The 57,252-nt window shown below is 62.2% G+C and carries 45 protein-coding genes, 3 tRNA genes and 1 riboswitch (1 of these 49 only partly in view); of the genes, 27 read left to right on the top strand and 21 right to left on the bottom strand.

Annotation, left to right across the window (positions count from 1 at the left end; translation table 11 throughout):
• Both Q0P52_RS07245 and Q0P52_RS07240 read right to left on the bottom strand, forming a co-directional pair.
• Positions 1 to 202 carry the 5' portion of a site-specific recombinase gene (locus Q0P52_RS07245; protein WP_293765455.1) on the bottom strand. The gene continues 1,832 nt to the left of window position 1, outside the view, so only the first 202 of its 2,034 coding nucleotides appear in the window; it begins with the start codon at positions 200 to 202; its stop codon lies off the left edge, out of view.
• 172 nt (positions 203 to 374) lie between these two features.
• On the bottom strand, positions 375 to 1,253 hold the full coding sequence (locus Q0P52_RS07240; RefSeq protein WP_293765454.1) for a LysR family transcriptional regulator: 879 nt from the start codon (positions 1,251 to 1,253) through the stop codon (positions 375 to 377).
• Positions 1,254 to 1,359: 106 nt separating this feature from the next.
• Here Q0P52_RS07240 and htpX point away from each other — a divergent pair, with 106 nt between their 5' ends.
• The 6 genes from htpX to Q0P52_RS07210 all read left to right on the top strand — a co-directional run bounded on the left by htpX (position 1,360) and on the right by Q0P52_RS07210 (position 9,387).
• The gene (htpX, locus tag Q0P52_RS07235; RefSeq protein ID WP_293765453.1) at positions 1,360 to 2,241 is read left to right on the top strand and encodes a protease HtpX; all 882 of its coding nucleotides are present in this window, start codon (positions 1,360 to 1,362) and stop codon (positions 2,239 to 2,241) included.
• A 103-nt stretch (positions 2,242 to 2,344) separates the two neighbouring features.
• Entirely contained in the window at positions 2,345 to 3,328 is a 984-nt protein-coding gene (locus tag Q0P52_RS07230) for a TerC family protein (RefSeq protein WP_293765451.1), read from the top strand.
• Between the two features lie 103 nt (positions 3,329 to 3,431).
• A riboswitch (Fluoride riboswitch) is annotated at positions 3,432 to 3,521 on the top strand.
• A 98-nt stretch (positions 3,522 to 3,619) separates the two neighbouring features.
• On the top strand, positions 3,620 to 4,972 hold the full coding sequence (locus tag Q0P52_RS07225) for a voltage-gated chloride channel family protein (protein WP_293813690.1): 1,353 nt from the start codon (positions 3,620 to 3,622) through the stop codon (positions 4,970 to 4,972).
• 106 nt (positions 4,973 to 5,078) lie between these two features.
• Entirely contained in the window at positions 5,079 to 6,500 is a 1,422-nt protein-coding gene (locus tag Q0P52_RS07220) for an aldehyde dehydrogenase family protein (RefSeq protein WP_293765448.1), read from the top strand.
• A gap of 17 nt (positions 6,501 to 6,517) precedes the next feature.
• Positions 6,518 to 7,765 carry a mandelate racemase/muconate lactonizing enzyme family protein gene (locus Q0P52_RS07215; RefSeq protein ID WP_293765447.1) on the top strand — a complete coding sequence of 416 codons (1,248 nt, stop codon included), beginning with the start codon at positions 6,518 to 6,520 and terminating at the stop codon, positions 7,763 to 7,765.
• A complete protein-coding gene (locus tag Q0P52_RS07210; RefSeq protein ID WP_293765445.1) occupies positions 7,762 to 9,387 on the top strand; it encodes a GMC family oxidoreductase N-terminal domain-containing protein in 1,626 nt (541 codons plus the stop codon). The genes Q0P52_RS07215 and Q0P52_RS07210 overlap by 4 nt, the downstream gene beginning before the upstream one ends.
• Positions 9,388 to 9,563: 176 nt before the next feature.
• Here the strand turns inward: Q0P52_RS07210 and Q0P52_RS07205 are convergent, their stop codons facing one another.
• Positions 9,564 to 10,970: a PLP-dependent aminotransferase family protein gene (locus Q0P52_RS07205; RefSeq protein WP_293813689.1), complete on the bottom strand. Its 1,407-nt coding sequence runs from the start codon at positions 10,968 to 10,970 to the stop codon at positions 9,564 to 9,566.
• 347 nt (positions 10,971 to 11,317) lie between these two features.
• Here Q0P52_RS07205 and fae point away from each other — a divergent pair, with 347 nt between their 5' ends.
• The 11 genes from fae (at position 11,318) to Q0P52_RS07150 (ending at position 25,263) form a co-directional block, all read left to right on the top strand.
• Complete coding sequence (fae, locus tag Q0P52_RS07200) at positions 11,318 to 11,815, top strand: formaldehyde-activating enzyme (RefSeq protein ID WP_293765441.1); 498 nt, start codon at positions 11,318 to 11,320, stop codon at positions 11,813 to 11,815.
• Positions 11,816 to 11,823: 8 nt separating this feature from the next.
• Complete coding sequence (locus Q0P52_RS07195) at positions 11,824 to 12,819, top strand: aldo/keto reductase (RefSeq protein WP_293765439.1); 996 nt, start codon at positions 11,824 to 11,826, stop codon at positions 12,817 to 12,819.
• A gap of 12 nt (positions 12,820 to 12,831) precedes the next feature.
• Complete coding sequence (locus Q0P52_RS07190; RefSeq protein WP_293765437.1) at positions 12,832 to 14,283, top strand: NAD-dependent succinate-semialdehyde dehydrogenase; 1,452 nt, start codon at positions 12,832 to 12,834, stop codon at positions 14,281 to 14,283.
• Positions 14,284 to 14,335: 52 nt separating this feature from the next.
• On the top strand, positions 14,336 to 15,358 hold the full coding sequence (locus tag Q0P52_RS07185) for an ABC transporter substrate-binding protein (protein ID WP_293765435.1): 1,023 nt from the start codon (positions 14,336 to 14,338) through the stop codon (positions 15,356 to 15,358).
• A gap of 63 nt (positions 15,359 to 15,421) precedes the next feature.
• Positions 15,422 to 16,312 (top strand): proline/glycine betaine ABC transporter permease, encoded by an 891-nt coding sequence (locus tag Q0P52_RS07180; RefSeq protein ID WP_293765433.1) that lies wholly within the window; start codon positions 15,422 to 15,424, stop codon positions 16,310 to 16,312.
• Positions 16,309 to 17,142: a betaine/proline/choline family ABC transporter ATP-binding protein gene (locus Q0P52_RS07175; protein WP_293765431.1), complete on the top strand. Its 834-nt coding sequence runs from the start codon at positions 16,309 to 16,311 to the stop codon at positions 17,140 to 17,142. Before Q0P52_RS07180 ends, Q0P52_RS07175 begins: the two co-directional genes overlap by 4 nt.
• A gap of 148 nt (positions 17,143 to 17,290) precedes the next feature.
• A complete protein-coding gene (locus tag Q0P52_RS07170) occupies positions 17,291 to 18,505 on the top strand; it encodes an MFS transporter (RefSeq protein WP_293765429.1) in 1,215 nt (404 codons plus the stop codon).
• A gap of 73 nt (positions 18,506 to 18,578) precedes the next feature.
• The gene (locus Q0P52_RS07165) at positions 18,579 to 19,370 is read left to right on the top strand and encodes a CDP-diacylglycerol diphosphatase (protein ID WP_293765428.1); all 792 of its coding nucleotides are present in this window, start codon (positions 18,579 to 18,581) and stop codon (positions 19,368 to 19,370) included.
• Between the two features lie 136 nt (positions 19,371 to 19,506).
• The gene (locus Q0P52_RS07160; RefSeq protein WP_293765427.1) at positions 19,507 to 21,120 is read left to right on the top strand and encodes a methyl-accepting chemotaxis protein; all 1,614 of its coding nucleotides are present in this window, start codon (positions 19,507 to 19,509) and stop codon (positions 21,118 to 21,120) included.
• 273 nt (positions 21,121 to 21,393) lie between these two features.
• The gene (locus tag Q0P52_RS07155) at positions 21,394 to 24,225 is read left to right on the top strand and encodes an EAL domain-containing protein (RefSeq protein ID WP_293765426.1); all 2,832 of its coding nucleotides are present in this window, start codon (positions 21,394 to 21,396) and stop codon (positions 24,223 to 24,225) included.
• A gap of 180 nt (positions 24,226 to 24,405) precedes the next feature.
• A complete protein-coding gene (locus tag Q0P52_RS07150; RefSeq protein WP_293765425.1) occupies positions 24,406 to 25,263 on the top strand; it encodes an endonuclease in 858 nt (285 codons plus the stop codon).
• Positions 25,264 to 25,349: 86 nt separating this feature from the next.
• Here the strand turns inward: Q0P52_RS07150 and Q0P52_RS07145 are convergent, their stop codons facing one another.
• Positions 25,350 to 25,985 (bottom strand): hypothetical protein, encoded by a 636-nt coding sequence (locus Q0P52_RS07145; RefSeq protein ID WP_293765424.1) that lies wholly within the window; start codon positions 25,983 to 25,985, stop codon positions 25,350 to 25,352.
• Between the two features lie 402 nt (positions 25,986 to 26,387).
• Between Q0P52_RS07145 and Q0P52_RS07140 the strand changes: the two genes are divergently transcribed.
• Together Q0P52_RS07140 and Q0P52_RS07135 are read left to right on the top strand one after the other, a co-directional pair.
• Entirely contained in the window at positions 26,388 to 27,644 is a 1,257-nt protein-coding gene (locus Q0P52_RS07140) for a nitrate/nitrite transporter (RefSeq protein WP_293765423.1), read from the top strand.
• A 79-nt stretch (positions 27,645 to 27,723) separates the two neighbouring features.
• Positions 27,724 to 29,103 (top strand): NarK family nitrate/nitrite MFS transporter, encoded by a 1,380-nt coding sequence (locus Q0P52_RS07135; protein WP_293765422.1) that lies wholly within the window; start codon positions 27,724 to 27,726, stop codon positions 29,101 to 29,103.
• A 163-nt stretch (positions 29,104 to 29,266) separates the two neighbouring features.
• On the opposite strand, the gene Q0P52_RS07130 is transcribed toward Q0P52_RS07135, so the two are convergent.
• The 7 genes from Q0P52_RS07130 to Q0P52_RS07100 all read right to left on the bottom strand — a co-directional run bounded on the left by Q0P52_RS07130 (position 29,267) and on the right by Q0P52_RS07100 (position 38,002).
• Positions 29,267 to 29,962, bottom strand: a complete 696-nt coding sequence (locus Q0P52_RS07130; RefSeq protein ID WP_293765421.1) for a response regulator — start codon at positions 29,960 to 29,962, stop codon at positions 29,267 to 29,269.
• On the bottom strand, positions 29,959 to 32,652 hold the full coding sequence (locus Q0P52_RS07125; RefSeq protein WP_293813688.1) for a sensor histidine kinase KdpD: 2,694 nt from the start codon (positions 32,650 to 32,652) through the stop codon (positions 29,959 to 29,961). The genes Q0P52_RS07130 and Q0P52_RS07125 overlap by 4 nt, the downstream gene beginning before the upstream one ends.
• Positions 32,653 to 32,744: 92 nt before the next feature.
• Positions 32,745 to 33,323: a potassium-transporting ATPase subunit KdpC gene (kdpC, locus tag Q0P52_RS07120; RefSeq protein ID WP_293765418.1), complete on the bottom strand. Its 579-nt coding sequence runs from the start codon at positions 33,321 to 33,323 to the stop codon at positions 32,745 to 32,747.
• A gap of 29 nt (positions 33,324 to 33,352) precedes the next feature.
• On the bottom strand, positions 33,353 to 35,398 hold the full coding sequence (gene kdpB / locus Q0P52_RS07115) for a potassium-transporting ATPase subunit KdpB (RefSeq protein WP_366062035.1): 2,046 nt from the start codon (positions 35,396 to 35,398) through the stop codon (positions 33,353 to 33,355).
• A 93-nt stretch (positions 35,399 to 35,491) separates the two neighbouring features.
• Positions 35,492 to 37,300, bottom strand: coding sequence for a potassium-transporting ATPase subunit KdpA (gene kdpA, locus Q0P52_RS07110; RefSeq protein ID WP_293765417.1), 1,809 nt, complete (start codon positions 37,298 to 37,300; stop codon positions 35,492 to 35,494).
• A 1-nt stretch (position 37,301) separates the two neighbouring features.
• Positions 37,302 to 37,391, bottom strand: a complete 90-nt coding sequence (gene kdpF, locus Q0P52_RS07105; protein WP_293765416.1) for a K(+)-transporting ATPase subunit F — start codon at positions 37,389 to 37,391, stop codon at positions 37,302 to 37,304.
• A 419-nt stretch (positions 37,392 to 37,810) separates the two neighbouring features.
• A complete protein-coding gene (locus tag Q0P52_RS07100) occupies positions 37,811 to 38,002 on the bottom strand; it encodes a hypothetical protein (protein WP_293765414.1) in 192 nt (63 codons plus the stop codon).
• A 296-nt stretch (positions 38,003 to 38,298) separates the two neighbouring features.
• Here Q0P52_RS07100 and Q0P52_RS07095 point away from each other — a divergent pair, with 296 nt between their 5' ends.
• The gene (locus tag Q0P52_RS07095) at positions 38,299 to 39,072 is read left to right on the top strand and encodes a sulfite exporter TauE/SafE family protein (protein WP_293765412.1); all 774 of its coding nucleotides are present in this window, start codon (positions 38,299 to 38,301) and stop codon (positions 39,070 to 39,072) included.
• A 98-nt stretch (positions 39,073 to 39,170) separates the two neighbouring features.
• Here the strand turns inward: Q0P52_RS07095 and Q0P52_RS07090 are convergent, their stop codons facing one another.
• The gene (locus tag Q0P52_RS07090; RefSeq protein ID WP_293765410.1) at positions 39,171 to 39,893 is read right to left on the bottom strand and encodes a GntR family transcriptional regulator; all 723 of its coding nucleotides are present in this window, start codon (positions 39,891 to 39,893) and stop codon (positions 39,171 to 39,173) included.
• A 152-nt stretch (positions 39,894 to 40,045) separates the two neighbouring features.
• Here Q0P52_RS07090 and Q0P52_RS07085 point away from each other — a divergent pair, with 152 nt between their 5' ends.
• A complete protein-coding gene (locus tag Q0P52_RS07085; RefSeq protein ID WP_293765409.1) occupies positions 40,046 to 40,477 on the top strand; it encodes a thioesterase family protein in 432 nt (143 codons plus the stop codon).
• A 5-nt stretch (positions 40,478 to 40,482) separates the two neighbouring features.
• Here Q0P52_RS07085 and mnmC read toward each other — a convergent pair whose 3' ends face one another.
• The gene (mnmC, locus tag Q0P52_RS07080; protein WP_293765407.1) at positions 40,483 to 42,471 is read right to left on the bottom strand and encodes a bifunctional tRNA (5-methylaminomethyl-2-thiouridine)(34)-methyltransferase MnmD/FAD-dependent 5-carboxymethylaminomethyl-2-thiouridine(34) oxidoreductase MnmC; all 1,989 of its coding nucleotides are present in this window, start codon (positions 42,469 to 42,471) and stop codon (positions 40,483 to 40,485) included.
• Between the two features lie 14 nt (positions 42,472 to 42,485).
• Positions 42,486 to 43,577, bottom strand: a complete 1,092-nt coding sequence (mnmH, locus tag Q0P52_RS07075) for a tRNA 2-selenouridine(34) synthase MnmH (RefSeq protein WP_293813687.1) — start codon at positions 43,575 to 43,577, stop codon at positions 42,486 to 42,488.
• Positions 43,578 to 43,858: 281 nt separating this feature from the next.
• Between mnmH and selD the strand changes: the two genes are divergently transcribed.
• From selD to clpB, 3 genes are all read left to right on the top strand, one after another.
• Entirely contained in the window at positions 43,859 to 44,896 is a 1,038-nt protein-coding gene (gene selD, locus Q0P52_RS07070) for a selenide, water dikinase SelD (protein ID WP_293765405.1), read from the top strand.
• Between the two features lie 358 nt (positions 44,897 to 45,254).
• Complete coding sequence (locus Q0P52_RS07065) at positions 45,255 to 47,273, top strand: methyl-accepting chemotaxis protein (RefSeq protein ID WP_293765403.1); 2,019 nt, start codon at positions 45,255 to 45,257, stop codon at positions 47,271 to 47,273.
• A gap of 272 nt (positions 47,274 to 47,545) precedes the next feature.
• On the top strand, positions 47,546 to 50,125 hold the full coding sequence (clpB, locus tag Q0P52_RS07060) for an ATP-dependent chaperone ClpB (protein ID WP_293765402.1): 2,580 nt from the start codon (positions 47,546 to 47,548) through the stop codon (positions 50,123 to 50,125).
• A 244-nt stretch (positions 50,126 to 50,369) separates the two neighbouring features.
• Here the strand turns inward: clpB and trpC are convergent, their stop codons facing one another.
• The 4 genes from trpC to yjgA form a co-directional block, all read right to left on the bottom strand.
• Positions 50,370 to 51,170, bottom strand: a complete 801-nt coding sequence (gene trpC, locus Q0P52_RS07055; RefSeq protein WP_293765400.1) for an indole-3-glycerol phosphate synthase TrpC — start codon at positions 51,168 to 51,170, stop codon at positions 50,370 to 50,372.
• Between the two features lie 83 nt (positions 51,171 to 51,253).
• Positions 51,254 to 52,201: an alpha/beta fold hydrolase gene (locus Q0P52_RS07050; protein WP_293765398.1), complete on the bottom strand. Its 948-nt coding sequence runs from the start codon at positions 52,199 to 52,201 to the stop codon at positions 51,254 to 51,256.
• Positions 52,202 to 52,207: 6 nt separating this feature from the next.
• Complete coding sequence (gene mog / locus Q0P52_RS07045; protein ID WP_293765396.1) at positions 52,208 to 52,792, bottom strand: molybdopterin adenylyltransferase; 585 nt, start codon at positions 52,790 to 52,792, stop codon at positions 52,208 to 52,210.
• Positions 52,789 to 53,343, bottom strand: coding sequence for a ribosome biogenesis factor YjgA (gene yjgA, locus Q0P52_RS07040; protein WP_293765394.1), 555 nt, complete (start codon positions 53,341 to 53,343; stop codon positions 52,789 to 52,791). Before yjgA ends, mog begins: the two co-directional genes overlap by 4 nt.
• Before the next feature lie 115 nt (positions 53,344 to 53,458).
• On the opposite strand from yjgA, the gene pmbA reads away from it, so the two are divergent.
• The 3 genes from pmbA to Q0P52_RS07025 all read left to right on the top strand — a co-directional run bounded on the left by pmbA (position 53,459) and on the right by Q0P52_RS07025 (position 56,675).
• Positions 53,459 to 54,805, top strand: a complete 1,347-nt coding sequence (gene pmbA, locus Q0P52_RS07035; RefSeq protein WP_293765392.1) for a metalloprotease PmbA — start codon at positions 53,459 to 53,461, stop codon at positions 54,803 to 54,805.
• Positions 54,806 to 54,987: 182 nt separating this feature from the next.
• Positions 54,988 to 56,127, top strand: coding sequence for a patatin-like phospholipase family protein (locus Q0P52_RS07030; RefSeq protein WP_293765390.1), 1,140 nt, complete (start codon positions 54,988 to 54,990; stop codon positions 56,125 to 56,127).
• Positions 56,128 to 56,207: 80 nt separating this feature from the next.
• Positions 56,208 to 56,675, top strand: a complete 468-nt coding sequence (locus tag Q0P52_RS07025; RefSeq protein ID WP_293765388.1) for a disulfide bond formation protein B — start codon at positions 56,208 to 56,210, stop codon at positions 56,673 to 56,675.
• Between the two features lie 247 nt (positions 56,676 to 56,922).
• Here Q0P52_RS07025 and Q0P52_RS07020 read toward each other — a convergent pair.
• From Q0P52_RS07020 to Q0P52_RS07010, 3 genes are all read right to left on the bottom strand, one after another.
• Positions 56,923 to 56,999 (bottom strand) — tRNA-Asp (locus Q0P52_RS07020).
• Positions 57,000 to 57,010: 11 nt separating this feature from the next.
• Positions 57,011 to 57,086: transfer RNA gene (locus Q0P52_RS07015), tRNA-Val, on the bottom strand.
• Between the two features lie 23 nt (positions 57,087 to 57,109).
• Positions 57,110 to 57,186: transfer RNA gene (locus Q0P52_RS07010), tRNA-Asp, on the bottom strand.
• Positions 57,187 to 57,252: the final 66 nt, after the last annotated feature.

Raw genomic sequence — 57,252 nt, 5'->3', positions numbered from 1 at the left:
GACGCAGGGCGGCGCGGTATTCTTCGCGATGCTCCAGCAGCCAGGCAAGCGCGCGCAGATTCATCACGGCCTGTTCGCTGTCTTCGGCGCGGCGCGGGCGGATGGCTTTCACCAGCAGGGCCAGCGCGTCGTCGTTCGGTCCGCTTTCCTGCATCAGCAGGCCGAACGCTTCATCAAGTGCGGGGGTGTTGTGTTTGTTCATCAATAATGGGGTGGTGTGATTCGACGCAGTTGGCGTCTTAGTGTCGATATTGATAATGATTTGCTAATAATTAGGGCTGGCAGGGCTGGTTTCAAGAAAAATGCGGACAGCCTTGGTTTTTTCAGCCTGTCGCGGCATTTTTGCCGGCTGCGGCCCAGGCTGCATTTACAGCTTAATCCAGCATGGCCGCCACTGCCGGATGTTGCAACTTGCGGCGGTTGGCGATGGCGTAATACTGCTCCTCCACGCCGCTGACCGCGCCAAGGGGGAATAGTCCGTTTTCCATGCCTTCCGGTTCCGCGCCGGGATATACCGGCGCGGGGAACAGGGCATGGCCCAGTTTGCCGAAGCTGGCCAAGAGCGCGCCGTCCTGGAACTCGCCCACGATGTCGGGACGGATGCCGTGCTCTTCCATCCAGTGTTCAAGCTGGCCGCGCAGCACGTTTTCGCGGATGGGCAGCAACATCGGCGCGCGATTGAGGCTGTGCGGGAAGCCCTCTGCGTAGCGTTGGTGCAGCACCTGATTGCCGAACACCATCACCGGGCAGCGCACCAGCAGGGTGGACTGCAAAGGCTGGGCGCCGCCGGCGGGGGCGGGACGGTCGGCCAGCACCAGATCGCACTGATGGCGCGCCAGCGCCGCCAGCAACTCGTCAACATCGCCTTCCAGACATTGCAGCCGCACTTTTTGCGGCAGGGACAGCGCCGGCGCCAGCAAGCGGCAGGCGATGTCCTTGGGTAGCACATCGCTGATGCCCACGGTCAGGCGCAGGGTTTGCCCAGGCTCTTCTTCGCGCAAACTGTCTTCCAGCTCTTCTCCCAGCTGGAAGATGCGGTCGGCGTAGGTCAGCGCCAGGCGGCCGGCTTCGGTTAATACCAGCTGCCGGCCTTCCTGCGTGAACAGCGCGCGGCCCATGCTTTGCTCCAGCCGGGAAATCTGGCCGCTGACTGTTTGCGCGGTCATGTCCAGCTGGCGCGCGGCCGCGGTCACGCTGCCGGCGTGGGCGACGGTCCAGAAGTAATGCAGGTGCTTGTAGTTGAGCCTTTGCATGATTATTCGAAAAAATCTGAAGAATCATCCAAGTTTATCTTATTTTTTTCTTAATGTTGGGCGTCTATCATTCCATCGTTGCTGTTCTTGCCCCAAGGGGTTTGTCATGAAAAGAGTCATCCTGCTTATTGCAACCAACATCGCCGTGATGCTGGTGCTGTCCATCGCCGCTCAGGTGCTGGGCCTCAATCGATTTATTACCGGCAACGGCCTGAATCTGGGCGCCTTGCTCGGTTTTGCCGCGCTGATGGGTTTTGGCGGCGCTTTCATCTCGCTGGCCCTGTCCAAAACCATGGCCAAGTGGAGCACCGGCGCACGGGTGATCGACCAGCCCGCCAACGAAACCGAACGCTGGCTGATGTTTACCGTACGCAAGCTGGCCGATCGCGCTGGCCTGCCGATGCCTGAAGTGGCGGTGTACGAGGGCGAGCCCAACGCCTTCGCCACCGGCCCCAGCAGGTCGAATTCGCTGGTGGCGGTGTCTACCGGCCTGTTGGCGTCCATGACCGAAGAAGAAGTGGAAGCCGTGCTGGCGCATGAAGTGGCGCACATCCAGAACGGCGATATGGTGACGCTGACGCTGATCCAGGGCGTGGTGAACACCTTTGTGTTTTTCCTCGCTCGTGTGGTGGGCTATCTGGTGGACAACTTCTTGCGTCGCAACGACGAGCAGTCGTCCAGCGGCACCGGCATCGGTTATTTCATCACCGTGATCGTGTGCGAGATCGTGTTCGGCATTCTGGCGTCCTTCATCGTGATGTACTTCTCCCGCCAGCGCGAATACCGCGCAGACGCCGGCGCAGCCCGCCTGCTTGGCAGCCCGCAACCCATGGTGGCGGCGCTGCGTCGCTTGGGCGGCATGCAAGCGGGCGAACTGCCGCAGAACATGGCGGCCAGCGGGATTGCCGGCGGCGCCGGCCTGATGGCGCTGATGTCCAGCCACCCGTCGTTGGAGTCGCGCATCGCGGCCTTGCAACAGGCGCGCTAAAACGACAAGGTTGGCCGAAGGACTGCCTTCGGGATGAGATTCGATGGAGCAGGCGCCTTGCCTGCTCCTTTTGATTCCGGCGCGCAGCCGGGGAAAGCAAGTCATGGATTGGTTGTATATCGCTTTTGTCGGCTATCCCTTGTGGGTATGGCTGATGTTCGCCGGCATTGTCGGCGCGCTGCTGGCTTTTGATCTGGGTGTGCTGCACAAGGACGACCATGAAATCGGCGTGGCGGAGAGCCTGAAGCTGTCGGCCTTCTACATCGCCATGGGGCTGGCCTTCGGCGGCTGGGTGTGGTGGTACAAGGGCGGCGACGCCGGCATGCAGTACCTCACCGGTTATCTGGTGGAAAAATCGCTGTCCATGGACAACATCTTTGTGATGTCGTTGATTTTCACCGGCATGGCGGTGCCGCGTCAGTATCAGCACCGTGTGCTGTTCTGGGGGATTCTGGGCGTTATCGTCCTGCGCGCACTGATGATAGGCCTGGGTGCGGTGCTGGTAGCCGAGTTCAAGTGGGTACTGGTGATCTTCGGTCTGTTCCTTATTGTGACCGGCGCGAAAATGCTGCTGTCCAAGGAAGAGGCGCATCCCTCGCTGGAGGACAACCGCCTGTACCAGTGGCTGCGCGGGCATCTGCGCTTGACGCCCACGCTGCACGGTTCGCACTTTCTGGTGCGCGGCGAACAGCACGGCCTGAAGAAGGGCTGGTGGGCCACGCCGCTGCTGCTGACGCTGATGTTGGTGGAAAGCGCCGACCTGGTTTTTGCCGTGGATAGCATTCCGGCCATCTTTGCCATCACGCAGGACCCGTTCCTGGTGTACACCTCCAACATCTTCGCCATTCTGGGTCTGCGCGCGCTGTATTTCGCGCTGGCGGCCATGGTGCACCGGTTCGAGTACCTGAAGTACGCGCTGGCGGTGGTGCTGGTATTCATTGGCGTGAAGGTGGGGCTGGTCTACCTGAACGACATCGGTCTGGTGAGTTGGCACATTCCCACCGGTCTGTCGCTGGCGGTCACGCTGGGCCTGTTGTTTGGGGGGGTATTGTTCTCCTTGCACAAGACGCGCAAGGATCCGGCCTGAACAAGGTAACGAAGCCCTCTGCCGGCAGGCGCGAGGCATGAGAACAAGGCCGACCCATCGGGTCGGCCTTGTTGCATCCGGAGCGGCCCCTGCATTAGCATGATGGACTTCGGGAGATGGCATGCCTCCCGTCGTCGCGGCGCAAGGCCCGGCGAGCAACCGCCCCCCGTGGGCTGATGATGCCTGCACATTCCCCGACAAGCTGTTCAGGCCTCGCGCTGGCGCGCGACCTGCTGCGGCGATGACGGGCGGTGCGGGCATGCCGGCGCCGCCTCTCGGGGCCATGACCACATGGCGTTCCAGCAAGGTTGGCCGAAGGCCGCTGCTGCAACGCCGGCACACAAGACGGCGCACATGTTCATCAAGCATCCTCCCGAAACCCTGTTCCTGCCGCAGCGGCTGGCCCGCTGGCTGCTCATTTCCTGCGCGGTGGCCTTGCTGGCCGGCACGGCATCGGCATTCTTCCTGCACGCCCTCGACTGGGCCACCAACACTCGCGACAACCATCGCTGGCTGATCTGGTTGCTGCCCTTGGCCGGTTTTGCCGTGGGCTGGGCTTATCTGCGCTACGGCCAGTCGGTGGAGGCGGGCAACAACCTGCTGATTGATGAAATCCACGATCCCTCGCGCATCATCCCGCTGCGCATGGCCCCCCTGGTGCTGGGCGGTACGGTGATATCGCATCTGTTTGGCGCGTCGGTGGGTCGTGAAGGTACTGCGGTGCAGATGGGCGGGGCGCTGGCCGACCAGTTGACCCGCCTGCTGCGGTTGGCGCCGGGTGAGCGTCGCATCCTGCTGATGGTGGGGGTCAGCGCCGGTTTTTCCTCGGTTTTCGGCACGCCGCTGGCCGGAGCGGTATTTGCGCTGGAAGTGCTCACCATGGGCCGCATGCGTTACGAGGCCTTGTTCCCCTGCCTGGTGGCCGCCATTGTTGCCGACCAGGTGGGCTTGCTGTGGGGTGTGCATCATACCCATTACAGCGTGCCTTTCGTGCCGGGCATGAGCGCCTGGAATCTTGCCGCCACCTTGCTGGCTGGCGTGTTGTTCGGCCTTGTGGGGCGGGTGTTTGCCGAAGCCACGCACCGGCTGGGCGCCTGGGTGAAGCGGCGTGTGGCCTATGCGCCGCTGCGGCCTTTGCTGGGCGGCGTGCTGATTGCCGCCGTGGTGATGGGGCTGGGGGCGGATCGCTACATCGGCCTTGGCATTCCGGTGATCAAAGAGGCGTTTGTACAGCCGGTGGCAGCCTACGATTTCGCCGCCAAGCTGGCCATGACCGTGGGCTCGCTGGCCGCCGGCTTCAAGGGCGGTGAAGTGACGCCGCTGTTTTACATCGGCGCCACGCTGGGCAACGCGCTGGCCCCCTTGCTGCAGCTGCCTTTCCCCTTGCTGGCCGGCTTGGGGTTTGTCGCCGTTTTTGCCGGCGCGGCCAATACGCCCATAGCCTCCACCATAATGGCGATGGAGCTGTTTGGCGGAGAAATCGGCGTTTATGCCGGCTTGGCTTGCGTGGCCAGCTATCTGTTTTCCGGCTACAGCGGCATCTACAAGGCTCAGCGCATCGGCCATGCCAAGCATCGCCAGGCCGTGCCGCCCAAAGGTACGACGGTAGGGCAGGTGGAGGGCTGGCGCAGGGACAATTATTGAAATTGTCTGTCTGTACGGGGCCCGGCGGCTGCCGCGACAATTTCGCACTGAAGATGACGGTACGGGCGGCGTTCGCCTCGTCGTTCATCCGGTTTCGAGGTGCGTCATGCGCAGGTATCTCAATTTCATCGGCAATGAGTTCTTCGAGGGCGGCGACGGGCTGATCGACGTTGGCGATCCCGCCACCGGCAGGCTGACGGCGCAAGTGGCGGCCGCCAGCCGGGACCAAGCCTTGCGCGCCGCTACTATGGCGGCGCAGGCGCAGCAGGCCTGGGCGCAACTGCCAGGCGCGGCGCGCGGCGAAGCACTGCATCGCCTTGCCGACGCGCTAGAGCGCGATGCGCAGCGCATTGGCGAGGCGCTGGCCGCCGAGTCCGGCAAGAGTCTGGCCGATGCGGCGGCGGAGGTGCGTTACGGCGCGGAAATCACCCGTTACCACGCTGAATGGGGCCGCCGCCTGGAGGGCGAGGTGATTCCCAGCGACTCGCCGGATGAAAACCTGATTTTGCTGCGCGCGCCGATAGGCGTGGCAGTGTGCCTGATTCCCTTCAATTTTCCCGTCTACACCCTGTTGCGCAAGATTGCGCCGGCGCTGATTGCCGGCAATGCGGTGGTGGCGCGTCCCAGCAATCACACGCCGTGTTCGGCGCTGGAGCTGGCTGCAACCGTGCAGTCGGCCGGTTTGCCGGCGGGGCTCATCAATATTCTCGCCATGCGGCACGAGACCGCCGCCGCGCTGTGCGAACACCCGCAAGTGGGCATGATCACGCTCACCGGCAGTGTGGAGGCCGGGCGCAAGGTACTGGGGTATGCGCAGGCCAATATCGCCAAAACATCGCTGGAGTTGGGCGGCAAGACCCCGGCCATTGTGGAAGCGGATGCCGACCTGGTGCGCGCGGCCGACGACATTGCCGCCTCGGCGCTGAATCACTGCGGGCAGGTGTGCACATCGGTGGAACGCGTCTATGCCCACGCCAGTGTTTACCAGCCCCTGTCCAGTCTGTTGACCGAGCGCTTTCATGCGCGGCGCTGGGGCAATCGAAGCCGTCACCCCGACGCGATGGGGCCGCTGGCGAGCGAAGCCGCGCGCCAGCGCGTGCACGCCATGGTGGAACGGGCCTTGGCCGAGGGGGCGGTGCTGGCCGCCGGCGGCATCGTGCCGGAAGGCGAAGGCTGGTTTTATCCGCCCACCTTGTTGCTGGAATGCCGGCAAGAGATGGAGATCGTGCGCGAGGAGGTGTTCGGCCCGGTGCTGTGCCTGCTGCGGCACGAGGATGCGGAGCAGGCGTTGGCGCTGGCCAATGACCACCAGTTTGGCTTGTCCTCGGTGCTGTACACCGAGAACTACCGCACAGCGCTGCGCTTCGCCAATCGCATTGAAGCGGGCGAGCTTTACATCAACCGTACCCCGGCCGACCCCTATCAGGGCTATCACGCCGGCTGGAAACGCTCGGGGCTGGGCGGGGACGACGGCAAGCACGGCATGCTGGAGTTCACCCAAACGCGCCTCGTCGTGATGAAACACTGAGCCGCCCGGAGCAAACCATGAAAATCATTTCGCTGGAAACACACGTTGTGGCGGTGCCGCCTCCCCATGTGGGCGGCATGTACTGGATTTTCGTCACCCTCAAGACAGACTGCGGCATTGAGGGTGTGGGCGAGGTGTACGCCGCCACCTTCCACCCGGACGTGATGCTGCCGGCCATTGCCGACGTATACAGCCGCTATCTGGAAGGGCACGATCCGCATCAGGTGGAGCGCTTCTTCCGCGCTTGTTATTCCAGCGGCTTCACCCAGCGGCCGGACCTGACCATGATGGGCATTGCCAGCGGTCTGGAAATGGCGTGCTGGGATATCATCGGCAAGGCCGCCGGCAAGCCGGTGCATCAGCTCTTGGGCGGCAAGGTGAACGAGCGCCTGCGCTCCTACACCTATCTGTATCCGGATGATGGGCAGGGCGGCTACAACTATGACGACCCCGACCTGGCCGCCGAATGCGCGGCGCGCTTCGTCAAGCAGGGCTTCACCGCGCTCAAGTTCGACCCCGCCGGGCCGTACACGGTGTATTCCGGCCATCATCTGTCGCTGGAGCTGATGGACCAGTGCGAAGTGTTCTGTCGCAAAATTCGCGAAGCGGTGGGCAATCAGTGCGATCTCCTGATCGGCACGCACGGGCAGATGACGCCGGCGTCCGCCATCCGTCTGGCCAAACGGCTGGAAAAATACGACCCGCTGTGGTTTGAGGAGCCGGTGCCGCCAGGTCAGCCGGACGCCATGGCGCAAGTGGCGGCCGCCACCAGCATCCCCATTTCCGCCGGTGAGCGGCTGACCACCAAATATGAATTCCTGCCCTTGCTGCAAAAGGGCGCCGCCGCCATCCTGCAAATGAATCTGGGACGCGTGGGCGGCATTCTGGAGGCCAAGAAAATCGCCGGCATGGCGGAGGCCTTCTATGCGCAGATCGCCCCGCATCTCTACAACGGCCCGGTGGGCGCGGCGGCCAGCATCCAGCTGGGGGCGGCAACGCCCAATTTCCTGATTCAGGAAAGCATCATGGACTGGAGCGGGTTTCACTCCGCCGTGCTCAAAACCCCGATACGCTGGGAAGAGGGCTTCATCATTCCTTCGGACGAACCTGGGCTGGGTGTGGAGTTGAACATGGACGTGGTGCGGGCGCACTCGCCTTATCGCGGCGAGCGCTTGCATCTCTTTATGGACCCGGCGCCTTTCGACGTGCGCGCGCAGTCGTCCGAGGCCTGGAAAAACCGCTGGAATCACGGCGAGGTGTTATGAGCGGCTACCACTTCATCATTGTTGGTGCGGGCTCGGCCGGCTGCATTCTGGCCGAGCGCCTGTCTGCCGATGGCCGTTTTCGCGTGCTGCTGCTGGAAGCTGGCGGTCGGGATGATTCTTTCTGGCTGCGGCTGCCTGTGGGCTATGTGAAGAGCTATTACCATCCGGGCCGCAACTGGATGCATTACACCGACCCGGAACCGGCGCTGGGCGGACGGCGCGTTTACGCGCCGCGCGGCAAGGTGGTGGGCGGTTCGGGCGCGATCAACGCCATGATCTGGGTGCGTGGCCAGCCGGCGGATTTTGACGACTGGCGCGCGGCGGGCAACCCCGGCTGGGGCTATCAGGACGTGTTGCCCTACTTCAAGCGGTTGGAGCGGCACCCGGGCGGCGAAACCGCCTGGCGGGGCGGCGCGGGGCGCATCGGCCTGACGCCGATGAAAGACCTGGCCCACCCGGTTTGCCAAAGCTATCTGGACGCTTGCAGGGAGGCCGGCTTGCCGGTCAGCGCGGATTTCAATGGCGCGGCGTTTGAAGGCGCAGGCGTCTATGAGGCCAATATCGAGCGCGGCGAGCGCTGCGCCAGCAATCGCGCTTATCTCGCTCACGCGCTGTCGCGGCCCAATCTCACGCTGGAGACAGGCTGTCTGGTGGAGCGGGTATTGTTTGACGAGCAACGGCGCGCCACCGGGGTGACGGTGATCCAGCAGGGGCAGCGCCGCCATTTCGATGCCGCTTGCGAAGTGATTCTGGCCGCCGGCGCCGTGGGTTCGCCGCGCATCCTGCAACTGTCTGGCGTGGGCAATGCCGAGCGCCTGTTCCAGTTGGGCATCGCCCCGGTAAGGCATCTGCCGGGCGTGGGGCAGGGTTTGCAAGATCATCTGTGCGCGTCTTACTACTTCCAATCGAGGCAGCCCACGCTCAACGACGAGCTGGGCAGTCTGTGGGGCCAGGCCCGCGCGGCGCTCCGTTACGCCTGGAAGCGGCAAGGCCCGCTGGGCTTGAGCGTCAATCAGGCCGGCGGTTTTTTCCGCGCCGGGCCGGACTCGGCGAGGGCTGATCTGCAGCTGTATTTCAATCCGCTGTCTTACACCATTCCGCCCAGTCCGCAGGCCAGACTCAAGCCGGAGCCGTATTCCGGCTTCCTGATGTGTTTCAATCCGTGCCGGCCGGAAAGCCGGGGCGAGGTAGCGCTGAACTCGGCCGACCCGCAGGCCGAGCCGGCCATTCGGCCGAATTATCTGGCCACGGAGCAGGATCGCGCGCTGGCGGTGGCCGGCAGCCGGCTTGTCCGTCGTGTGGCGGCTACCCGCGCCTTGTCTGACATCACTGTGCGTGAGGTCAGCCCCGGCCCCCAGCTGGCGGAGGATGACGCCTCGCTGCTGGCGTTTTTCCGGCAGCAGTCCGGCTCGATTTACCATTTGTGCGGCAGCTGCGGCATGCGGCCCGAGGCGGAAGGCGGCGTCGTGTCGCCGCGCTTGCAGGTTTACGGTGTATCGGGTTTGCGAGTGATCGACGCCTCGGTGTTTCCCAACATCACCTCCGGCAATACCAACGCGCCGGCCATGATGGTGGCGGAGAAGGGGGCGGATATGGTGCTGGAGGATTGGTCGGCAGCATAAACCGCTGACAAAACCCCTGATCCTGCGTTGCGCCTCCTTGTCGTACAAATGGGTACTGCCTGCGTCGGCGCGCCTTGGCTCAGGGTGTTGGCGATGTTTTGCTAGCGGTTCTTAGTGGCAAACGGGCTGGCAAGCAGCCCGTTTCTTGCGCCCGACAACGCTGGTTCAGGGGGTGTTCAGGCCTCCGCCAGAAAGGCCTCCGGCCCGTCCTGCAAGGTTTGCCGAAGGATGGCCAGGCCGTGTTCCAGTTGTGTCAGCGTGCCTGCTCCGCTCAGGCACAGGCGCACGGCATGCGGCGACGGCGTGCGGCCCACCGTGAAGGCGTCGCCGGATTTGATGGCCACTTGGCGGCGTCGGAGCATGGTGCTGAATTCGCTGGTGCGCCACGGAGCCGGCAAGTGCAGCCAGCAGTGCGGGCTGCCCGGGTGGCTGAGCCATTGCTGACCCTCCAGATAAGACGCCGCCAGTTGTCGCCGGTTGGCGATGTCGGCGCGCTGGGCGTCCAGCAATTGTTGCAGTCTGCCGTCTTCCATCCAGCGACAGGCAATCTCCACCGCAATCGGCGTGGCCATCCAGCAATTGGCGCGGATGACCGCCGCCAACTTGCCTGACCACGCGCGAGGCGCTTGCACCACGCCGAAGCGCAGGCCGGGCGAAACGGACTTGGACAGACTGGCGACAAAAAATACCTGCTCCGGCAGCAGCGCGGCCAGTGCGGGCGGCGGCGACGGCAGCAGTACGGCCGGGGTGGCGTCTTCGATGATTTGCAAATGATGGCGGCGGGCAATGTCCACGATGCGCAAGCGCCGTTCCAGACTCATGGTGGCGGTGGTGGGGTTGTGCAGCGTGGGCACGCAAAACAGCAGCCGGCTGTCGAAAGCGCGGCACATTTGCTCTAGTGATTCCGGCACGATGCCTTCCTCGTCCACCTCCACGCACAACAGCTGCAAACGCATCTGCTGCGCCAGCGCCACGATGCCCGGGTAGCTGAGCGCTTCGCACAATACCGTGTCGCCCGGCATGGTGAGGATGCGCAGCAGGCAGGCCAGCGCATGCTGCGCGCCGTTGGTGACCGCCACGCGGTCCGGGCCGCTGGCAATGCCGAACTGGCCCAGCCAGCGCGCGGCGACGGCGCGATGCCAGGGGTGGCCGCATTCGGCCTGGTAATCCAACACCCGCTGGCGGGAGGCGGCGTCCTGGCTGATGTCCAGCAGGGTTTCCGCCAGCGCCAGGTCCTGCCCGATATCCACGATGACATTGCGGCCCAGATCCACCAGCCCGGCTGGGGCGGGTTCGTCCTCGCCTTCCAATGGCCTGTCCGGCAGCGGCGTTTGCCGCGCCAGCACATAGGTGCCGTCGCCGATGCGCGACATGACCCGGCCCTGTTCTTCCAGCCGCGCGTAGGCCCGGCTGACCGTGCCCACCGTTACCTTGAGCGCCGCCGCCAGCGTGCGGTGCGGCGGCAGCTTTTCGCCGATAACGGCCTGTCCGCCGTCAATCACTTCGCAAATGGCGTTGCTGATGGCCTGATAGCGCGGCAACTCGCTCTTGGCGAGGTCGGGCATCCAGCTTTTGATGCGCATCACAAGGTCCATAAGCTTCCTTCGGCAAACGTGGGGCTGGCGTTGCGCATGGCGTGCGCGCGCCGCGGTTCGAGCTGATAGTAGCAGCCTTCCGCATGCGCAATGAATGCATACATTTACTCGGATTGACTGCATTGAAGCCGCTCATTGGCAGCGTTTACTCTGCTTGAAAACCTGGCAAGCAAAAGTTGAAAGCCGGCCCAGCCAAGAACGCTGGCAAACCCCGCAACGCGCCCGCCGAAAACCCGAGGCAAGGCGCGTAAGGCAGGAGCAGGGGTTGTCTGCGGATTCAAGGCCCGGTTTGCCTGCCGCCTTCTTTTTCAAGGCACTCACGGAGAGCGCAACTCATGCATATCGGCGAATCCTTTGTCGGCAGCGGTCCCAACGCCGCCCACATCAATGTATTGATCGGCCCGCGACAGGGGCCGGTGGGGCAGGCGCTGGCCAACAGCCTGGCCGCCCCGCGTCTGGGCTACATCCCCTTCATGACCTGCCTCAAGCCCAATGTGCCGGTGAAACCGGCCACGTTGTTCGTGGCCAAGGCCGACTTGCGCGGCGAAACCCACGAAAACATGACCTGGGGGCCGGCGCAGGCCGGTGTGGCCAAGGGAGTGCAGGAGTGCTTGCTGGAAGGACTGCTGCCGCCGGAAGCGGAAAACGAGTGGGCCGTTGTGGCGGCCGTCTGGGTGAACTGGAGCGCCGACAACGCGCAAGAGGTGTTCGCCAACAACCACCGCGCCACCCGCGAAGCCATTGCCCGCGCCATGCGCAATCTGCCTAGCCTGGCGGAGGCGGCGGAAGCCAGTCGTCAGCCGGCCAATCCTTTCTTTGACAGCGCGGCGTGAGGGCGAGCATGGATTACGTCAATCTGGGCCGCAGCGGCCTGAAAGTATCCCGTCTGTGCATGGGCACCATGTCTTTCGGCAGCTCGCGCTGGCGGCCCTGGGTGCTGGACGAGGCGGAAAGCCGCCCGGTGCTGCACAAGGCGCTGGACATGGGCATCAACTTCTTCGATATGGCGGATTTCTACTCGCTGGGCGCGGGGGAAGAGGTGGTGGGCCGCGCGCTGCTGGAAAAAGCGCCGCGCCAACAACTGGTGCTGGCCAGCAAGGCCTTCTACGCCATGGGGCCGGGGCCCAATGACGCCGGACTGTCGCGCAAACATCTGATGGACGCCATTGACGCCTCGCTGCGCCGCATCGGCACGGATTATCTCGATCTGTACATCGTGCACGGTTTCGACCCGCACACCCCCATCGAAGAAACCATGGAAGCGCTGCACGACATCGTCAAAAGCGGCAAGGCGCGTTATATCGGGGCTTCCACCATGTACGCTTGGCAGTTTGCCCGCATGCAGCATGCGGCCGATCTCAATGGCTGGACCCGCTTTGTTTCCATGCAGTGTCAGCTCAACGCGGCCTACCGCGAAGAAGAGCGGGAGATGATTCCCTATTGCATCGACCAGCAAGTGGCGGTGACGCCGTTCAGCCCGCTGGCGCGCGGCCTGCTTTCCGGCGCTGCCGATTCATTGCGCAACAAGACGGACAACTTCACACAGGAGTTTTACGGCGATGAGGTGTCCTGGTCCATCGGCAAGGCGGTGGAACGTGTAGCGGCAGAACGCGGCGTGTCCCCGGCGCAAGTGGCGCAGGCCTGGGTGCTGGGCCGTCCCGGCGTCACGTCCATGCTGGTGGGCGCGGACGCAACGGCGCAGCTGGAACAGGCTCAAGCCGCCTTGTCGCTGGTTTTGAGCGATGAAGAGCGCTGGGCCATCGATCGCCTGTACACCCCCTGCGACGTGATCAACGACCATAACAACGAGCGGCGCATTCCGCGCACGCCGCGCTGACAGGAGAGGCCAATGCAATTGAACGAACCGCGCCTGCTGCGCCAGCAGGCCCTTATCGACGGTCAGTGGCGGGATGCCGACAATGGCCGCACCCTGGCGGTGGACAACCCGGCCAACGGCGAGCGGCTGGCGCAAGTGCCGGCCATGGGGGCCGAAGAAACCCGTCGCGCCATCGCCGCCGCCGAACGTGCTCAAGTCGATTGGCAGCGTCGCACCGGCAAGGAGCGCGCGCAGGTATTGCGCCGCTGGTACGACGCCCTGATGGCGCATCAGCGCGATCTGGCGGTGATTCTCACTTGCGAGCAAGGCAAGCCGCTGGCCGAGGCCATGGGGGAGATCGCTTACGCCGCCAGCTTTGTCGACTGGTTCGCCGACGAGGCCAAGCGAGTGCATGGCGAGGTGGAAACCACGCCGCAGGCCGACAAACGCGTACTGACGCTCAAGCAGCCCATCGGCGTTGCCGCCGCCATCACCCCGTGGAATTTCCCTGCCGCCATGATCACTCGCAAGGCCGCGCCGGCCTTCGCCGCCGGATGCGGCATGGTGCTGAAGCCGGCCAGCCAGACCCCGCTGACGGCGCTGGCGCTGGCATGGTTGGCCGAAGAGGCGGGTTTGCCGAAGGGCTTGTTCAATGTGCTGACCGGCTCGGCCAGCGTCATCGGCGCCGAGCTCACCGCTAGCCCGGTGGTGCGCAAACTCAGCTTCACCGGCTCTACCGAAGTGGGGCGGCAACTGATGGCGCAGAGCGCGCCTTCCATCAAGAAATTGTCGCTGGAACTGGGCGGCAACGCGCCCTTCATCGTGTTTGACGACGCCGATCTGGACGCCGCCGTGGAAGGGGCTATCCAGTCCAAGTTCCGCAATTCGGGCCAAACCTGCGTCTGCGCCAATCGCCTGTATGTGCATGAGGCGGTGTACGACGCCTTTGCCGAAAAACTGGTGCGTGCGGTAGAGCGGCTCCGCCCCGGCTTCGGGCTGGAGGAGGGAGTGACGCAGGGGCCGCTGATCGACGACAAGGCCGTGGCCAAGGTGGAGCAGCACATTGCCGATGCGGTGGCCAAGGGCGGGCGCGTGCTGACCGGCGGCCAGCGTCACGCGCTGGGCGGCACGTTTTTCCAGCCCACCGTGATTGCCGACGCCAGCGACGCTATGCTGTTTGCCCGCGAGGAAACCTTCGGCCCGGTGGCACCGTTGTTCCGCTTTGCCGACGACAAGGCGGTGATCGCCGCCGCCAACGATACCGAGTTTGGCCTCGCTGGCTATTTCTTCAGCCGCGACATGCAGCGCGTGTGGCGTGTGGCGGAGCAACTGGAGTGCGGCATGGTAGGCATCAACACCGGTCTCATCTCCAACGAAGTGGGGCCTTTCGGCGGGGTCAAACAATCCGGCCTCGGTCGTGAAGGCTCGCGCTACGGCATTGAGGAGTACCTGGAACTGAAGTATTTGTGCTTCGGCGGCCTGTAGGCGGCGCAGCGGCATGCAAGCAGTGCAAGACACCAATAAGAGGAGACAGATCATGCAAGGCAAATCCGCAATCTTCGGCGCAGGCGCGCTGTTGCTGGCGCTCAGCGCCGGCGTCCAGGCCGGCAGCTGGTGTTCGGCCGGCAAACCGGTAAAGCTGGCCGGCATCACATGGGAGTCCGGTCAGTTCTATAGTGCCGTCATCAGCGAAATCATCAAGGACGGCTATGGCTGCAAGGTGGAAACCGTGCCCGGCAGCACGGCAGCCACCGAAACCGCGCTGGTGAACGGCGATCTGCAACTGTGGACCGAGCAATGGAACCGCACCGACGTGATCAAGAAGGGCGTGGAGTCCGGCAAGATCAAGCTGATCGGCGACTTGCTGCAAGGCGGTGCTTACGAAGGTTTTTTTGTGCCGGATTACGTGATTCGCGGCGACGCTCGGCGCGGCATCAAACCGATGGCGCCGGGCTTGCGCACGGTGGCGGATCTGCCCAAGTACAAAGACCTGTTCAAGGATGAGGAAGAGCCCGGCAAGGGTCGCTTCCTCAACTGTCCCACCGGTTGGGATTGCGAGCGCATCAATACGCAAAAGTTGAAAGCCTACAAACTGGACGCGGCTTACACCAACTTCCGCGCCGGCACCGGTTCGGCGCTGGACGCCGCCATCAGCTCCGCCTATGAGCGCGGCAAGCCGGTACTGTTCTATTACTGGGCACCGGCCACGCTGATGGGCAAGTACAAGTTTATCCAGCTGCAGGAGCCGGCCTACAACGCCAAGTGCTGGCCCACTCTGCAGGCCAACAAGGGCGAGGCGCCTTGCCCGTCCGCCACACCCAACACCCAGCTGCAAGTGGGCATCGGCACGGGCTTCATGCAGGCCGAGCCGGGCATCGCCGCTTTCATCGCCAAGGTGAAAGTGACGCCGGAGTTGCTGAATCAGACCATCTCGCAAATGAGCGAACGCAAGATCCCGCCGGAAACCATGGCGCGGGAATTCCTCAAGCAGCACACCGCCATCTGGAAGGCCTGGGTGCCGGCCGATGTGGCGGGCAAAGTGCAGCAGTCGCTCAAGTAAACGCGGCCAACCCTGCCCGGCGCGCATCAAGCCGGGCAGGCGCAATTCCTTGGAAAACACATCATGAGCAACGGTATTTTCATCAGTTTTTCCTTTGCCGACGCCATCAACAACTTTGTCACCTGGGTGGTGCGCGAATATGGCGACCTGTTTCACCAGGTGACGGTGCTGCTGCTGACGTATCTGCTGGTGCCTCTGGAGCAAGGGCTGCTGGCGCTGCCGCCACTGGCGGTGTTGTTTGCGGTGGCTGTCATCGGCTATGCCGGCACGCGCAACCGCACGCTGACACTGACCATGGTGGCCGGGCTGTATCTGATCGGCTGTCTGGGCTTGTGGGACAAGCTGATGCAGACGCTGGCGCTGATGGCGGTGTCCACGCTGTTGACCATTGCCATTGGCGTGCCGCTGGGCATCCTGATGTCGCGCAGCCGGCGCTTGCGCTGGTGCCTGGTGCCGGTGCTGGACGTGATGCAGACCCTGCCCACCTTTGTGTATCTGATTCCGGTGCTGATGCTGTTTGGCCTAGGCAAGGTGCCGGCGGTTTTCGCCACCGTGATTTACGCCTTGCCGCCCTTGGTGCGGCTGACTGATCTGGGCATCCGCCAGGTGGACGGCGACCTGCTGGAGGCGGCGCGCTCATTCGGGACCACGCACTGGCAATTGCTGTTTGGCGTGCAACTGCCGCTGGCGCGGCCCAGCATCATGGCCGGGGTGAACCAGTCCATCATGATGGCGCTGGCCATGGTGGTGATCGCGTCCATGATCGGTTCGCGCGGGCTGGGTGAGGACGTGCTGGCCGGCATCAACAATATGGACATGGGGCGCGGCATGCAGTCCGGGCTGGCTATCGTGATTCTGGCCATCGTCATCGACCGCATCAGTCAGGCTTACGGGCAGGACGGGCGGCTGAAGAAGAGCTTGCGGCTGAAGAAGACGGCGGGAGCAAAAGCATGAGCAAGATCGAAGTAAAACACGTGTTCAAGGTGTTTGCCGAACAGCCGGCCCAAACGCTGGCGTTGTTGCGTCAGGGCAAGCGCAAGGCAGAGATCCTGGCGCAGACAGGCGTCAACGTCGGCCTGAGCGATGTCAGCCTGCGCATCGAAGAGGGTGAAATCTTCGTCATCATGGGCCTGTCCGGTTCGGGCAAGTCGACGTTGGTGCGGCATTTCAACCGGCTGATCGACCCCAGCGCCGGCGAGATACTGATCGACGGCGAGGACATCCTGCGTTACGACGAGCGGCAGTTGCTGTCGCTGCGTCGGCACAAGATCAGCATGGTGTTTCAGAGCTTCGGCTTGATGCCGCACCAGACCGTGCTGGAAAACGCCGCTTACGCGCTCACCACGCGCGGCGTGGCCAGACAGGCGGCGCAGGAGGCTGCGCGCGGCTGGCTGGCCAAGGTGGGCCTGGCCGGTTACGAGAACAAGTATCCGGATGAGCTGTCGGGCGGCATGCGCCAGCGGGTGGGCCTGGCGCGGGCCTTGGCGGCAGACACCGACATCCTGTTGATGGATGAGGCGTTCAGCGCGCTGGACCCGTTGATCCGCACCGAAATGCAGGATCAGCTGCTGCAATTGCAATCGGGTTTGCGCAAAACCATCGTCTTCATCACCCACGATCTGGACGAGGCGCTGCGCATCGGCAACCGCATTGCTATTCTCAAGGACGGCGAGCTGGTGCAAGTGGGCAGCCCGGACGACATCCTCAACCGCCCGGCCGACCAGTACGTCAGGCGCTTCGTGGAGAAGCGCGCGTCGCAACAAGCAGCCATGCCGTTGCAATAAGGCGACTGTTATCGTAATGGTTGTCGCACGGCCCGCCCCAGGCGGGCCGTGTCGTGTTATGAATGCGGCTTGACGTTATTGGTCTGGCATGACGGATAAAAATGCGCCAGCCTGAGCGTCCGACTTTCCTTCGGCAAACGGGATGGCCATGACAGAACAAACGGGGGCGGCAGAGGCAGACGACTGGGGCAGCCTGCTCAGGGTGGTGGCCAGTCTTTTGCTGGCCTACGCCTTGCTGATGGTGGGCAACGCGCTGAGCAACACCCAGACCTCGCTCAGCCTGCTGGCGCAGGGCGTGCCGGTGGCGGTGGCGGGACTGGTGCAGTCGGCCTATTACGCCGGCTTCTTCCTCGGCGGTTTTTTCTGCAGCGCCATCGTGCACCGCTATGGTCATCACCGCGCCTTCGCCGCGCTGGCGGCGGTAATCTGCATCGTGGTGCTGGGTCAGGCGCTGGTGGCGTCGCCCTTGTTGTGGGCGCTGGTGCGCTTTGTCAACGGCCTGGCCATCGTCGGCATCTTCATGGTGGTGGAAAGCTGGCTCAACGGCAGCGTGGGCAATGCGCGGCGCGGGCAGTTGTTCTCGCTGTACATGATCATCAGCTACATCGGCGCCAGCATGGGGCAATGGCTGCTCAAGCTGCCGCTGTCCCAGCCGGGCTGGCCTTTCATCGTGGTGGCCATGCTGTTTGCCCTGTCCATCATTCCGGTCACGCTTACCAGCCAGCGGCCGATGGCGCTTTTGGCGCAACCGCCCGGCAATGTGGTGGGCCGCGCCTTGCGCACCATGCGTCAGCTGCAGCGGCGCACGCCGCTGGCCCTCTATGGCGCGGTGCTGTCCGGCTGCTTCAACAGCGCGTTTTACAGCATGATGCCGGTGATGCTGAGCGAACTGAATTACATCCCGCACGAAATCGGCGACTTCATGGGCATGGCCTTGCTGGCCGCGCCGGTGCTGCAGTGGCCGATGGGCAAATGGGCAGATCGCAGCGATCGCGCGCGCTTGCTGGCCAAAACCTCGCTGGCGGTGACGGTGGTGTCGCTGTTGCTGACCCGCTTGCTGGATACCGCCTTGCTGCTGCCGCTGGTATTGCTGTACGTCAGCATCGCTTTCACCTTTTACGGCACGCTCAGCGGCATCGCCAACGACGCCATGCCGCCACGCCGGCGCGTGGAGGTAAGCGCCTCCATGTTGATGCTCTACGCACTTGGCGGCACCTTGGGGCCGCTGCTTTGCTCGTCCTTGATGGGCTGGCTGGGCGCGCGGGGATATTTTGTGGTGTCGGTGCTGCTTTCCGGCGGGCTGATGGGCTTGGCCTTGTGGACTTCCCAGTTTCGCCTGCCGCGTCTGCCGTCGTTTTCTTGATGCCGCGCTTGTCGTCTGCACGTCGCGTTTTTACCATGGCGGTCCGCTGTCTTCCTCTACGAAAGGTCGGTTGATGCCAGTCTCCCGTTTGCTGCGTTTTTGTGTGTTGGCTGTGCTGAGTTTGTTGCTGTCGGTCGCGGTGCGCGCCGATCCGGATATCTTGTGGCGCATCGTCAGTCAGCAGTGCGTGCCGCATGAGCGTCAAAACGGCGAGCCTGCGCCCTGCGCCCAAGTGGCGCTGCCGGAAACGCCGGGCGGCGGCTGGATCGTGCTGAAAGATATCAAGGGCTCGCTGCAGTATTTGTTGATTCCCACCGACAAGGTCAGCGGCATCGAAAGCCCGGCTTTGTTGAACCCGGATGCACCCGATTATTGGACCGCCGCCTGGGAGGCTCGCAACTGGATGAGTCGCTTGCGCGGCAGCGCAGTGCCGCGCGAGGCGGTGTCGCTGACGGTCAATTCACAGAGCGGCCGCAGTCAGAATCAGCTGCATATTCATATCTCCTGCATCAAACCCGAGTTGGCCGCCGCACTGACCCGGGCCGAGGCGGCCGTGCCTGTGGGGCAGGGCTGGTTACCCTTGCCCGGTGGACTTAACGGCCACAATTACTACGCGCAACGGTTTGCCGGCGATAGCCTGGTTGGCGTGCGCCCGTTCCAGCGGTTGGCCGAAGGCTTGCCCGGCGCGCTGGAAAGCATGGGCGACTACACGCTGGCGGCAACGGCGGCGCGTTTTGCCGATGGCGTGGAAGGGTTCTGGCTGCTGGCCGACCGGGCTGATCTGCTTTCAGGCGATCACGCTTCCGCCGAGGATGATGTGCAGGATCATGGTTGTGCCATATTGCAGCAGCCAGACACGCAGTGAGACGGAAAATGCTTTTTCATGTAAAGGCATGGTTTTGATTACTGTCATGTAAATTTTACTAAACCACACTTACTTTCAGTAGAAGCCCCTGCTAATCTTCAATGCATTGCAATATGGCGAATGATGTGGGGTAGGCATGACCATTGCCAAAAGACTGACTGTACTGATTCTTGTTGCCGTGGTGTCGCTGGTTTCCTTGACGGCGTATTCCTTGCAGACTGCGAATCGACTGGGTGCGACCATCACCCTGCTATCCGAGCAAAGCGTGGCGGGTTTGCTGGACTTGAATAATTTCACCCGATCGTCATTGATGATGCGCGTAGTGATGTTGCGTTATGTCAATGCCGATCAGCCGGCGGTCAGAACCGGGCTGAAAAACGAGCTTGAGCGTTATTACAAGGACAGCGGCGACGCGCTGGCCAGCTATGGCAAGACACTGTACGACGACAGCGACCGCAAACTGCTGGAGAACGAACAGCGACTGCTGGAGAGCTATCACAGTATGGCTGGCGAGTTCATGCAGTCTGTGGACGCCGGCAGGCTGCCGGAAGCCGTTGCCCTGCGCGATGCCAAGCTGACACCCAAGGGCGAGGAGTTGGCACGCGCCATTAGCGATCATCTTGCCTACAACAAGAGCTGGGCCGATCGGCAGAGCACGGAAAGCGCCAGCCAGATCCGTTACGCATTGGGACTTAGCCTAGGGGCCGGCGCACTGGCGGCTGCCTTGCTGTTGGCGTTTGGACTGGCTACCTGGCGCAGTATCATGCTTCCGTTGCGCGACATGGATGAAACCATCACGCATATCACCAGCCACCTCGATTTCACGCGCCGACTTGATCAATCCGCCAACGATGAGCTTGGCGTTATCGCCCGGGGCTTCAACCGTCTGCAAGAAAGAGTGGCTGGCGCCTTGCAGCAGGTAAGCCGCTCCGCAGAGTCGGTTTCCACCATGGCAGATACGCTGGCGGGCGCGGCCCATCAGGCGGCTGCCGCCTCAGTGCAGGAAAGCGAAGCCGCCGCCAGCATCTCGGCCACAGTGGAGCAGCTCACCGTCAGCATCAACCATGTCGGCGAACGCGCCGAGTCCGCCAACGAGAAAACCGTACAGTCCGGCCAGTTTGCCGAAAAGGGCCAGACCGTTATCGGCCACACGCTGGCGGAAATCCGCCAGATTGCCGGCACAGTGGATGAAGCCGCCGGCACGATGCGTCAGCTGGAAGAAAGCAATCAACTTATCGCCCAGTCCATTGGCAGCATCAAGGATATTGCCGATCAAACCAATCTGCTGGCGCTGAACGCGGCGATTGAAGCGGCGCGGGCCGGGGAGCAGGGGCGGGGCTTTGCGGTGGTGGCCGACGAGGTGCGCAAGTTGGCCGAAAGAACCACCAGCCTCACTGCGGACATCAGCACGGTCATCGCCTCCATTCAGGAAAAATCCCGAGAAACATCGGCTGCCATGCAGGAGAGCGTGACGCTGGTGCAGCAGGGCGTCCAGCATGCCGATGTGGCGTCCGGTGCCATTGCCGACATCGAACAGGCCTCGTCGCTGGCCATGACCCATGTAGGGGAAATCACCAACGCCATCCGCGAACAGGCCATGGCCAGCAATGTGATTGCGCAGCAGGTGGAGCAGATTGCCCAGATGACGGAAGAAACCTCGGTGGTGGCGCAGCAAACCGCCCAGACTGCGGCGGACATGCAAAAGGAGGCGGTCAGCCTGCGCGCTGCAACGGCACAGTTCCGCTTCTGACGCCATGCCGTCGCGGCGCAAGGAGCGGCCAACAAAAAGCTGTCTCATCGCTGAAACAAGGCGCGCCGCCACAGTTGGCACTGGACTACGACAAGGGAACGCAATGCAATAGAGGGCGGATGACCACGGTGGCGACGCTGCGGGGGTATTTCCTTAGGCATGAAGGGGCTTTTTTGCCACGGCTTGCGGTATTTTGATCAAATCGGCTTGTGCTTTCCGTTGGCATGGCTGAGCATTTGTCATTGTCCTGTCACTCAGCCGGATCTGTTTTTTATGTCGATGCAGCATGCCGTGTTGCCAGAAATGTCGTTTAGCGGTGCCTTCGCCACCTGCCGTTTTCTGCCTGCCGGAAAGGGCGACTGGCGCATAGCGGAAGCCAAGGGCAGCCTTGCTGCCTTGTATGGTGTTTCGCCGGAGGAGGTTTGTCGTCAGCCGGAGAGTCTGACGCGCGCCGTGCATCCCGAAGACATGCCGGCGCTGGCGGGGTTGCTGAACCGTTCGCGGATGGAGCGCACCCGCTGGCAATTGGAGCACCGGGTATTGCTGGATGGTCGCGAAGGCTGGCGGCAGATCATGGTGGAGCCGGATGGCGATGAAGCCTGGTTGGCGGTGATGATCGACGTGGGCGATCGTCGCCACTTTCGCGAGCAATGGGCGCTGACCTGGACCCGGCTGGATCGATTGCTAAAGATTGCCGACATGGCCTATTGGGAGTGGGACGCCGCAACCGACAGCATGTTTTACAGTCCGGCTTTTCTCGCCCAGCTGGGTTACCGCCCGGGCGCTTTCGGCGCGGATCACCAAGAATTTCAAAGCCGGGTGCATCCGGATGATCTGGCGGTGTTTCTCGAGTCTGACCAGCGCTTGTTGGAAGATGGGCACGAAGACTCTACTGTGGAATACCGCATGCGCCATCGCGATGGCGAGTGGCGCAGCATGATCAGCCATTCCTGTCTGGTGCGCGATGGGCAGGGCAACCCCATGTTTATGGCCGGCGTGCATACCGATGTGACAGAGGCGCGCCGGCTGGAATCCAGTCTGAAACAGAGCGAAGCCCTGCTGCGCAAGGCGCAAGAGACTGGCCGGATTGGTTGCTACATCACTGACTGCGACAATCTGAGCTGGAAATCCACGCCGGTGCTGAACGAAATTTTCGGCTTGCGCGAAGGCGTACATTTCAGTAATGAAGAGTGGCTGAAGCTGGTGCCGGCCGAGCAGCATGAACCGATGTTGGCCGCCATCAACAGCGGCTTGCTGGAAAACGGCGGCTTCTCCGTGGATTACCAGATTGTGCGGCCGGACAACGGCCAGCGGCGCTGGTTGTCCGAAGTGGGCTCGCTGCAACGCGACGCGGAGGGGGCACCGCGCGAGATTATCGGCACAGTGCAGGACATTACCGAGCGCAAGGAGCGAGAGCAGGCGCTGCATCTGGCGGCGCAAGTATTTGAAAACGGACGCGACGCAGTGATGATCACGGACCCGGATCTGATGATCCTGCGCGTCAATCGGGCCTTTGTCGACATGACCGGCATTGCCGGCGAGCAGTGCTTGGGCTTGCCCTTGCTGGCGCTATACGTGGATTTTGCCGGCGCGCAGAAGCTGGCGCAGATAGAAAAGGCGCTGGCGGCGGAGGGCCACTGGCAGGGCGAACTTTGGGCCCGGCGGCAAGGCGGCGACACGTATACCCAGTGGCTGTCCGTGACCGAGGTGCGCGATGCGGACGGCCATGTGTGCAACTTCATTGCCTCCGCCACCGATGTTTCGGCGCGCAAGGCTGCCGATGAACACATCCGCCGGCTGGCGTATTTCGACGTGCTGACCGCCTTGCCCAACCGCACCCAGTTGATGGAGCGTTCCTTGCTGGCGTTGGAGCGGGCGGGACAGGCCAATGGCGAGTTGGCGGTGCTGTTTCTCGATTTTGATCATTTCAAGACCATCAACGATTCGCTGGGCCATTCCGCAGGCGATCAGCTCATCATCGCGGCAGCCGGTCGCCTTCAGCAGCACATCCGCGGCACCGACATCATTGCCCGGCTGGGCGGCGACGAGTTTGTCATCCTGCTGACGGATTGCGGCCGCGATGGCGCAGGGCGGGTGGCGCAGGAGCTGATTGCCGAATTCGAACAACCCTTCCGCATCCAGAGCCACGATCTGCATATCGGCTGCAGCATCGGTATCAGTCTGTACCCGGGCGATGCCGGCGATTTCGAATCTCTGCTGCGGCATGCTGACGCCGCGCTGTATCAGGCAAAGGACCGGGGGCGCAATCGGCATGCGTTTTTCACCCGCAATATCGGCGACGACGCCGATGAGCGCTTGACCATGGAAAACAGCCTGCGCCGGGCGCTGGCGGAGGCGCAGTTTGAGCTGTACTTCCAGCCGAAGCTGGATCTGGCGCGGCAGCAGGTGACTGGTCTTGAGGCCCTGTTGCGCTGGAATCACCCGCAGCTGGGGCTGGTGGGGCCGGACAAATTCATACCTATTGCCGAGCGCAACGGCTTGATCGTGCAAATCGGCGACTGGGTTTTGATGGAAGCTTGCCGACAGGCGATGCGGCTGCAGGCGGCAGGTTGGCCGAAGCTGCCGGTGGCGGTGAATGTGTCGCCGTTCCAGATTCATCACGGACAACTGTTCGACAGCGTGCTGCGCGCGCTGGATACCACCGGGCTGCCGCCCGAACTGCTTGAGCTGGAGGTGACGGAGGGCCTGCTGGTAGAGGCCAGCGAGTCGTCCCTGGCTTTATTCCACCGCTTGCGCGAGCGCAATGTCACGGTGTCGATAGACGATTTCGGCACCGGCTACTCCAGCCTGGCCTATCTGCGCAAACTGCCCATCGACCGCATCAAGATTGATCGCTCATTCGTCTCCGATATCCAGCCGGCCAGCGATGCGCTGTCGATTGTTGAAGCCATTGTCGGGCTGGGTCACGCGCTGTCGTTGACGGTGGTGGCCGAAGGGGTGGAAACCGGTGAACAGGCGCGTTTGCTTGCCGAAGCGGGGGCGGACCAGGGGCAGGGCTATCTGTTTGCCAGACCTATGCCCGCCGCACAGTGCGAGAACTGGCTCACCCGCTTTCATGCCGGTCTTGAAACCAGCCAAGTCTGATCATCTTGGTAGAAATGGTATCGGTAATTCAGTGTCTTGGAGAACCTGATGGGCGTATGTGTCCGTGTTGTTGCCGAGAAATAATGACGTAGTGGTTTGGACTTTTCCCGGCTTGTCGTTATAGTGCCCGCTCCCGAATCTGGATGAGCGGGCCGGCCGCGCATGGTCGGCTAGATGTTGATGAAAAAGTATCTGGTGTTGATGTGGCTGCCCTTGTTGGCGGCGTGTGACCAGCAGGGCGGCGCGCAAGCCCTGCCAAGAGAAGTGAAGTTGCTGGCCAAAGTGGGGGAGACCCTGCTCAAGCAGGTTCAGCAGGCGGGTAGCGCTGGTGGGGAATCCGCCGGCGCGGTGAGTGGTCAGGTAGCGTTGCCGCCGTTGGTCAGTGGCGTCAAAGCGGTGGGACATCGCGATTTCAACGGCGCCAAGAAAGTGCTGCCCCGGCTATATGCCGGCATGGAGGAAGAGTTTTATTGCGGCTGTCGCTACAGCGGCAAGGCCGTGGACTGGCAGTCTTGCGGTTTTGCGCCGCGCAAGAATGCGGAGCGTGCGTCCCGCATCGAGTGGGAGCACGTGGTGCCGGCCTGGGTGCTGGGCCATCAGCGGCAGTGTTGGCAAGCTGGCGGTCGCAAGCAGTGCGCCGAGTCCGATCCCGTGTTCAAATTGGCGGAGGGCGATCTGAACAATCTGGTGCCGGCGGTGGGCGAGGTAAACGGCGATCGCAGTAATTTCCCCTACAGTGCCTGGAGCAGCAACCCCACGCTGGTCTATGGCCAGTGCCGCACCGTCGTGGATTTCAAGCTCAAGCGCGCCCAACCCCGGCCTGAAGTGCGAGGCGCGGCGGCGCGCATTACCTTGTACATGCACCAGCGCTACGGCTTGCGCATGAGCGGGCAGGATCGCCAGCTGATGTGTGCCTGGGCCCGCCAGCAACCGGTTAACGCATGGGAACGCCAGCGCGATGCGCGCATCGCGAGACTGCAGGGCGAGGGCAATTTTCTGGTGAGTCAGCCGGAGAGGTTGGCCGAAGTCTGCGGTTGAGCGGTCTGTGACGGTGTGCCGATCAGTAGAAAGCAGAAAGCCCGGCGATGCCGGGCTTTCTCTTGTCAGTCGCGCTGGCGAGGGGCTTACTTGGCGTCCTTGCCGGTTTTGGCGTTGGCCGGCGGCGTAGCCGGTTTGGCCGCGGGCTTGGCGACGGTTTGCTTGGTTGCGGGCGCGGTTTTGCTGGCGGCGGCGGTGGTCGGTTTTGTCGGCGCGTTCTGCTTGGCCACCGCGGCCTTGACTGCCGGGGCTTTAGCCGCTGGTGCTTTGGCTACCGGTGCGGCCGGGGTTTTGCTGGCGACAGGGGCTGCCGGTTTGGCTGGTGCCGGCTTTGCTGCAGCCGGTTTTTTGTCGATTGCCGGGGTTTTGGCTGCCGGAGCGGGCTTGGCGGCTGCTTCGGCTTTGCTCTTGGTCTTGTTTTTTTCCGCAGGCGCCTGGGCCGGCTTGCTGTCGGTCTTGGCCGTGTCCACGCGCAGGTCTGGCGCGATTTCGGTCAGCAACTGTTCCAGCAGCTTGCTGCGGGCGGCGATGTGATGGTCGAAACGCCAGTCTTTCAGCAGATCCAGCGCCACATCGAAATAACGCATGTCGATTTCGTACAGCGCGCCAAGATCGAATGAGCGCCCCATTTCCAGCGCGGCGGCCAACTCTTTCAATACGGCAACCTGGTCTGCATCCACGCCTTCTTCAATGAAACGACGGATTTTCTTGGCGGCATTCATTGCTCATCCCTTCTGCTGTCAATGTTCAAACGAAACCTGATTTTTGTCACAAAACCGTCACTTTCCGGATTTGCTTGCAACAATATTGTGCCATGTAAACAAGCTGCAATTATGACGGATATATTACACGTACTGGTTTCGTAACAATTACGGATCAAGCCGGCCAGTCTGTCGGCAGGGCGTGGCTCATCTTGCGCCTCTGCCTGCGGGCTGTCCAATCGCCGTCTCCCCCAGACCGGGGCTTGTCTCATATCGGTCGAAAGAACTACTTCCTCGCGCCAAAGCGGCTAGCCGGCCTAGCCATTTTGTTGTTCGGCAAACCCACGTCCGGCGAATGGGATTCGCTTTGGGCGCGGCGTAAGGTTAGGCCAGTGATAAAAGACCTAGCTCGGGGAGCATGTGATGGCTTCGCAAACCTACAAGCAATACGCAGTGCTGGCGTCCAGCACTTTGTCTTTCACCGTCTGTTTCATGGTCTGGATGATGCTGGGGGTGGTGGGGATACCGCTCAAACAGCAACTGGGCCTGAATGAAACCGAGTTCGGTATTCTGGCGGCCACGCCGGTGTTGTCAGGCTCGCTGGTGCGGGTGCCGTTGGGCATCTGGACCGACAAATTCGGCGGTCGCATCGTGCTGTTCGTGCTGATGCTGTCCACGGTGATTCCGATTTACCTGATGGAGTTCGCCACCCAGTACTGGCAGTTCCTCGTCATCGGCCTGTTCATCGGTCTGGCGGGCGGTTCGTTTTCGGTGGGTACGCCTTATGTGGCGCGCTGGTTTCCGCGCAACAAGCAGGGCCTGGCGATGGGCGTGTTCGGCGCGGGCAATTCCGGTGCGGCGGTCAACAAGTTCGTAGCCCCGGCCATCATGGCCGCGGCCGGCTGGACCATGGTGCCGCAGGTGTACGCCGGCGTGATGCTGGCGACAGCGTTGCTGTTCTGGTTCTTCAGCTACCACGATCCGCGCCACGTAGCGAGCGGTAGCGTGACCTTTGCCGACCAGCTAAAAGTGCTGCGCGATCCGCGCGTATGGCGCTACTCCCAGTATTACTCGGTCGTATTCGGCGGTTATGTCGGCCTGTCGCTGTGGCTCACCAAATACTATGTGGGCGAATATGGTTTTGATCTGAAGACAGCCGCCTTCCTGGCCGCCTGTTTCTCGCTGCCCGGCGGGGTACTGCGCGCCATTGGCGGCTGGATGTCCGACCGTTTCGGCGCTTACAAGACCACCTGGTGGGTGATGTGGGTGCTGTGGGTGTGCTTCTTTGTCCTGTCCTACCCGCAAACCGAGATGGTAGTAACCACCATCAAGGGCCCAATGAGCCTGCATATGGGCTTGAACCATTCGCTGTTCACCCTGGTGCTGTTTGTCGCTGGTATCGCGATGGCCGTGGGCAAGGCGTCGGTTTTCAAGTTCATCTCCAATGATTTTACCGACAACATCGGCGCGGTTTCCGGCGTAGTGGGCCTGGCCGGCGGCTTGGGCGGCTTTCTGCTGCCTATCCTGTTTGGCGCGCTGCTGGACCTTACCGGTGTGCGCAGCAGTGCCTTCATGCTGATGTACGGCACGGTGTGCGTCAGCCTGGTGTGGATGCATTACTCCTTCAAACCGCTGGCGCGCGAAGAGGAAAGCCGCCAGTTGGCCGAAGCTCGCCGCTGATCCAGACAACATTCCATTCATAAACAACGACTCGCAAGCCAGGCGGCGGCAACGCCGTCGCCTACAGGAGATATTCGCCATGGCATCGCTGATAACCCGCTGGGAACCGGAAAACGCCGGTTTCTGGCAGCAGGAAGGCAAGGCTGTCGCTCGCCGCAATCTGTGGATTTCCATCCCCGCGCTCACGCTGGCCTTCATCATGTGGCAGGTGTGGAGCGTGGCCGTGCTCAACATGCCCAACATCGGCTTCAACTACAGCCAGAACCAGCTGTTCTGGCTGGCGGCGCTGCCGGCCTTGTCAGGCGCCACGCTGCGGATTTTTTACTCATTCATGGTGCCGATTTTCGGCGGGCGCAAGTGGACCGCGCTGTCTACCGCCAGCCTGCTGATTCCGGCACTGGGCATCGGTTTTGCGGTGCAGGACCCGAGCACCTCCTACAGCACCATGATGATGTTGGCGCTGCTGTGCGGTTTTGGCGGCGGCAACTTCAGCTCTTCCATGTCCAACATCAGCTTTTTCTTCCCCAAGGCGGAGAAGGGCACGGCGCTGGGCCTGAATGCGGGCTTGGGCAATCTGGGCGTGTCGGTGGTGCAGTTCGTGGTGCCCATCGTCATCACTCTGGGTTTGTTCGGCCAACTGGGCGGCGATCCGCAAACCTGGGTCAAGGGCGCTGTTTCCAAACCGATGTGGCTGCAGAACGCTGGCTTCGTCTGGGTACCGTTCATCATTCTGTCCACGCTGGCCGCCTGGTTCGGCATGAACGATCTGGCCGCCGCCAAAGCTTCTTTCTCTGATCAGGCCATTATCTTCAAGCGCAAGCACAATTGGCTGATGTGCTGGCTGTATGTGGGCACTTTCGGTTCCTTTATCGGTTTTTCCGCTGGCTTTCCCCTGCTGATGAAGGGCCAGTTCCCGGACATGGACCCCACCAAGTATGTCTTCCTCGGCCCTTTGGTTGGCGCCTTGACCCGTCCGGTGGGCGGCTGGCTGGCTGACAAGATCGGCGGCGCCAAGGTGACGCAGGCGGTGTTCGTGCTGATGATCGGCGCGGTGATGGGGGTGCTGGCTTTCCTGCCGCACGGCGGCGTGGGCGGTAGTTTTGGCGGTTTCTTCGCCATGTTCCTCTGTTTGTTTGCCCTGACCGGCATCGGCAACGGTTCTACCTTCATGCAAGTGCCGGCCATTTTCCTTACCCTGCACAAGCGCTGGGCCGGCAACGACGCCAAGGCCCAACAGCAGGCCACGGCGGAAGCCACCAAGGAGGCGGCGGCTGTGTTGGGCTTTTCCGGCGCAATCGGCGCGTATGGCGGTTTCTTTATCCCTAAGAGCTACGGTACTTCCATCAGCATGACCGGCGGGGTGGATGCCGCGCTGTACGCCTTCATCGCCTTCTATGTGACCTGCGTGCTGATCAACTGGTGGTTCTACGCGCGCAAGAACGCTGAAGTACCGTGCTGACGCCAAGCTGAGGTTGGCCGAAGCGCTGCCTTCGGCTGCAAGCGCCGCTGACAACATTGCACAGAAAACCTGAGACAGGGCTGGATCAGGTTTTTTGTTGGCGGATCTGAAGCACAAGGCCGCGACATGCGTCGCGGCCTTGTGCTTTGACATTGCGGCAGACCTAGCCTTCCAGCAGCCGGTAGCCCACGCCGGTTTCGGTGACGATGTAACGCGGCGTGGCCGGGTTGTCTTCCAGTTTTTGCCGCAGATGTCCCATGTACACCCGCAGATACTGATTGTGTTCGGAATAGGATGGTCCCCATACCGCCAGCAAGAGCTCCCGGTGGGTGATCACCTTGCCGGCGTTGCGGATCAGCGTGCCGAGCAGCCGGTATTCGATGGGGGTGAGGTGTACTTCTTCTTCCGCCTTGTACACCAGGCGGTTGACCAGGTCGACGCGGATGTCGCCAAGGCGGAAGGTTTGTTCCGCGGCGGCGCTGCCGCGCTGGCGACGGCGCAGCAGTACGCGGATGCGGGCCAGGCATTCAGCCACGCCGAAAGGCTTGGTGAGGTAGTCGTCCGCGCCGGCGTCCAGCGCTTCCACTTTCTGATGTTCTTGCGTGCGGGCCGACAGCACCAGGATGGGGATGTCGGTCCATTCGCGCAGTTGCTTGATGACCTCGATGCCGCTGGTGTCGGGAAGGCCCAGATCCAGAATCACCATGTCCGGTTTGCGGGTGGCCACGGTAATCAGGCCCTGCTTGCCGGTTTCCGCCTCGTGTACGGTCCAGTCTTCGCTGGCCAGCGCGGAGGCGAGGAAATGCCGGATGGGCTTTTCGTCCTCGATGATGACGAGGTTGACCGGTTGATCGTTCATGCGTCGAATTCCTCTTCTTGCGGCAGGGCGGGGCTGGCGCCGGCCGGCAATGTGAAACTGAACACAGCGCCATGCGGCAAGCGATTGTCGGCGCTGATGACGCCGCCGTGCGCTTCGATGATGCTGCGGCAGATGGCGAGGCCAAGGCCCACGCCCGGCGTGGAAGACTCGCTGTTGCCGCGAGTGAATTTGTCAAACAGCTTTTGACCCTGCATGTCCGGCAGGCCGGGGCCGTCGTCGCTGACGCAAACGACAACCTTGCCGCCGTCGCGTTTGGCTTCTAGCGCGATATGGCTGCCAGCGGGCGTGTATTTGGCTGCGTTTTCCAGCAGGTTGACCAGCACGCGCTCGATCAGCACGGCATCATACTCCAGCACCGGCAGATCGGGCGGCAACCGGATGCTCAGCGCATGGCCGCTCAGGCTGCGGTTGGCGGCGCGCACCGCGCTGCCAACCGCCTCATCCAGCATCTGCCATTCCTTTTGTAGTTTGACGCCTGACTGCAGGCGCGCCATGTCCAGCAGATTGGTGACCAGATTGTTCATGCGCAGCGATTCGTCCTGAATCGAGTTGGCGATGTCCTGGCGCTGCTCCGAGGAGACATTGCCTTCGGCCAACAGGCTGGACAGCCCTACCAGGGTGGTCAGCGGTGTGCGCAGATCATGCGACACCACGGACAACACGCTGTTGCGCAGCCGCTCGGATTCCATCGCCACCAGCGCGTCCTGCGCCACTTCCACGTAATGCACCCGCTCCAGCGCCAGCGCAATCTGGGCGGCGCAGGTTTCCAGCAGCCGCTGCTGCTCGGGCAGAAATACCTTATCCATTTTTTCCGGCAGCACCGCCAGTACCCCGCGTGTGCGCATTGGCGCTTTCAGGGGCAGATAAAGCAAGACGTTGGAGGGCAGGGTTTGCGTACCTAGCCCGGCGGGTTGCTGGTTGTCGTATACCCATTGCGCCACGCCTGTGTCGCTGCCAGCCACAAGCTCGCTGGAGAGCTGCAGGCTGTCCTTGCTGTCGGGGGTGAATACGGCGAGCCTGGCGTTGAACAGGGGTTCCAGCCTGCTGATGGTAGTTTCAATGATTTGCGCGGCGGTGAGCGCGCCGGCCAGTTCTCGCCCCAAGTCATACAGCGCGCGCGTGCGGCGTTCGCGGTAGGTGGCGATGCTGGCCTCAAAGCGCAGGCGGGCGGTGAGCTGACTGATGATCAATGCTACCGCCAGCATGATGCCGAAGGTGAGCAGGTATTGGGTATCGGATACCGAGAGCGACATGCGCGGTGGCACGAAGAAATAATCGAACACAGCTACAGACAGGAACGAGGCCAGCACGCCGGGGCCGCGGCCGAAGCGCACGGCCACCAGCACCACCGCAAGCAGGTAAATCATTACCACGTTGACCAGCGAAAAATACGGGTCCAGCAGGCTGGAAACACCGGTGGCCAGCAGGCAGGACAAGGCCGCGGCAATGTAGCCGTGTTTACGTTGATGCGCGGCTTCGCCGAACAGAAGGCTGTTGAAGGTGTCCGGCGCGCCGCTGTCATGCTGGTTTTCCTCATGCGACACCACGTAGACGTCCACATCGCCGGAGTGGCGGGCGATGTCTTCCAGCAGCGAGCGCCGCCAGATGCGGCTGAGCCGCCCGCGGGTGGAGCGCCCCACCACCAGTTTGGAGACATTGCGGGTGCGGGCGTAGGCCAGCAGGGTGGCGGCCAGATGGGTGCCGCCCAGCACGGTGGTTTCCGCGCCCAACTCTTGCGCCAGCTTCAGGCCTTTCATGATGCGGGCGCGCTGGGCTTCGGACAGTTTTTGCAGCGCCGGGGTTTCGACGAACACGGCAATCCAGTCAGCGTCCAGGCTGTTGGCCAGCCGCTTGCCGGCGCGGATCAGCTTTTCCGTGCCCGGCCCGTCGCCCACGCAAATCAACAGCCGCTCGCGCGCATGCCAGACCGGGCGGATGGACTGGTCGGCGCGGTAGGCGCGCATCTGTGCGTCCACGCGGTCGGCGGTGCGGCGCAGGGCCAGCTCGCGCAAGGCCAGCAGGTTGCCCTTGCGGAAGAAGTTTTTTACCGCCCGTTCGGCCTGATGGGCGATATACACCTTGCCGGCGGCCAGCCGGCTGAGCAGCTCGTCCGGCGGCAAGTCCACCAGCGATACTTCGTCGGCCTGATCGAACACATGATCGGGCAGGGTTTCCCGCACCACGATGCCGGTGATCTGGCCCACCACGTCGTTGAGGCTTTCCAGATGCTGCACATTCAGCGTGGTGTAGACGTCGATGCCGGCGGCCAGCAGCTCTTCCACGTCCTGCCAGCGTTTGACGTGGCGGGAGCCCGGCACGTTGGAGTGGGCGAACTCATCAATCAGGATCAACTCCGGCGCGCGGGCCAGGGCCTGGTCGATATCGAACTCGGCCAGCGAGTGGCCCTTGTACGCCACCTGTTTGCGCGGCAGCAGCTCCAGCCCGTCCAGCTGGGCCTCGGTTTCCTTGCGGCCGTGCGTTTCCACCACGCCCACCAGCACCTTGACGCCTTCTTGCTGCTTGAGGCGGGCGGCGCTAAGCATGGCGTAGGTTTTGCCCACGCCGGCGCAGGCGCCAAAGAAGATTTTCAGTCGGCCGCGTCGCGCGTCGATTTCATCCTGCTTGAGCTCTTCAAGCAGAGCGTCCGGGTCGGGTCGGTTATCGGTCATGGGGGGATTTTCGCAGGGCTGTCATCGGGTGGGCAATCAAGACGATGCCCTGCGCGGCGCAAACCGGGCAGGGCGAGCCTTGACGGAGGCGGTCAGGCTTTCGAGAGCTTGTCCAGATCAAGATTCAGCCGCAGCACATTGACGCGAGCTTGGCCGAAGACGCCGAAGGTTTTGGCGATCACGTGCTGCGCCACCAGCTGGCGCACCTTCTCGGCCGGTAGTTGGCGTGCCTGGGCGATGCGGTCCACCTGATAGTAGGCGGCGGCGGCGGAAATTTCCGGGTCCAGGCCCGATGCCGAGGCCGTTACCAGATCCACAGGCACCGGGCCGGTCTGCGTCGGGTGCGCCTTGCGGATGGTGTCGAGGTTGCCTTTCACCGCGTCCAGTTGGGCCTTGTTGGTGGGGCCGAGGTTGGAGCCGCCGGAGTTGCCGGCGTTATAGCTTTGCGGCGAAGTGGCGGACGGGCGACCCCAGAAGTAATGGTTGCCGGAAAAGGCCTGGCCGATCAGGCTGGAGCCGATCACCTTGCCGTTTTGCTCGATCAGGCTGCCGTTGGCTTGCTGCGGAAAAAGCGCTTGCGCAAGGCCGGTGGTCAGCAGCGGATAGGCCAAGCCGGTAATCAGACTGAGCGCGACAAACAGGGTCAGCGCCGGACGGAAAATGCTTTTCATGATGCTTTCCTTGTAAGGGGCGAACTGGCTCATGCCCAGCCCAGCGCGCCCAGAATCATGTCGATGGCCTTGATGCCGACAAACGGCACCAGCAGACCGCCAAGACCGTAAACCAGCAGATTGCTGCGCAAGAGCTCGGCGGCGCTCTTGGCCTGATACTTAACGCCCTTCAGCGCCAGGGGGATCAGGAACACGATGATCACGGCGTTGAAAATCACTGCCGACAGAATGGCTGAATCGGGGCTGTTGAGGCCCATCACGTTCAGCGCGTTCAGCTGCGGATAAGTGCTGGCGAAAGCCGCCGGGATGATGGCGAAATACTTGGCCACGTCATTGGCGATGGAAAAGGTGGTGAGCGAGCCGCGCGTCATCAACATCTGTTTGCCGATTTCCACGATTTCGATCAGCTTGGTGGGGTTGGAATCCAGATCCACCATGTTGCCGGCCTCTTTTGCCGCCTGCGTGCCGGTATTCATTGCCACGGCCACGTCGGCCTGGGCCAGCGCCGGCGCGTCGTTGGTGCCATCGCCGGTCATAGCCACCAGCTTGCCTTCGCTCTGGTGGCTGCGGATCAGCTTCAGTTTGGCTTCCGGCGTGGCCTCGGCGAGGAAGTCGTCCACCCCGGCCTCGGCGGCGATGGCGGCGGCGGTCAGCGGGTTGTCGCCGGTGATCATGATGGTTTTGATGCCCATCTGGCGCAGTTCGGCAAACCGTTCCTTGATGCCGCCCTTGACGATGTCTTTCAACTCGATCACGCCCAGCGCGCGCTTGCCGTCGCTTACCAGCAAGGGGGTGGAGCCACGGCGGGCCACTTCATCAGTGCTCTTTTGCAAGGCGTCCGGAAACTGGCCGCCCAATTCGCCGATGTGACGGCGGATGGCGTCGATGGCGCCCTTGCGAATCTGGCGGCCGTCGTAGTCGATGCCGCTCATGCGGGTTTGCGCGGTAAAGGGGATGAAGTTGGCTTCATGGCTGGCCAGTTGGCGTTCACGCAGATTGAACTTCTGTTTGGCCAGCACCACGATGGAGCGGCCTTCCGGCGTTTCATCGGCCAGCGACGCCAGTTGCGCGGCGTCGGCCAGCTCCTGCTCGCTGACGCCCGGGGCCGGAATGAAGGCGGAGGCCTGACGATTGCCCAGCGTGATGGTGCCGGTCTTGTCCAGCAGCAGCACATCCACGTCGCCGGCGGCTTCTACCGCGCGACCGGAGGTGGCGATCACGTTGGCGCCCATCATGCGGCTCATGCCGGCCACTCCGATGGCGGACAACAAACCGCCAATGGTGGTGGGGATCAGGCAAACCAGCAGCGCCACCAGCGTAGTGATGCTGATTGGTGTGCCGGCTTTCATGGCGTCCACGTTGAACAGGGAGAAGGGCAGCAGGGTGGCGGTCACTACCAGGAAAACGATGGTCAGCGCCACCAGCAGGATGGTCAGCGCAATTTCATTGGGCGTCTTCTGACGCTTGGCGCCTTCCACCATGGCGATCATGCGGTCGAGAAAGGTTTCGCCCGGGTTGACGCTGATGCGCACCACGATCCAGTCGGACAGCACGCGGGTGCCGCCGGTGACGGAGGAAAAATCCCCGCCGGATTCGCGGATCACCGGGGCCGATTCGCCGGTGATGGCGGACTCATCCACCGAGGCAACGCCTTCAATCACTTCGCCATCCACCGGAATCACATCGCCGGCTTCCACCAGCACCACATCGCCCTTGCGCAGGCTGGTGCCGTCGATGATGGCGATGGCCGAACCTTTTTTGGGGGCGGACAGCTTCTTGGCCACCACATTTTTCTTGGCGGAACGCAGGCTGGCGGCCTGAGCTTTGCTGCGGCCTTCGGCCAACGCTTCGGCAAAGTTGGCGAACAACACGGTGAACCACAGCCACAGGGCAATGCCGAGGATGAAGGCGGAGCTGGCCTCGCCCTTGCCGATCAGGGATTGAACCCACAGCGCGGTGGCGAGGATGCTGCCGATGTACACCACAAACATCACCGGATTGCGCCATTGCACTTTCGGCGACAGCTTGCGGAAGGCGTCGATGGTGGCTGGTTTCACCAGTTTGGGGTCGAACATCGAGCGGCTGGCGCCGCCGGCTTTGCCAGCGGGGGCGGCTTGCATCATTTGATGATTCATATCGTTCATTTTGCTATTCCTTGTCCGGTCCGCTTAGTGGGCCATCACCATTTGCAGGTGTTCCACAATCGGGCCCAAAGCCACGGCCGGCACATAGTTGAGCGCGCCCACCAGCAGCACGGTGCCGATCAGCAGTACAACAAACAGCGGGCCGTGAGTGGGCAGGGTGCCGCTGTTGACGGCAAGGCGCTTCTTGGCGGCCAAAGAGCCTGCGATGGCGAGTATCGGCACAATCATCAGGAAGCGGCCGAAGAACATGCCCACCGCGGTGGCGATGTTGTAGAACATCGTGTTGGCAGACAGACCGGCGAAGGCGCTGCCGTTGTTGTTGGCGGCGGAAGTGAAGGCGTAGAGGATTTCGCTGAAACCGTGCGCGCCCGGATTGGCGATGCCGGCACGGCCAGCCTCGGTGCTGACGGCGATGGCGGTCAGCACCAGCACCAGCGTCGGCGTCACCAGAATGGTGATGGCGGTCATTTTCATTTCCTGGGTTTCAATTTTCTTGCCCAGGTATTCCGGTGTGCGGCCTACCATCAACCCGGCGATGAATACCGCCAGAATCGCGAAGATCAGCATGCCGTACAGGCCGGAGCCCACGCCGCCGAACACCACTTCGCCCAATTGCATCAGGAAGGTGGGCACCAGGCCGCCCAGCGGCGTCAGCGAGTCGTGCATGGCATTGACCGCGCCGCAGGACGCGGAAGTGGTTACCGCAATAAACAGCGAGGTGTCGATAATGCCGAAGCGGCTCTCTTTGCCTTCCATATTGCCGCCCGACTGCAGCGCGCTCACCTGCTGATCCGCGCCCAGCGCAGCCAGTTGCGGGATGCCGTTTTGTTCTGCCGCAGTGACAGAAACAACGGCGGTGGCGAAGAGCAGCGTCATGGCGGCGAGTACGGCCCAGCCCTGGCGACGGTCGCCCACCATGCGGCCAAACACAAAGCACAAGGCTGCCGGAATCAGGAAAATGGCCAGCTCTTGCAGGAAGTTGGTCAGCGGGGTCGGGTTTTCATACGGATGCGCCGAGTTGGCGTTGAAAAAACCGCCGCCGTTGGTGCCCAGCATTTTGATGGCTTCTTGCGAGGCGACCGGGCCCATCGGCAGGACCTGATCCTGCGTGCTGGCGTCCACCATTACCGGCTTGCCGTCCTTGCCCAGCACAGGCGCGCCCTTGCTGTCGGTTTTCGGCTGCTGGAAGTGGTTCGCTTCGATGTTGTGCGCAGTCTGGTAGGGCAGCAGGTTCTGGATCACGCCTTGCTGGGTAAAGGCCAGAGCGAATACCAGCGACAGCGGCAGCAGCACATACAGGGTGACGCGGGTCACATCCACCCAGAAGTTGCCGATGCTGGCCGCCGTATGGCGGGCAAAGCCGCGAATCAACGCCACCACTACGGCAATACCGGTGGCTGCCGACAGGAAGTTTTGTACGGTCAGCCCCAGCATCTGTGTGAGGTAGCTCATGGTGGTTTCGCCGCCATAGCCTTGCCAGTTGGTGTTGGTGACAAAGGATACGGCAGTGTTGAAGGCGGAGTCGGGCGACACGGCGCCCATCGCTTGCGGATTGAAAGGCAAGGCACCTTGCAGGCGTTGTAAGGCATAAACAGCGAAAACGCCGATAACGTTGAACAGGATCAGTGCGAAGGCATAACCCTTCCAGCCCATTTCTTGTTCTTCCCGCACGCCGGCCAGTTTGTACAGCGCGCGTTCAACAGGTTTCAGCCAGAGAACGGCGACGGGATGCTCGCCCTGGATGATGCGGGTCATGTAAGCGCCAAGCGGCCAGGCCAAAGCGATCAGCACGGCCAGGAAAAGCCCCAGTTGGAGCCAGGCAGCGGATGTCATGTCAGAATTTCTCCGGTTTCACGAGGGCGTAGACCAGATAGACCAGCAGGCCTATGGCCAGTACGGCGCTTACGGCGTACATCAGGTTCATGATTGTTTTCCTTCCAGCAGGTGACACGCTTCGATGAAGGCGCAGGTCAAGCCGGCAAAGGCCAGGATCAGGCCAATGAAAATGAGATCCATGGTGGTGTGTTCCTTGGCGGATGTGTGCCATGGAAGAGTAAGGAAACAGGCGTCAAAAACCTGCTAAAAAGCGCGAGGGCGGTGTAAAGAAGATATAAAAACAGAGCGGGGCGAGGGTGCCGGGGCGGTTGATGGCCTGCAGGTGCGGGGCTGTTTTGTCGCGGTGCGAAAGGGCGGCCAAACGGCGGTGGGGGCTTGCACGGGGCGAGGGAGGGCTATCGACCCGCTTTGCGCGCGGTCAGACGCCAGACTGGAAAAAAGAAAAACAAAAGAGAGTGAGGGTGCCTGCGGCGGCACCCTTGTGCAGAGGCGGGTGGGGCGGAAAGGCTAGAACAGATCGTCTTCGCTTCGTTCAGCCAGGAAACGCGCGTCGTCCCTGTCGTGGGCACGTTGCCGGACTTTCTGCTGACGGCAACGCTCGTTATCGCTCAATTGTGGTTTTGCCACTGCGTACAGAAAGCTTTCATGCTGGTCGCGGGCCTGCTTTCTGCGAATGCTTAGAGGAATGCGGGAAATCATCCTTGCTGCCTCCTGAAGTTGCACATGTGCGTGTTGGGGTGCCACCTATTAAAACTTGACTGTATTTCAGGCGTTTGTAAAGCCTTTGCGGCGCGCGCATTCGCAAAATGTTGTGTGTTTGCCGCGACAGTGTGCCCCATAACTTGTTTTTAGCAGATGTCTTGACGCGGTGCGGAATGGAATCGGGTTCGGGCTCTGTTTTAATTCTGAAAGATATAAAGTTGTAATTAAACAGTCTAATTTGTTATATGCCAACTGCAGTAGCATAGCTGCCATATTCAAGTGCGGGAGCAATCATGGAGCTGGGTTACGCGGTAGCCGGACTGGTAGTGGGTTTCATCGTGGGGCTGACCGGCGTGGGCGGCGGCTCGCTGATGACGCCCATCCTGCTATGGTTCGGCATCAATCCCGCCACGGCCGTCGGCACGGACCTCCTCTACGCGGCGCTGACCAAGGCCGGCGGCGTTTTTGTTCATCATCGCCAGAAGCATGTGGACTGGAAGCTCACCGGCTGGCTGGCGGCAGGCAGCGTGCCGGCCTCCCTTGTCACGTTGTATGTGCTATCGCAGCTGCATCTGTCCGGCAATGTGCTGAATGCCATTTTCAAGCTGGTGTTGGGCATTGCCCTGCTGCTGACCGCGTTGTCCATTTTGCTGAAACCCTGGCTGATGAAGGTGATTGGCCGTCGTGTGGGCAATCTCGATCCCAACCCGCAACCACACATCTTGCCCACCATCCTTATCGGCGTGTCGCTGGGCGTGCTGGTTACCCTGAGTTCCATCGGCGCCGGCGCGTTGGGTACGCTGGCACTGTTCCTGCTGTATCCCGCCTTGCCTACCACCCGCTTGGTGGGCACCGAAATCGCCCACGCCGTGCCGCTGACGCTGGTGGCGGGTCTGGGACACGCCAGTCTGGGCAATCTGGATTACATGTTGCTGATCAACTTGCTGGTGGGTTCCTTGCCGGGCATCTGGCTTGGCAGCAAGCTGACGCGCCGTCTGGCCGAAGCCTGGCTGCGTCCGGCGCTGGCGGTCATGCTGGCAGTGGTAGGCGCAAAGCTGGTGTTTTGATTGCAGGGTGCGAGCTTGGCCGAAGCGTGGCCTGCTTGATGCGCCCACGATGAAAAAGGGAGCCGGGAGGCTCCCTTTTTGTTTGGGCGTTTCAGATATCAATCCGCGGCGCGTGGGCTGCGGGTCTTTCGTTGGCGCGGGCTGCGCGGATCAGCCTGTCGCGCGCGGTAGTAGGCTTCTAGCGCTTCTTCTGCGTTCATGATGTGCTGCTTGAGAAAAGCGGCCGCGCTGATGGCGTCCTTTTTCTTGCATAGCGCCAGCAACTCGGTGTGTTCGCGGTGGGCGCGATCGTTGAAGCCGGTGAGCAGGATTTGCATGCGGGTGTAGCGGTCGGTGCGGTTGTGCAGTTGCTCGATCAGCGCCAGCGTTTGCGGGCGGCCCGCCGCGCGGTACAAGGCCAGATGGAAGCTGGCGTTGAGCAGGCCCCACTCGGCCACGTCCTGATTCAGCAGTGCTTGTTCGAAGCGCGCCAGCAGGCCTTCGGCCTCGGCCAGATCGGCGCTGGTTTGACGCGGAATGGCTTCCAGCAGGATGTCGCATTCCAGCAGCACGCGTACGCGCAAGAGTTCGACGATTTCCGGCAGCGACAGCTGGTTCACCACGGCGCCGCGCCGCTCGATGATGCGCACCAAACCTTCGGCTTCCAGTTGGCGCAGGGCCTCGCGGATGGGGACGCGGCTGACGCCCAGCTCGCGCGACAAAGCCTCCTGGCGCAGCTGTTTGCCGTCCTGCCATTCGCCGGAAAGGATGCGCTGGCGCAGTGCGTCGGTGGCGATGCCGGTGAGGGTTTGTTGCGGAGCTTCTTGTGTCTTTTTGCTCATGGATGGGTCTCCTGTCCGCCGTACAGTATCACAGCGGCGCTGTGCGGCGCATGTCCGGCGTTGTCGTGGGCTGCTTGCGCGGCGTTTGGCAGGCGGGGGGCGGGACAGGTTATGATGCAGCACACAATGACGTTAAGGTAAGGAGTGCTGTCGTGGATAAAACCTACCCGGTGATTGATCGCCAGACCATCGCCATGCGTTGGGGCGATATGGATGCCGTTGGCCATCTGAACAACACCTATTATTTCCGCTATCTGGAGCAGATTCGCATCAACTGGCTGGAAAGCATGGGGCATGGCATCAACCCCGACGCTATCGGCCCGGTACTGGCCAGCACCAGTTGCACCTTCCGGCGCGAGCTGACCTACCCGGCCACGGTGGAAATCACTATCGAACTGGAGAAACTGGGGCGCAGCAGCCTGAAGTTGCGCCACCATTTCTATAAGCAGGGCGACTCGGCCACGGTGTACGCCAGCGCCGATGTGACGCTGGTGTGGGTGGATTACCAGGCCGGTCAGTCAGTAGCCATTCCGGACGACATCCGCGCCGCCATCGAAAGCGCGGCGGCCGGGCAGCCGGCCTGAACCGTTCAGCCCAGCTTGCGGCGCATCAGATCGCGCAACAAAAAACGGCTGGGATGAGCGGCGTGCATCAGCGAACGCGGCAGCGGGGCGGGCTCGTTTTCCAATAGCGCGGCGATGATCTCCCCGGCCAGCGGGGCGGTAATCATGCCGCGCGAACCGTGGGCCACGTTCACATAGCAGTGCGGCAACCAGGGGCTGGCGGCTTCGGGCCGCAAGCTGGCGTCGCGCGCCAGTTCGGCATAGGCGGCGACAAAGCCGTCGCGCTCTGCCAGCGGGCCGATCAGCGGCAGATAGTCGGGGCTGGTGCAGCGGTAGGCCGCGCGCCCGCCGGCCTTCTCTGCTAGCGCTTCACCCAGGGTTTGCCGAAAGGCCGGCACCAGCGCTTCCAGCATGGCGAGGTTCTCTTCGTGCTCCGCCAGCGTGGGGTCCAGATGCTCGCTGTCGAACTTGAAGGTGGCGCCAAAGCAGTGGCTGCCATGGCGCGCTGGCGAAACATAGCCCTCGCCGCACAGCACGGTGCGCAGCGCGGCGCTATCCGTGGTGGCGGGCAGGGTGCTGACCTGACCGCGAATGCGCTTGAGCGGCAGGTGCGCCGCTTGCGGCATGCGGGCGATGTCGGCCGCGCCGGCCAGAATCAGCGTCGAAGCTTCGGCCAACAGTGAGCCGTCGCTAGTCAGTGCCTGCCAGCGCTGATGGCGCTCGTCATAGCGCAGGCTGACAGCTTCGCGGTTGTAGAGTTGGCGGATGGCCGGGTGATCCAGCAGGCATCGCACCAGCGCCGGCGGGTGTAACCAACCGCCTTGCGGGAAGAACAAGCCGCCGCTGGTGAGCGGCAGCCCGGCCAAATCACTGGCTTCGCCTGCGCTCACCGGGCGCAGCATCTCGGCCGGCAGGCCGGCGGCGGCCAGCTTCGCTTGCCGCTTGGCCTCGCCTTCGTTCCAGGCCAGTTGCAGCACGCCGCAATCGTCCCAGTGGTCTTCCTGTTTGGGCAGGCGCGCCCGCAGCAGTCGCAAGGAGTAGGCATAGCCCGCCAGCACCAGCTGCGTCAACGGCGTCATGTGCGCCGACAGTTTGGTGTAGAGCACGCCTTGCGGGTTGCCGGAAGCGGCTTGCGCCGGCCCGGGCTCCTTGTCCAGTACGGTGACGCGCCAGCCGCGGCGGGCCAGGCTGTCGGCGCTGGCCGCGCCAGCAATGCCGGCGCCGATGACCAGCGCGCTGCGTTCGGTCAGGTTGGCCGAAGGCGGCCTGGCGTACCAGGGGGCTTGCCACGCTTGTCCGGCCGGGGTAACCAACTCGCCGCAGCTCATCTCGCGTTTGTGTCCGAAGCCCGGTACTTTGCGCACGGCGAAACCGGCCTGTTTCAGCCCGCGACGGACGAAACCGGCACTGGTGAAAGTGGCGAAGCTGGCCGCGGGCGCGGACAGGCGGGCCATATGGTCAAACAGGCTTTGCTGCCACATGTCCGGGTTTTTGGACGGCGCAAAACCATCCAGAAACCAGGCGTCAACCCGGGCATCCAGTTCCGGCAGGACGTCCAGTACATCGCCTGCCATCAGTGTTAACAGTACCCGACCATCGGCAAAGACGAAGCGATGCCAACCAGGCGGCAATACTGCGTATTGTTTCAGCAGCTCGCCAGCTTCTTCGGCCAACTCCGGCCACAGGGCCAGGGCGCGGGCAAGGTCCGCCGGCGTCAGCGGAAACTTTTCCGCGCTGACAAAGTGCAGCCGGCTGTTGGCGGGCGCGGCGGCGAGAAACAACTGCCAGGCGCAGAGAAAGTTAAGCCCGGTGCCGAAGCCGGTTTCCGCAATGGTGAAGTGGCTGTGGGCGGGCAGGGCGGCGAAACGCTCGGCCAGCCGGTTGTGCTTGAGAAAGACATGGCGGGTTTCATCCAGCCCGCTGGCGCGCGAAAAATAGACATCGCCGAAGTCGGCGGAAACGGGCAGCCCGTCCTGCCATTCCAGGCGGGCGTGGCTGAGTTTGGGGTCTTGCATGATCTGGCCTTGCTTCAAGAATCAAGCGGCAGACTGGCGGCCACGCTGTCCAGCAGGGACGGTGCGAGGCCGGGCAGCGCCAGCTGCTGGGAATGTTGCAGGTGGGTGTAGTGCCGGGTCATGGAGCGGTGATAGAGCGGGTCGTAGTGGCGCACCAGCAACTCTTCCACCAATTGCGCGTGGCGGCCGGCGCGAATCATGCCGAACCAGGCTTCCAGTTGTTCCCGTGAGTGGACGTTGCGCAGAAAGCCTAGCTGTTGCTGCAGCATGTCGCCGTCGCGCAGGTAAAAATCGTAGTCCTCCAGCAGAAAGCGCACCCGCTCCGCCAGCGGCACGTCCACCAACAGACACTCGCTCTCGTGCATGCGGGCAAACAGGCTGTCCGGCAGCGCGATCATGCCTATCTTCTTGCTTTCGGATTCGATATACACCGGCCTTGCGGGGTCCAGCGCCGTGATGGCCTGGCGTAGCTGGGTGTCGAACCATTTCTGGCTGGGCTGTGGCTGATCGGGCAGGCGGCCCAGCACCGAACCGCGATGCGCAGCCATGCCTTCCAGGTCCAACACCTGATGGCCGTTGCGGGCCAGGGCGTGCAGCAGGCGGCTTTTGCCTGAACCGGTGGGGCCGCACAGCACTTTCAGACGCAAGGTGTGCGGCAGGGTGTCCAAATCCTCCAGCACCTGCCGGCGGTAGTTTTTGTAGCCGCCTTCCAGCTGTGCCGTACTCCAGCCTATCTGGCCGAAGATCAGCGCCATCGAGCCGGAGCGTTGGCCGCCGCGCCAGCAATAGATCAGCGGCTTCCAGGACTTGGACCGGTCGTGGAAAGTGCTGTCCAGATGATGGGCGATGTTCCGGGCTACCAATGCCGCGCCCAGTTTGCGCGCTTCAAACGGCGACACCTGCTTGTAGAGCGTGCCGACGCGGATGCGCTCTTCATCATCCAGTACCGGGCAATTGACGGCGCCGGGGATGTGGTCTTCGGCAAACTCGGTGGGTGAGCGCACGTCGATGATGTCATCGAATTCGCTGATCTGGGCAACTTGGGCAAGCTTGAAAAACATGGTGGCGGGCTGACGGATGGCTGCGGAAAGGGGTCTTTCCGCCAAGCCGTGTATTGTAGCCCCATTGCCTGCCAAGCATGAAGACGCGGTTTGGCGCGGCTGAGCTTTGAGCGGCGGACAAACCCCTGATGCTGCGTTGCGGCGCCTTGCCGTACTCAAGTATTGCCTGCCTCAGCCGCGATATTGGTTTTTGTTGGCCGCTTCTAGCCCAGGCTGGGGCGCGCCCGACGGCTGACCGTACATCGCATGCCGGTGTACCATGTGTGGCACACATGGGCGAGGCTGCGGCCTCGCCACGACATCTCATTCAGCCTGAGGGTTTTCAATTGTCAATCAAACTCACTCAGCTTTCCCACGGCGGCGGTTGCGGCTGCAAGATCGCGCCGGCCGTGCTGGAATCCATCTTGTCCACGGCGCGCGAAAAAATGGTGTTCCCGCACTTGATGGTGGGCGCTGAAACCAGCGACGACGCCGCGGTGTACAAGCTCAATGATCAGCAGGCTATTGTCGCGACCACTGATTTCTTCATGCCCATCGTCGACGATGCCTTCGATTTTGGCCGCATCGCCGCCACCAATGCGCTATCGGACATCTACGCCATGGGCGGCACGCCCATCATGGCGCTGGCCATTGTCGGCATGCCGGTGAACGTACTGCCGGTGGAAACCATCCGCGACATCCTGCAAGGCGGCGAATCGGTGTGCCACGCGGCGGGCATTCCCATCGCCGGCGGTCACTCCATCGATTCGCCGGAGCCCATTTACGGTTTGGTGGGCCTGGGCGTGGTGCATCCGGACAAGCTAAAGCGCAACTGCGATGCGCAAGCCGGCGACGTGCTGGTGCTGGGCAAAGGGCTGGGCGTGGGCATTCTGGCGCAGGCCATGAAAAAGGGCGTGCTGGACGACGCGGGCTATCAGGCCCTGATTGCGTCCACCACCAAGCTCAACACCGTGGGCGCGAGGCTGGCCGACTTGCCTGGCGTGCACGCGCTGACGGATGTCACCGGTTTCGGCCTGCTCGGCCATCTGCTGGAGATCAGCAAGGGCGCCAAGCTGGCCGCGCGCATCGATATCGACAAGGTGCCGGTGATTGCCGAGGCGCGGCCTTATGCCGAGCAGGGCTATGGCCCGGGCGCTATCGAGCGCAATCAGGCCAGCTTTGGCCACGCCGTGACGTTTGCCGAAGGCGTGCCCGAGTGGCAGCGCCGCCTGCTGGCGGACCCGCAAACCAGCGGGGGCTTGCTGGTGTCGGTGGCGGCCGAGCACGCGCAAGCCGTACTGGCGGCGTTCCATGCTGAGGGTTTTGATTATGCCGCCATTGTGGGCGGATTGGAGACGGGCGAGCCCGGCATCAGCGTGGGTTGACGGCGCTGCGGCGAGCAGACGACAGGGGGAGGCAAATGCCTTCCCCTTTTTCTTGAGTGAGTCGCCTGAGCAACCCTGTCGCGTTTTCTTGCGTATCCCGGCAAGGCTGGCCGCAATGCGTCCAGTGGGGGTCTATGCTGTGGAAAGAGCGGTCGGGGAGCCAGTTGTGGCAAGCTCGCGACGCGGCTTTCATGTTGAAAGCCAATACGCCGTTTGCATTGACAACATGGCAGCTTGTGCCGCATTTTTCAGGAATCTTTAGAAAAAACGCAGTATCTTAAAGAGATGCTGAAAGACTAATAATGAAGCCTGATAGATCAATCGGGCGGGGAATAGAGGTTGAGACATGAAGCGTGGAATGAGCATCGGATCCAGGCTGGTGTTGTCGCAGATCGTGCTGATGGTGGTGGTGGCAGTGGGGCTGCTGGCCCCTTTGACCTTGCTCACCAGCAAAATAATGCAGGAGCGCACCGAGAAAGTGCAGGCCCAGCTTCTGACACAGTCGATCAACATGATCGATGCCTTCAATGAATCCCTGAAGATTTCTGCCCGCCAGTTTGAAAAAGTGCTGTACGCAGAAATCGGCGGCGCGCTGGTGGTAAATCCGGCGCAGAAAATCGAAGTGGGCGGCGTGCAGACGCCCGCGCTCATTCTGGGCAGCACCCCGCTTAACAACAATAACGACGTTGTCGACCGCTTCTCGGCCAAGACCGGCAATGTGGCCACCCTTTTCGTGCGCGACGGCGACGACTTTGTCCGCGTGTCCACCTCGGTGATCAAGGAAGACGGCTCGCGCGCCATGGGCACCAAGCTGGATCGCAAAAGTCCGGCTTACGCACAGCTGATGGACGGCAACAACTACACCGGCCGCGTTGATTTGTACGGCAAGGACTATGTCACCAGCTACAGCCCGATCAAGGACAGTACCGACAAAGTGATCGGGGCCACCTTTGTCGGCGTCGGCGCGACGGAAGGCGTGGCCGGCCTGCTGGTGCGCCTCTCCAAGGTGAAAATCGGCGAGAGTGGCCATGTCGACATCATTGATGTGGACAAACAATCGAAAAGCTTCGGTCAGTACGTACTGCATCCCAAGCTCTCCAACAAGCCGGTGGCCAAGGATCTGGACAGCGCCGGCCAACCCTACGCCAACGCCATCATGAGCGAAGGCAAGGGGACGGCGACCGTGCGCCTCACCGTGGATGATGTCAGCAGCGAGCATCTGTTGTCATACGCCAGCTACAAGCCCTGGGGCTGGGTGATCGTCAGCAATGAATCCCGTGTGGAGCTGGAAAAAGACAACAAGGTGTTGATGGCCTGGCTGGCCGGCGGCGCGGGCTTGCTGCTGGTAATCCTGGCACTGACGTTGTGGTTGTTTACCCGCCGGCTGGTGGCGCGGCCGGTGAAGCAACTGGTGCAGGAGGTGGGCGCCATTCGCGACAGCCAGGATCTGACTCGCAGGCTGTCTATCAACCGCAAGGACGAAGTCGGACAGGTGGCGGACGCCATGAACAGCCTGCTGGTGAGCTTCCAGCAGGCCCTGACCCGCACCAGTTCGCATGCGCTGGAGTTGGACCACGCCGCGCGCGAGTTGGCGGACAAGGCCAATTCGGCGGCGGTCAGTTCGTCGGCCCAGCGCGATAGTGCGCAAGCCATGTCCGAGCAGACCGGCATGCTGATTTCCGGTGTGCAACAAATCGAGCAGGTGGCCGGCGAAGCCAGCGATGCGGCGCGCACCTCCAGCGAAGCCGCCCAGCAGGGCAGCGAGAGCTTGGTAGCGGCGGTGGATGGCGTCAGCCTGATTTCCGCCACCCTTGGTCGTGCGGCGGACAGCTTGAAAACACTCGAGAGCAGCGCCCAGCAGATTACCGACATCGTCAAAGTGATCCACGACATCGCCGACCAGACCAATCTGCTGGCGCTCAACGCCGCCATTGAAGCGGCTCGCGCTGGCGAAATGGGCAGGGGTTTCGCGGTGGTGGCTGACGAAGTGCGCAAGTTGGCCGAGCGCACCAGCGTTTCCACGCAAGAGATCGGCGACATGATCCGTACCATCCAGAGCGCTACGGGCGATGCGGTGAAGGCCATGCGCGAGTCGGTGGTGCAGGCGTCGGACGGAGCGGCCAATACCAGCAGCGCACGGCAGGCCATCGGCTCGATCGTGCAGGACTCGATGCGCACCATGGAAGTAGTGGAGCGCATCAATCGCGAGCTTTCCCATCAGCGCAACATCGTGCAGCAGATGGCGGAGCGGGTGGACGCGGTGGCGCGCATGGCCGAAACCAGCAATGAGGCGGCCGAGCTGTCGGCGCAGACGGCGGGTCACATGGCCGGGCTGGCGGATTCGCTCAAGGAAGAAGTGCGGGCCTTCCGTACTTGAGTTTGAGCGGGCCATGAAAAAGGCGAGGCGAGAGCCTCGCCTTTTTCATGGCCGGAATAATATCGGCGTCTGATAGTGAATTGATATCAATTATTGATATCGATAAAGTTTGGCAAAAATATTTATCAGTCCCGCTTGCAGTCTGCCGGGCTGACCCTATATCTGCTGATGAAACAAGATTATCCGGCGACGTGGGTCGCCACGGCAACTATCCATTTTCGGCATGAGGCCCGGTAAGAACCGGGCGCGTTTCGGATGACAGGAGTGAAAGCATGCGATTCGACAAACTGACTACCAAATTCCAACAGGCGCTGGGCGATGCGCAAAGCATGGCGCTGGCGGAAGACAACGCCTATATCGAGGCGCAGCATCTGTTGCTGTGCATGGCTGACGATACCGAAAGCGGCATCGGCGGCTTGCTGGCCCGCGCCGGCGTCAACGTGCCCGGCCTGAAGGCCGCGCTCAAGGCGTCCATTCAACGTTTGCCGAAGGTGCAGGGCACCGGCGGCGACATCACCGTATCGCGCGATCTGGGCAATCTGCTGAACGTGACCGACAAGATCGCCACCAAGCAGGGCGATGAGTTCATCTCCAGCGAATCCTTCCTGTCCGCGCTGTCGCAGGACAAGGGCGAGACCGGTCGGCTGCTGAAAGAACACGGCGGCAACCACAACGCCATCCAGGCCGCCATCCAGGCGGTGCGAGGCGGCCAGACCGTGGGCAGTCAGGACGCGGAAAGCCAGCGTGAGGCGCTGAAGAAATACACCACCGATCTGACCGAGCGCGCCCGCAATGGCAAGCTCGATCCGGTCATCGGCCGCGATGATGAGATCCGCCGCGCCATCCAGGTACTGCAACGCCGCACCAAGAACAATCCGGTGCTGATCGGCGAACCGGGTGTGGGCAAGACCGCCATCGTCGAGGGCCTAGCTCAGCGCATCGTCAATGGCGAAGTGCCGGAAAGCCTTAAGAACAAGCGACTGCTGGTGCTGGATCTGGCGGCGCTGATTGCCGGCGCCAAATTCCGTGGCGAGTTCGAGGAACGACTGAAGGCCGTACTCAACGATCTGGCCAAGGACGATGGCCAGACACTGATCTTCATCGATGAAATCCACACGCTGGTGGGCGCGGGCAAGGCCGACGGCGCGATGGACGCGGGCAATATGCTCAAGCCGGCCTTGGCGCGCGGCGAGCTGCATTGCCTTGGCGCCACCACGCTGGACGAGTACCGCAAATACATCGAGAAGGATGCCGCGCTGGAGCGCCGCTTCCAGAAAGTGCTGGTCAGCGAGCCCACGGTGGAGGACACCATCGCCATTCTGCGCGGCTTGCAGGAAAAGTATGAGATTCACCACGGGGTGGATATTACTGATCCGGCCATTGTGGCCGCCGCCGAATTGTCCAACCGCTATATTACCGACCGTTTTCTGCCGGACAAGGCCATCGACCTGATCGACGAGGCCGCCAGCCGCATCAAGATGGAGCTGGATTCCAAGCCGGAATCCATGGACAAGCTGGATCGCCGGCTGATCCAGTTGAAGATCGAACGCGAAGCGGTGAAGAAGGAAAGCGACGAGGCCAGCCAGAAGCGTCTGCAGCTGATTGAGGATGAAATTGCCGCGCTGTCGCGCGAGTATGCCGACCTGGAAGAAATCTGGAAGGCGGAAAAAGCCGCCCAGCAGGGCTCGCAGAGCATCAAGGAAGAGATCGACCGCCTCAAGGTGGACATGGACGAGCTCAAACGCAAGGGCGACTGGCAGAAGCTGGCGGAGCTGCAGTACGGCAAACTGCCGCAGTTGGAGGCGCGCCTGAAAGAGGCCGAGGCCGCCGGCGCCAAAGTGGACAATCAGCCTAACCGATTGCTGCGCACGCAAGTGGGAGCGGAGGAAATCGCCGAGGTGATCAGCCGCGCCACCGGCATTCCGGTGTCCAAGATGCTGACCGGCGAGCGGGAAAAACTGCTGCGCATGGAAGACGTACTGCATCAGCGCGTTATCGGGCAGAATGAAGCCGTGCGCGCCGTGGCGGACGCCATCCGCCGCTCGCGCTCCGGCTTGGCCGATCCGAATCGCCCGTATGGCAGCTTCCTGTTTCTAGGCCCCACCGGCGTGGGCAAGACCGAGTTGTGCAAGACGCTGGCGGGTTTCCTGTTTGACAGCGAGGATCATCTGATCCGCATCGACATGTCGGAATACATGGAGAAGCATTCTGTGGCCCGCCTGATCGGCGCGCCGCCGGGTTATGTCGGTTATGAGGAGGGCGGCTATCTCACTGAGCAGGTGCGCCGCAAGCCTTATAGCGTGATCTTGCTGGACGAAGTGGAAAAAGCGCATCCCGATGTGTTCAACATTCTGCTGCAAGTGCTGGATGATGGCCGCCTGACCGATGGTCAGGGCCGCACGGTAGACTTCAAGAACACCGTGGTGGTGATGACTTCCAATATGGGCAGCCAGCAGATCCAGACCATGGCCACCGACGATTATCAGGTGATCAAGCTGGCGGTGATGGCGGAAGTCAAAACCCATTTCCGGCCGGAGTTCATCAATCGCATCGACGAAGTAGTGGTGTTCCACGCGCTGGGCGAAAAGCACATCCAGTCCATTGCCCGCATTCAGCTCAAGAGCCTGGAAGGGCGGTTGGCCAAGCTGGATCTCAATCTGCAGATCAGCGAGGAAGCGCTGGCCTTGCTGTCCGAGGCGGGCTTCGATCCAGTGTATGGAGCGCGGCCGCTCAAGCGGGCTATCCAGAACGAGCTGGAAAACCCCTTGGCCAAGGCCATTCTGGGCGGCAAATACCCGCCCAAGGCCACCATCATGGTGGATGCGCGGGATGGTCAGCTGGTGTTTGATTGATGACGTAGTTGGCCGAAGGGCGGCCCGTGTTTCAGCGGGCCCCTTTCAACTGCAAAGCGTGCCGCCGGGTGATGTCCGGCGGTTTTCTTTTGCAGCGTCTGCCGCAAAAAAGCCGTTCGCGGCGGTGCGAACGGCTGGATGGCGTGCTGCTGCCAGTATCCGGCGGGGCCTTCAACTGCTGGCAACACCTTGATGTTGCGTTGAGCCTTTCCTCTGCCGGGATACTGATTTTTGTCAGTCGCGCTTAGTCTTGCGGGAAGAACAGGCTGGCCAGCGCCTGGCCTGGTTCAGGCTGGCGCATGAAGGCTTCGCCCACCAGGAAGGTATGTACGTCGTGGCTGCGCATCAGGCGCACATCGTCAGCGCTCAGAATGCCGCTTTCCGTCACCACAATGCGGTCTGCGCCAATTTCGGGCAGCAGCTTGAGGGTGGTGGACAGGCTGACTTCAAAGGTGCGCAGGTTGCGGTTGTTGATGCCGACCAGTTCGGTGTTCAGCTGCAGCGCCTGCTCCAGCTCTGCTCCGTTGTGCACTTCCACCAGCACCGCCATGCCCAGCTCATTGGCCAGTGCTTCAAAGTCGCGCATTTGCGGCAGGGAGAGCGCGGCGGCGATCAGCAGGATGCAGTCCGCGCCCATGGCGCGGGCTTCGTGGATCTGGTACTCGTCCACCATGAAATCCTTGCGCAGGGCAGGCAGATGGCAGGCGGCACGGGCGGCTTCCAGATAAGCGGCGTCGCCCTGGAAATATTGCTTGTCGGTCAGTACAGACAGACAGGCTGCGCCGGCTTTGGCGTAGCTCTCGGCAATCTGGGCCGGCTGGAAATCCGCGCGGATCACCCCTTTGCTGGGGCTGGCTTTCTTGATTTCGGCAATGACGCCGGGCTGCTTCAGCGCATGCTTGGCGCGAATGGCGGCGACAAAGTCACGCCGGTCTTCGCGACGGGCCTCGGCATCGCGACGTACCGCCGCCAGCGGCCGGACGGACAAGGCCTGCGCGATTTCCTGATGCTTGGTGGCGATGATGGTGTTGAGAATGTCGGACATGCGTGAAACCTTGTGTAAAGCGTCGATCGAGACAGCCATCATGCAGAAGCCACGCGGCTTTGGCAATGCCGCACTTGGTCGGCTCAGCGCAGATGAGGAGTGAAGAAGGCCAGCAGCCGCTGCGGCAGCCAGTCGATGTGGCCGGGGAAACGGCCGGAGGCAAAGCCGACGTGGCCCCCTTCTTCGGGGAACTCCAGCGTCACCGCCGGGCCCGCGTCGCGCGCGTCGGGCAGGGCTGCGGCGGGGAGGAAAGGGTCATTGCGCGCGTTGATCACCAGCGTAGGGCAGCAGATGTCAGCCAGGCGGGGTTTGCTGCTGGCGCGTTTCCAGTAGTTCAGTGCGGTGCCGAAGCCGTGCAGCGGCGCGGTGACCAGATCGTCGAACTCGATGAAGGTGCGCGCCTTTCGAACGCGTTGACCGTCGAACAGCCCGGGATGGCGCTGCAGTGTGGCCAGGGCCTTGGGTTTGAGAGTGTTCATGAACATGCGGGTGTACAGCAGTTTGCCCATGCCGCGATCCAACCGCGTGCTGGCGGCCACCAGATCCAGCGGCGCGGAGACGGCGGCGGCGGCGCGGGGCAGGGCGCGTTCGCCCTCATCGGCCAGATAGTTGAGCAACATGCTGCCGCCCAGCGACACGGCGGCGACCGCCATCGTCGGGTAGCGTTGGCTCAGGCCCTGCAATATCCAGCGGACTTCCGCCGCGTCGCCAGCGTGATAGGCGCGCGGCAGGGCATTATCCATGCCGCCGCAGCCGCGAAAATGGGGCACTACGCCATGCCAGCCCCGCTCGGCCACTTGCCGCATCAGGGCGCGCGCGTAATGGCTGTCGCTGCTGCCTTCCAGTCCGTGAAACATCACCACCAGCGGGCTGCCCGGCTGGCCGTCGACAAAATCCAGCGCGATGTCGCCGCCGTCCGGCGTCGGCCAGACTTCACGGCGGTAATCGGGACGGGGCGGGCGCAGCATCAATGCCGGCCAGATGGTCTGGCTATGGCCTTCGGGCAACCATGCGGGAGCGCGATAAGACATGGGCGATCAGGCGGAGGGCGGTTTCTGCGCGGATTTCGGACGGAAGGCCTTGACCACATCCTCTCGGGTTTCGATGTAGGGGCCGCCGATGAGGTCGATGCAGTAGGGCACGGCGGCGAAAATGCCGGCGGCTACCACCTTGCCGTCCTCATCTTTCAGGCCTTCCAGCGTTTCCTTGATGGCCTTGGGCTGGCCGGGCAGGTTGAGGATCAGCGATTGTTTGCGGAGCACCCCCACCTGGCGGGACAGAATGGCTGTAGGTACAAAACGCAGGCTGATCTGGCGCATCTGTTCGCCGAAGCCGGGCATTTCGCGATCGGCTACGGCCAGGGTGGCGTCCGGTGTGACGTCGCGCGGCGCGGGGCCTGTGCCGCCGGTGGTCAGCACCAGCTGGCAGCCTGCTTCATCAACCAGTTCGCACAAGGTGGCTTCAATCACGGCTTGCTCGTCGGCGATAAGGCGGGTTTCCGTACTGAACGGGGTGGCCAGGGCGCCGGCCAGCCAGTCTTGCAGCGCCGGGATGCCCTTGTCTTCATACACGCCCGCGCTGGCGCGGTCGGACACCGATACCAGGCCGATTTTCAGCGTCATGCTTCGTCCTCAGCGCCATCATGCGCCACCGGGCGCGGCTTGCCGGGTTCCGGAATCACTTCCTTGATCAGCTGATACAACAGGCGGAAAGACTTGGGCGGCTTGCTGTCTTGCTGCTCTTTGCGCGCGTTGCGAATCAGCGTGCGCAGCTGTTGCGGGTCCGCCGCAGGGAAATCCTTGATGAAGGCGGCGCTCTGGGCGTCGTCCGCCATCAGGCGCTCGCGCCAGCGCTCAAGCAGGTGCTGCCAGGCGATGTGTTCGGAAGACTCGCCCTTGATCACTTGCAGATACTGGCGGATCGGTTCCGGGTCGACATCGCGCATCAGCTTGCCGATGTATTGCAGCTGGCGGCGCAATGCGCCGTGGGCGGTAAAACGCTTGTAATCCAGAATGGCGGTGAGCAGGTCTTCCGGCAGCTGCATTTTCTTCAGCGTGTCGCGGGACAGCTCCACCAGTTCCTTGCCCAGATCCTGCAAGGCGTCCATGTCGCGCTTGCGCTGGGATTTGCTGACCGGCCCGTCTTGCTGGCCGTCATTGAGGTAATCGGTCATCGTTCAACAGTCTGTGGGGTTTCAAGGCTGGTATGATACCGGAAAAGGGCGCGGCCGACCCGGACTTCCCAAGCCCGGGCGGGCTGTCAGGCCATCATGACCATCGAAAGACACTATGGCAGACAACACCTTCAGTTTCACTACCGGCACGCTGGAAAGCATGGCTTCGCGCGTGCTGGAGCTTGCTCGTCAATACGGCGCCAGCGCAGCGGAAACCGATGTTTCCGAGGGGCTGGGCCAGACGGTTTCCGTTCGCCTGGGCGAAGTGGAAACCATTGAATACAACCAGGACAAGGGCGTTGGCGTCACGGTTTACCTTGGCCGCAAGAAAGGCCATGCCAGCACCTCTGATTTTTCTGATCAGGCATTGCAGGACACCGTCAAGGCGGCGCTGGACATCGCGCGCTATACGGCGGAGGACGACTGCGCTGGTCTGGCCGATCCCCAGCTGCTGGCGACGGATTTCCCCGATCTTGATCTCTTCCATCCCTGGCGGTTGCCAGTGGAGGAGGCCATTGAGATCGCGCGTCGCTGCGAAGAATCGGCGCGCGCCGTGGATGCACGCATCAAGAATTCCGAAGGCGCTTCGGTATCGGCCCAGGCCAGCCAGTTTGTTTACGCCAATTCTGATGGCTTCATGGCGGGTTTCCCGGGCAGCAGGCATAGCGTTTCCGCTGCCGTGGTGGCGGAAGCGGACGGCGCCATGCAGCGCGACTACTGGTACTCCGCGGCACGCCACCCCGGCGATCTGGACGATCCGGTCAAGGTTGGCCGAACGGCGGGCGAGCGCGCCGTGCGTCGCCTGAATGCCCGTCGGGTCAAAACCGGCCAGTACCCGGTGCTGTTTGAGGCGCCGATCGCTTCATCCCTGATCGGTCATTTCGTCTCCGCCATCAGCGGCGGCGCCTTGTATCGCAAGTCGTCCTTCTTGCTGGATGTGCTGGGCAAACCGGTGTTCAACGCCAACATCACCATCGATGAGGATCCTTTCCTGTTGCGGGGTTTTTCCAGCAGCGCTTTCGACAACGAGGGGGTGGAGACCTCCGCCCGCACGCTGGTGGACGCTGGACGGCTGGAAGGTTACATGCTGGCAAGCTACTCCGCGCGCAAGCTCGGCATGGTCAGCACCGGCAATGCCGGCGGACCGCACAATCTGATCGTGCGTTCTACGGGTGAAAGTTTTGACGAACTGCTGAGCCAGATGGGCACCGGGCTCTTGGTGACCGAGCTACTGGGACACGGCATCAACACGGTGACCGGCGATTACTCTCGCGGCGCTGCCGGTTTCTGGGTGGAGAACGGCGTCATTGCCTACCCGGTGGAAGAGATCACCATTGCCGGCAATCTGCGCGATATGTACGCGCAAATGGCGGCGGTGGGCAGCGATGTGCTCAATCGCGGCGGCAAGCTGATGGGTTCGGTGTTGATCGAATCGATGATGGTGGCCGGCGACAGCCAGTAAGAGCGGCTAACAAAAATCAGTTTCACGACTGAGGCAAGGCGCGCCGATGCAGGCAGTACTTGAGTGCGGCCAGTCGGCGCAACGCTGCATCAGGATTTTGTTTGCCACTCCAAGGCCGGGCTGGCGGCGCGGCCTGCCGCAAGCTATGCCTAAAGCAGTCAAGCATCCACAGCGAGGTGCGTATGGCGGGGAGATGCAATGTCGGACTGGTCTTGTCCGGCGGCGGGGCGCGCGCGGCCTATCAGGCCGGCGTGCTGCTGGCCATTTCACGCTTGTTGCCCAATCCGGAAAGCAACCCTTTCCCCATCATCTGCGGCACGTCGGCAGGCGCCATCAATGCGGTGGCGCTGGCGGCCGGCGCCAGCAATTACCGGCAGTCGGTACTGTATCTGGCGCAGATGTGGAAGCAGTTGCATATTGCGGATGTCTACGACGCCAGTTTGGCTTACTTCCTCAAAACCTTTTTCCATTTCGGCGTCTCCATTCTGACCGGTGGGCGAGGCTGGAAAAATCCACGCAGTTTTCTGGATAATTCCGCCTTGCGCGGTTTTCTTTCGCAGGTGATGCAGTTGGAAGGCATCCAGCGTTCCATCGATCAGCAGGCTTTGCGAGCCTTGGCTTTGACCGCCTCCTGTTACACTACTGGCATGTCGGTGACCTTTTTCGAGGGCGAGCCTAGCATTCAGGAATGGGCTCGCCACCAGCGCATGGGCGTGCGCGAGCGCATTAATCTTGATCACCTGATGGCCACCTCGGCCATTCCCCTTATTTTCCCCTCGGCGATGGTGGGGGAGCGCCACTATTGCGATGGGGCTGTGCGGCAGATGGCGCCCCTGTCGCCGGCCCTGCATCTGGGGGCACAAAAGCTTTTCATCGTTGGGCTGGCCAGCCAGCGGCCCGACGGCGTGGAGCGACGCACACAAGGCTTGGAACCAACGCCGGCGCAAATCTTCGGCCATCTGCTCAATAGCGTGTTCATTGACAGCATGTCCATGGACATGGAGCGGCTGCTGCGCGTGAATCATACGGTGTCGCTGTTGAACTGCCATGAGGAGCTGGCCGCGCAAACCAGCTTGCATGAGGTGGATATTTTCATGCTCAATCCCAGCAAGTCGCTGGAAAGCATCGCTTATCAATACGCGCATGAGTTTCCGCCAGTACTGCGCTTCCTGATGAAAGGGGCGGGCGGTACGCGGCAGCGCGGTATGACCCTGGCCACCTATTTATTGTTCGAACCGGGTTATACCCGTGCGCTGATTGCATTGGGCTACAAGGATGCGCTGAATCAAAAAGAAGCTATCATGCGTTTTCTGGAACTTTGAATAAGAACTAAAATCTCAGTTTTCTTTCTCTGAATCGTCCTGAAGGGGCTGCCGTGTTGAGTCGGTTTTCACGTAGACAAATGTTTTTCCTCATTGCCGCCGCTTGTGCCGGCGCCATGGGCTTTGCGTTGTACGCCCAGCATGTGTTGGGGCTGGAGCCCTGCCCCTTGTGCATTTTCCAGCGGGTGGGCGTGATTTCCGTTGGCGTTATTGCCTTGCTGGCGGGCTTGGTCAACCCGGGCAGGGCCGGCACTCGGGTTTGGGGTGTGCTGGGCTTGTTGGCTGGGCTTGGCGGCATCTCGGTGTCCCTGCGTCAACTGTGGCTGCAGAGCCTGCCGGCGGAGCAAGTGCCGGCCTGTGGTCCTGGTCTGGATTACCTGATGGAAACTTCGCCTTTCTGGGATGTGCTGTCCAAAGTGTTCAAGGGAAGCGGCGAGTGCGCAGCGGTGGATTGGACCTTTCTTGGTCAAGCCATGCCCTTTTGGGTGGCGGTGTTTTTCCTGGGCGTGATGGCTATGCTTGTATGGCAAGTGGTGCGAAAAGACTGAATTTGCTTGTTGGAATAAAAAAGGCGGCTTTTGCCGCCTTTTTTCATGTTTTCTGTTTGGGATGCTTGCTGGATGAGGCTTCTGTCTGGCGGTGAGTGCAGATTTTAGGGTGCCTGCGACAACCGTTGGCGTGAGCTTGGCGCGGCGGAGTGCTGCTGATGTCCGGTGCTTGGTCGGCAGGGAAGGTTGGCCGAAGGGCGCGGTGAGAGGCTGAAATGAAAAAAGCAGCCTTAGGCTGCTTTGATCTTGGCGGAGTGGACGGGACTCGAACCCGCGACCCCCGGCGTGACAGGCCGGTATTCTAACCAACTGAACTACCACTCCAACCGTAAAACTGGTGGGCGTTGACGGAGTCGAACCGCCGACATTCTGCTTGTAAGGCAGACGCTCTACCAACTGAGCTAAACGCCCGAAACGGGTACTGCTATATATGTTGGCGGAGTGGACGGGACTCGAACCCGCGACCCCCGGCGTGACAGGCCGGTATTCTAACCAACTGAACTACCACTCCAACCGTAAAACTGGTGGGCGTTGACGGAGTCGAACCGCCGACATTCTGCTTGTAAGGCAGACGCTC

This window comes from uncultured Aquitalea sp., from assembly GCF_945957525.1.
In the GTDB taxonomy this organism is placed as follows: Bacteria; Pseudomonadota; Gammaproteobacteria; order Burkholderiales; family Chromobacteriaceae; genus Aquitalea.
This window is presented reverse-complemented; position numbering and strand designations above follow the sequence as displayed.

Excerpts from the sequence above, each read along its gene's own strand:
- Q0P52_RS07240 (WP_293765454.1), bottom strand. The coding sequence starts at position 1,253 with ATGCAAAGGCTCAACTACAAGCACCTGCATTACTTCTGGACCGTCGCC.
- htpX (WP_293765453.1), top strand. The coding sequence starts at position 1,360 with ATGAAAAGAGTCATCCTGCTTATTGCAACCAACATCGCCGTGATGCTG.
- Q0P52_RS07230 (WP_293765451.1), top strand. The coding sequence starts at position 2,345 with ATGGATTGGTTGTATATCGCTTTTGTCGGCTATCCCTTGTGGGTATGG.
- Q0P52_RS07225 (WP_293813690.1), top strand. The coding sequence starts at position 3,620 with ATGGCGTTCCAGCAAGGTTGGCCGAAGGCCGCTGCTGCAACGCCGGCA.
- Q0P52_RS07220 (WP_293765448.1), top strand. The coding sequence starts at position 5,079 with ATGCGCAGGTATCTCAATTTCATCGGCAATGAGTTCTTCGAGGGCGGC.
- Q0P52_RS07215 (WP_293765447.1), top strand. The coding sequence starts at position 6,518 with ATGAAAATCATTTCGCTGGAAACACACGTTGTGGCGGTGCCGCCTCCC.
- Q0P52_RS07210 (WP_293765445.1), top strand. The coding sequence starts at position 7,762 with ATGAGCGGCTACCACTTCATCATTGTTGGTGCGGGCTCGGCCGGCTGC.
- Q0P52_RS07205 (WP_293813689.1), bottom strand. The coding sequence starts at position 10,970 with ATGCGCATCAAAAGCTGGATGCCCGACCTCGCCAAGAGCGAGTTGCCG.
- fae (WP_293765441.1), top strand. The coding sequence starts at position 11,318 with ATGCATATCGGCGAATCCTTTGTCGGCAGCGGTCCCAACGCCGCCCAC.
- Q0P52_RS07195 (WP_293765439.1), top strand. The coding sequence starts at position 11,824 with ATGGATTACGTCAATCTGGGCCGCAGCGGCCTGAAAGTATCCCGTCTG.
- Q0P52_RS07190 (WP_293765437.1), top strand. The coding sequence starts at position 12,832 with ATGCAATTGAACGAACCGCGCCTGCTGCGCCAGCAGGCCCTTATCGAC.
- Q0P52_RS07185 (WP_293765435.1), top strand. The coding sequence starts at position 14,336 with ATGCAAGGCAAATCCGCAATCTTCGGCGCAGGCGCGCTGTTGCTGGCG.
- Q0P52_RS07180 (WP_293765433.1), top strand. The coding sequence starts at position 15,422 with ATGAGCAACGGTATTTTCATCAGTTTTTCCTTTGCCGACGCCATCAAC.
- Q0P52_RS07175 (WP_293765431.1), top strand. The coding sequence starts at position 16,309 with ATGAGCAAGATCGAAGTAAAACACGTGTTCAAGGTGTTTGCCGAACAG.
- Q0P52_RS07170 (WP_293765429.1), top strand. The coding sequence starts at position 17,291 with ATGACAGAACAAACGGGGGCGGCAGAGGCAGACGACTGGGGCAGCCTG.
- Q0P52_RS07165 (WP_293765428.1), top strand. The coding sequence starts at position 18,579 with ATGCCAGTCTCCCGTTTGCTGCGTTTTTGTGTGTTGGCTGTGCTGAGT.
- Q0P52_RS07160 (WP_293765427.1), top strand. The coding sequence starts at position 19,507 with ATGACCATTGCCAAAAGACTGACTGTACTGATTCTTGTTGCCGTGGTG.
- Q0P52_RS07155 (WP_293765426.1), top strand. The coding sequence starts at position 21,394 with ATGTCGATGCAGCATGCCGTGTTGCCAGAAATGTCGTTTAGCGGTGCC.
- Q0P52_RS07150 (WP_293765425.1), top strand. The coding sequence starts at position 24,406 with ATGAAAAAGTATCTGGTGTTGATGTGGCTGCCCTTGTTGGCGGCGTGT.
- Q0P52_RS07145 (WP_293765424.1), bottom strand. The coding sequence starts at position 25,985 with ATGAATGCCGCCAAGAAAATCCGTCGTTTCATTGAAGAAGGCGTGGAT.
- Q0P52_RS07140 (WP_293765423.1), top strand. The coding sequence starts at position 26,388 with ATGGCTTCGCAAACCTACAAGCAATACGCAGTGCTGGCGTCCAGCACT.
- Q0P52_RS07135 (WP_293765422.1), top strand. The coding sequence starts at position 27,724 with ATGGCATCGCTGATAACCCGCTGGGAACCGGAAAACGCCGGTTTCTGG.
- Q0P52_RS07130 (WP_293765421.1), bottom strand. The coding sequence starts at position 29,962 with ATGAACGATCAACCGGTCAACCTCGTCATCATCGAGGACGAAAAGCCC.
- Q0P52_RS07125 (WP_293813688.1), bottom strand. The coding sequence starts at position 32,652 with ATGACCGATAACCGACCCGACCCGGACGCTCTGCTTGAAGAGCTCAAG.
- kdpC (WP_293765418.1), bottom strand. The coding sequence starts at position 33,323 with ATGAAAAGCATTTTCCGTCCGGCGCTGACCCTGTTTGTCGCGCTCAGT.
- kdpB (WP_366062035.1), bottom strand. The coding sequence starts at position 35,398 with ATGTTCGACCCCAAACTGGTGAAACCAGCCACCATCGACGCCTTCCGC.
- kdpA (WP_293765417.1), bottom strand. The coding sequence starts at position 37,300 with ATGACATCCGCTGCCTGGCTCCAACTGGGGCTTTTCCTGGCCGTGCTG.
- kdpF (WP_293765416.1), bottom strand. The coding sequence starts at position 37,391 with ATGAACCTGATGTACGCCGTAAGCGCCGTACTGGCCATAGGCCTGCTG.
- Q0P52_RS07100 (WP_293765414.1), bottom strand. The coding sequence starts at position 38,002 with ATGATTTCCCGCATTCCTCTAAGCATTCGCAGAAAGCAGGCCCGCGAC.
- Q0P52_RS07095 (WP_293765412.1), top strand. The coding sequence starts at position 38,299 with ATGGAGCTGGGTTACGCGGTAGCCGGACTGGTAGTGGGTTTCATCGTG.
- Q0P52_RS07090 (WP_293765410.1), bottom strand. The coding sequence starts at position 39,893 with ATGAGCAAAAAGACACAAGAAGCTCCGCAACAAACCCTCACCGGCATC.
- mnmC (WP_293765407.1), bottom strand. The coding sequence starts at position 42,471 with ATGCAAGACCCCAAACTCAGCCACGCCCGCCTGGAATGGCAGGACGGG.
- Q0P52_RS07065 (WP_293765403.1), top strand. The coding sequence starts at position 45,255 with ATGAGCATCGGATCCAGGCTGGTGTTGTCGCAGATCGTGCTGATGGTG.
- clpB (WP_293765402.1), top strand. The coding sequence starts at position 47,546 with ATGCGATTCGACAAACTGACTACCAAATTCCAACAGGCGCTGGGCGAT.
- trpC (WP_293765400.1), bottom strand. The coding sequence starts at position 51,170 with ATGTCCGACATTCTCAACACCATCATCGCCACCAAGCATCAGGAAATC.
- Q0P52_RS07050 (WP_293765398.1), bottom strand. The coding sequence starts at position 52,201 with ATGTCTTATCGCGCTCCCGCATGGTTGCCCGAAGGCCATAGCCAGACC.
- mog (WP_293765396.1), bottom strand. The coding sequence starts at position 52,792 with ATGACGCTGAAAATCGGCCTGGTATCGGTGTCCGACCGCGCCAGCGCG.
- yjgA (WP_293765394.1), bottom strand. The coding sequence starts at position 53,343 with ATGACCGATTACCTCAATGACGGCCAGCAAGACGGGCCGGTCAGCAAA.
- pmbA (WP_293765392.1), top strand. The coding sequence starts at position 53,459 with ATGGCAGACAACACCTTCAGTTTCACTACCGGCACGCTGGAAAGCATG.
- Q0P52_RS07030 (WP_293765390.1), top strand. The coding sequence starts at position 54,988 with ATGGCGGGGAGATGCAATGTCGGACTGGTCTTGTCCGGCGGCGGGGCG.
- Q0P52_RS07025 (WP_293765388.1), top strand. The coding sequence starts at position 56,208 with ATGTTTTTCCTCATTGCCGCCGCTTGTGCCGGCGCCATGGGCTTTGCG.